This is a genomic window from Methylobacterium sp. CM6244 (assembly GCF_054817885.1).
The window spans coordinates 2,186,572-2,243,901 of sequence record NZ_CM139247.1 but is presented as its reverse complement, the minus strand read 5'-3'; the positions used below and the strand labels follow the sequence as shown (position 1 = coordinate 2,243,901).

Below are 57,330 nucleotides of genomic sequence, written 5' to 3'. Positions count from 1 at the left end.
TCCTGAAATGGCTGCAGACCACCTATGGCTGCGAGGTCATCACCTTCACGGCCGATCTGGGACAGGGCGAGGAGCTTGAGCCAGCGCGCAAGAAGGCTGAGCTGCTCGGCATCAAGCCGGAAAACATCTTCATCGAGGACCTGCGCGAGGAATTCGTTCGCGACTATGTCTTCCCGATGTTCCGCGCCAACGCGGTCTACGAGGGCGTCTATCTCCTCGGCACCTCCATCGCCCGCCCGCTCATCGCCAAGAAGCAGATCGAGATCGCCGAACGTCTCGGCGCCGATGCGGTCTGTCACGGCGCCACCGGCAAGGGCAACGATCAGGTCCGGTTCGAGCTCGGGTATTATGCCTTGAAGCCCGATGTGACCGTCATCGCCCCCTGGCGCGAATGGGATCTCAAGAGCCGCGAACAGCTGATCGCTTTCGCCGAGCAGCACCAGATTCCGATCTCCAAGGACAAGCGCGGCGAGAGCCCGTTCTCCGTGGACGCGAACCTTCTTCACGCCTCCTCCGAGGGTAAGGTTCTGGAGGACCCGGCCGATGAGGTGCCGGATTACGTCTATTCCCGTACGCTTTCGCCGGAAGAGGCCCCCGACACTCCGACCATCGTCACGATCGGCTTCGAGAAGGGCGACGCGGTCTCCATCGACGGCGAGCGCCTCACCCCTGCCACCCTATTAGCCAAGCTCAACCAGCTCGGTCATGACAACGGCATCGGCCGCCTCGACCTCGTGGAGAACCGCTTCGTCGGCATGAAGAGCCGGGGCATGTACGAGACGCCGGGCGGCACGATCCTGCTGCCGGCCCACAGGGCCATCGAGTCGATTACGCTGGATCGCGGCGCGGCGCACCTCAAGGACCAGATCATGCCGCAATATGCGGAGCTGATCTATAATGGCTTCTGGTTCTCGCCGGAGCGCGAGATGCTCCAGGCCCTCATCGACAAGAGCCAGGAGATGGTCACCGGCGAGGTTCGGCTGAAGCTCTACAAGGGCGGCATCCACGTCATCGGCCGCACCAGCCCGAACTCGCTCTACGACCAGGACCTCGTCACCTTCGAGGAGGGCGCCGTGGCCTACGACCACCGCGACGCGGCGGGCTTCATCAAGCTCAACGCCCTGCGGCTACGCACCTTGGCTCAGCGCAAGAAGAAGCTCGGGGCATAGGCCTCGCAATCCACCCCTCCCCCGTCGCGGGGAGGGGTTTACGCAGCGCTTAGACGGCGGACCAGCGGTTGCCCGCCTTACCGAAGGGGCCGGGGCCGAGATCGCCATAGCGCAGGAAGATCTGCAGGGCCGGCTGCATCTCGTGATGCACCGCCGGTATTTCGGTCCCCGTTCCATAAGGCTCGGCCGTGTCGAAGGCTGGCACGTCGCGGCCGTCGTCCCAGACGATGTTCAGCTTCCTCACCAGCGCCAGATGCTCGGCCGTCACATCGAAGGTGACGTGCTCGGGCGTCTCGCCCGTCCCTTCGTCGCGAAACACGTCGCCGACATCGTCCGACGAAAGCTTGGCCAGGGTGTTGTGATACGCGTAGCGGCCCGGCTTCAACACGGCATTGTGGATGAAGACCGCGAGCGCGTCGCCGAGCGCCCGGTGTTCCTCGTCCGCCCCATCATCGTCGCCGGTGACGTTGAAGATGTCGCCGTCACGGTCGGTGCTGCCATAGGGTGCGTCGGGATGCACGATGGGCGCGCCTTGCCCGGCCGGGTTCCAGGCCACCACCATCCGGCGGATCAGGGCGATCCGCTCGAGGGTGAGGTCGAAGGTTGTGCTGTCGGCCATGTCGCGTCCGCTATCGGTGTTGTATTCGTCGTGTCTCGCATCCGCCCCATCACGGGCCGGCCCCGGCCGCCTGCCGGAGAATGGACGGCTCTATGACACGTGTTGCGGCAAGCCTCCACGTGTCTGGATTCAGCGAAGGCAGCCCATCAATCCACCGACCCCATTCATCCGCCCCTGGATGCGGGTGGCGACCGCACGCACTCCGCGAGATGGCAGGGCCGCATTGCGTTGGATCGGGTTCGGCAGAACGGCGGCGAGCAGGCTCGCCTCGCTGCGGTTGAGGTTCCGCGCGCTCTTTCCGAACCAGCGCTGCGCCGCCGCCTCGGCTCCGTACACACCGTCCCCCCATTCGGCGATATTCAGATAGATCTCCATCATGCGCCGCTTGCCCCATAGGGTGTCGGCGATAACGGCGAGGGGAATCTCCATTCCTTTGCGGATGACCGAACGGCCGGGCCAGAGGAACACGTTCTTCACCGTCTGCATGGAGATCGTCGAGGCGCCGCGGCTAGGCCCCTCGTCGTCATCCACCACGTCGCGCAGGGCGCCCCAATCGACGCCGTTATGTAGGCAGAAGCGCTGATCCTCCGAAGCGATGACGGCCTGGACCAGGAGCGGGGAGATCGCGTCCAGGGTGACCGCTTCGCGGCTCACGGGTTTGCCGGTCAACCATCGCGCCAGCATCAGGGTTGAGGGCGGCGTCAGCGCACTATAGACGAGCCCCAGAACAAGAATCAGGGCCAGCAACATGACGGGGAGCAGCATGAAGAGGCCGACCAGCCGCCTCACCCAATGCTTCCTTCGTCCTTGGCGGATGGAATCGAGATCGCGCACATGGCGTGATCGCGAATCGCTGTCATCTGCCGCACCGTCGCGCCGTTCCTGAATCCGTACCTCCCGCACAACGACGCGCCCATTCTTGACCAAGGCCCTTCTTACGATGACCTCACCAAAAGCATCCCACGCTTCGGTCAAGGCGGACGCATCTCAAGCGTTTTCCCACAAGCTTTCGAGCGTGGCCGACGCCGTCGAGGCGTTTCTGGCCGAACGCCTCGGTCCCGAGACGCAGACGGGCGAGATCACGCGTCCCACGCGGCTGATGGAGGCCATGCGCCATGCCGTGCTCGGCGGCGGCAAGCGTCTGCGCCCGTTCCTGGCGGTGGAGACGGCGCGGATGCTGGGCGGCTCCGAGGCCGGGGCGCTGGCCGCCGGTTCGGCCATCGAGCTCGTCCATTGCTACTCCCTCGTCCACGACGACATGCCGGCCATGGACGACGACGACATGCGCCGGGGCAAGCCTACGGTCCACAAGGCCTATGACGAGGCGACCGCCATCCTCGTCGGCGACGCGCTGCAGACGCTGGCCTTCGAGATTCTGGCAGATGCGACCTGGCAGCCGGATCCGTCGATCCGTGCCGACCTCGTTCTCGGCCTTGCAAAGGCGTCCGGTCTCGGCGGCATGGTCGGCGGCCAGATCCTCGATCTCGGGGCGGAAGGTCGCTTCGGCGCCGTCTCCCTCGATGTCGAGGACACGCTGCAGCTTCAGGCGATGAAGACCGGCGCCATCCTGGCCTTCTCGGTGGATGCGGGTGCCCTTGTGGGCGGTGCGACGCCGGATCAGCGTGCCTCCCTATGGCGCTACGGCCTCGCCTTGGGCCAAGCTTTCCAGATCGCCGACGATATCCTCGACCGCGAAGCCTCTCCCGAAGCGATGGGCAAAGCTACCGGCAAGGATAAGGATGCCGGAAAGGCGACACTCGTCGATCGTCTCGGCATCGACGGCGCCCGGGCAGAATGCGACCGCCTCGTCGGCATGTGCGAAGAGGCCGTTTCTTCCTGGGGCGACAAAGCCCAGACACTGCGCGAAGCGGCACGCTTCACGGTCGCCCGCAAAGTGTGATGCGATCGCCCCACTGAACTCTGCCGCGATGTTGCATTGCGGCAGGTCCGTGATATCAGGCCTTCATGCATCTCAAGCGGTTCATCGATTTTCTCGGCCTGACGCCGCCGTAGGCTTAAGCCTACCGAATCGTGTTCCGTCCGTGCCCGGTGAGCGCTTGAGCGCCCGGTCATCAAGATGCCTGTCCCTGTCGACGCTTCGCGCGCGGGGACGATGAAAGCCATTCCCCATGAACCGTCAGTCCTTCCGGAGCGAGTGGGCTCCCGACGTCACGCGTGAAATCCTGGCCGGCACGGTGGTCGCCCTGGCGCTGATCCCTGAGGCCATCGCCTTCTCGATCATCGCGGGCGTCGACCCGAAAGTCGGTCTCTACGCCTCGTTCTGCATCGCCGTCATTTCCGCTTTCGCCGGCGGGCGTCCTGCCATGATTTCGGCTGCCACCGGCGCCATGTCCCTCGTCATGGTCACGCTCGTGAAGGAGCATGGACTCGGCTACCTGTTCGCGGCCACCATTCTCACCGGGTTGCTCCAGATCGTCGCCAGTGCCGTGCGCCTCGGCAACCTCATGCGCTTCGTCTCGCGCTCGGTGGTCACAGGCTTCGTCAACGCCCTGGCGATCCTCATCTTCCTGGCGCAGATGCCGGAGTTGATCGGCCGCGGGCCGGTCGTCTACGCCATGACCGCCATCGGCCTCGCGATGATCTACGGCCTCCCCTACCTGACGAAGGCCGTCCCCTCACCGTTGATCACGATCCTCGCTCTCACCGGAATCTCGGTCTGGTTCGGGTTCGACATCAGGACCGTGGGCGACATGGGTGCCCTGCCGAGCGAATTACCGGTCTTCGCCCTCCCCCAGGTGCCGTTCACTCTGGAGACACTGCAGATCATCCTGCCCTACGCCCTCACCCTGGCGATGGTCGGCCTGCTCGAGAGCATGATGACTGCGGCCATCCTCGATGAGATGACCGACACGACCTCCAACAAGAACCGCGAATGCGCCGGCCAGGGCCTCGCCAACGTCACCTCCGGTCTCTTCGGCGGCATGGCCGGCTGCGCCATGATCGGGCAATCGGTCATCAACGTCTCGTCCGGCGGGCGGGGCCGTCTCTCGACGCTGTGGGCGGGCGCGTTCCTGCTGTTCCTCATCGTGGTTCTCGGCCCCTATGTGGCGCAAATCCCGATGGCGGCCCTCGTCGCGGTAATGATCATGGTCTCGATCAACACCTTCCAGTGGAACTCCGTGCGGACGCTGCTGACCCACCCGAAGAGTTCGAGCGCGGTGATGCTCGGAACGGTGGCCGTCGTCGTGACGACGCATGACCTTGCCAAGGGTGTGCTGTTCGGGGTCGTTCTCTCGGGGTTGTTCTTCGCCCACAAGGTGACGCGGTTCTTCGGTATGTCGTCGGTACGCGACGAGGCCAGCCGCATCCGTACCTACCGGGTGACGGGCCAGATCTTCTTCGCCACGGCGGAGGCGTTCCATTCCGCCTTCGATTTCCGCGAGGACGACCTGACCGGGGTGGTGATCGATCTCTCCGCCTCGCATTTCTGGGACATCACCAGCATCAGTGCCCTCGACAGGGTGGTGCTGAAATTCCGGCACCACGGCATACCCGTCGAGATCGTCGGAATGAACACGGCGACGACCACCCTCGTCGACCGGGTCGGCACTCATCAGAAGCCTTGGGCGGCCCTCGCGGGGCCGGGTCACTGAGCGACGGGAAGAGTGGGATCGAGCGGGAGACTTGCCAAGCGCCCGAGCCCGTCGCTACAGCCGCGCGACGCATCACCCCTTGCCCGCGAGTGCTCCCATGACCGCCTACAAGCTCCTCCTCCTCCCCGGTGACGGCATCGGCCCGGAGGTGATGGCCCAGGTGAAGACCGTGATCGGTGCACTCGCCGAGACCGGTCTCGCCACGTTCGAGACCGAGACCGACCTCGTCGGCGGCTCGTCCATCGACGCTCAGGGCGTGCCCCTCACCGACGAGGCCCTCGCGCGGGCGGACGCGGCGGATGCGATCCTGCTCGGCGCGGTGGGCGGCCCAAAATGGTCCGGCGTCGCCTACGACATCCGTCCCGAGGCCGGGCTTCTGCGGCTCCGCAAGGATCTCGGCCTGTTCGCGAATCTGCGGCCGGCGATCTGCTACCCGGCGCTGGCGGATGCGTCCGCGCTGAAACGCGAGCTCGTCGAGGGTCTCGACATCATGATCGTGCGCGAACTCACCGGCGGCGTCTATTTCGGTGAGCCGAAGGAAATCACCACCCTCCCCGACGGTACCAAGCGCGCCGTCGATACCCAGGTCTACACCACGGGCGAGATCGAGCGGATCGCCCATGTGGCCTTCGATCTGGCGCGCAAGCGCTCGGGCCGCGTGGCCTCGGCCGAGAAGCACAACGTGATGAAATCCGGCGTCCTGTGGAAGGAGGTCGTCACCAAGGTCCATTCCGAGCATTACAGCGATGTCGAGCTCGAGCATGTGCTCGCCGACAATTGCGCCATGCAGCTGGTGCGCCGCCCGAAGCAGTTCGACGTCCTCGTGACCGACAACCTCTTCGGCGACGTGCTCTCGGATGTAGCGGCGATGCTCACGGGCTCCCTCGGCATGCTGCCCTCCGCTTCGCTCGGAGCAGTGGATTCGAAGGGAAGCCGCAAGGCATTGTACGAGCCGGTCCATGGCTCGGCACCCGATATTGCGGGCCAGGATCTCGCCAACCCCATCGCCATGATCGGCTCGCTCGCCATGGCGTTGCGCTACTCGTTCGGCCTCGGCGAGGCGGCCGACCTACTCAACGGCGCGATCACCGATGCACTCGCGGCGGGTGCCCGCACGAAGGATATCGCTGGAGAGGGCGTGACGCCGCTGGGGACCGCCGGGATGGGCGAGGCCGTCGTGGCGGCTCTCAAGTCGCGGGTGCGCTGAAGCGCGAACAGCGGTCTCGTCCGGACATGAAAAAGGCGCCGACCCAACCGGGTCGGCGCCTTTCTCGGTCCATCGTCCGACGACTGCCCTTAGTAGGGGTTGCCGTTGCGAGAGACGTAGGAGGTGGGGTCGATCGCATCGACACCGGAGAAGTCGATGTTGTGGATCGCGCTGGAACGGGCGCCCACGAACGGGCCGTTGGTGATCGGATCGGGCAAGATCGCACCGCCGAAGCGATCGTTTCGGCCGTAGGGCGGCGAATTCAGGTAGCTGGCCGTGATGAAGTGCGGGTTGGTCGCCGGGTTGCTGATCGAACCGTTATTCGCCTCGACGACGTTGCCGGCATCGAGCCAGCTGCGCGGACGGATGCGGATCGGCAGCGGCTGGCTGACGCGGATACCGGGGGCGTAACGACCCTGCGCCTCGACAGCGGTGCTCGCGCCGACAGCGGTAAGGGTGAGTGCGCCCATCAGGGCAATCGTGGCAGTGCGCATGACGGACCTTCGTTGAACCTGTGTGAGATTAGGCCCGATTTCCTTAAGAAACTCGGCCATTCATGGTGAGTAGACGTGCCAGCGGCGCTGTTGTTCCCGGCCTAAGGCCGCGCTTGGTCGCTTCGCCGCAGTTTCGCCTCATTATGTCGGATGCGGCGTTTCGAGATCGATCCGGTTTCTCCGGCGGCCTCTCGGTTGGGGACGGCCGCGACACGCGGCGCGCAGCCCTCCACCCGCCGTTCCTCGAACACGCGATACGCCGCTTCGAGGCCTGCGGAAGCTTGGCCATTCAGAACGAGCTTGTCCAGGGCGCAGACGATGGCGCGCGGCTCCGGCGGCTGGCTCAACGGAGCGCAGAGCCAGCCATCGATGCGCGGGGTCAGTGGAATCAGCCCGCTCTGCCCCGCATTGGAGAAACCGGTACAGATCCGCGTCACCGGACCGCTCAACGTGGCTTCCAAGGTTTCGAGCGGACCGAACTTGGTAGCGATCAACCCTCGTTCGCCGGATCGTACGACGGCGAGTCCCTGCCCGTCCGCGGCCCGTCGGGCGATGGTGACGAACAGGCTCACGGGAGGTGTGGAGCCCTCTGTGACGGTGAGGCTGAGATAGGGTGCCTCCGCCGCGTCGAATTTACCCTGTGAGAGACGGTCCTCCCTCTGGCCCGTGGCCGGGTTGATCCGTGCTGGCTCGATCTTCGCCTGATCGAGGGCGTCAGGATCGTCGAGCCGATAACGCGGGGCCGTTTCGGCAATGGGCAGAGCCTGGCGAACATTCACGGCGGCGGTGGGGACGAACGGCTGGGCATTCGTGTCGGTCGACACAATCGCCCCCGACTTCGTCTCATCGTGTTTCGGCTCACCACCGACGAACTGCCCGGCTGCGCCGACACAGGCGAGTGCCGCGACACAAGGCACGGCAAGCCGCAATGACGAGCGAGCCTTGCGCTTGGGGAGCCGATGGCTGGTTTCGTCCTGTACGGCGATGCGATGCATGAAACCCTGAAACCGGTGACTCTTCTGGAGGCTTTCGCCACGTGGGAGCGACCATGCTCTCGAGGCTGCGTAGGCCGGGTTTCACACCGGGTGACCGGATGAGGGTTTTCGATTTTGCGGTGAATCAATCGTTGCCCGATACACGTTGCGTCTATCGGCAGGTCCTGTTTGTGCCGCGACGAAAGTCTCGCATGCAGCGCAACTCTTGACAGTCGCGGAGACGAGGCGTCTTGCTCCGCCGCTTGAAGTCAAAGTGGTCCTATCGAAGGGTCGAACGGGACGGGGCGTGCCGGCAAGTCCGCGGGACGACGCGTTTTCGCAGCCGGCCGGTCAATCAGGTCGTGACCGGGAAACCCTGCGGATTCTCATGGGACCGGTACACGGAGACTTGCCAACGACCCTGCCGGCGGTGCCGAGGCGATGAGCCCGGCCCTGGCGGGGAACCAGGGCATCACGAAGCGGAGTTGGAGAGATGGGTTACAAGGTCGCCGTCGTCGGTGCCACGGGCAATGTTGGCCGTGAGATGCTCGACATCCTGTCGGAGCGGGCGTTCCCCGCCGATGAGGTCGTGGCTATCGCCTCGCGCCGCAGCGCCGGGCAGGAAGTCTCCTTCGGTGACAAGATCCTGAAGGTGAAGGCGCTCGACACCTACGATTTCTCCGACACCGATATTTGCCTGATGTCCGCCGGCGGCGAGACGTCGAAGGAATGGTCGCCGCGCATCGGCCAGACCGGCTGCGTCGTCATCGATAATTCGTCGGCCTTTCGCTACCATCCCGACGTACCGCTGATCGTTCCGGAAGTGAATCCGGAAGCCATCACCGGCTTCTCGAAGATGAACATCATCGCCAACCCGAACTGCTCCACGGCGCAGCTCGTCGTCGCCTTGAAGCCCCTGCACGACGTGGCCAAGATCACCCGCGTGGTGGTGGCGACCTATCAGTCGGTCTCCGGCGCCGGCAAGGAAGCCATGGACGAGCTGTTCCAACAGACCCGTTCGGTCTTCACCGCTGGCCAGATGACCATGGAGAAGTTCCCAAAGCGCATCGCCTTCAACGTCATCCCGCAAATCGACGTGTTCCTCGACGACGGATCCACCAAGGAAGAGTGGAAGATGGTCGCCGAGACCAAGAAGATGCTCGATCCCAAGATCAAGCTGACGGCGACCTGCGTGCGCGTGCCGGTGTTCATCGGCCATGCCGAGGCGGTGAACGTCGAATTCGAGCATCCGATCTCGCCCGAGGAGGCGACTGCCCTCCTGCGTTCGGCACCGGGCATCCTGGTCGTCGATAAGCGTGAGCCCGGCGGCTACATGACCCCGCACGAGGCGGCCGGCGAGGACGCGACCTATGTCTCGCGCATCCGCGCGGATTCGACGGTCGATAACGGCCTCTCGTTCTGGTGCGTCGCCGATAACCTGCGCAAGGGCGCGGCCCTGAACACGGTGCAGATCGCCGAGATGCTGATCAACCGGAAGCTCCTGAAGGAGCGGGCGGCGGCCTGATCACTCCACTTCCAGTCCTCGGGCCGAAACCCACCGACCGGCCATTGTCATTGACGCCGTCCCGTTCACGGGGCGGCGTTTTTTTATGGCCAATCCCCCTAACGAAGCAGGAGGAGATGCATTTCAATTGAAAATGTTCCTATTTTAGGATAGCCAGTATTAGAACAAAACACGAACATTGGTGATCGCGATGTGGGGCACTTCCAAACGCGGGCATGAAGCCGAAACCCTCCGTCGCCAACTCGCCATACTGGCGACGGAGACAAAACTGATCCGACTCCAACAGAGCCTGGACCGGAAGTACGATCCAGCCCAGCCCCGTGCGCCCGCCGGCCAAAGCGATGGTGGGCGGTGGGTCTCCGACGGAGGCGTCGGAGGCAGTCGCCTGACCGATCGTCCATCAACCGGTCAGACACTCCGATCCTCCATCGATAACGGAAGCACGTCAGGCAGGTCCACGCGAGAGGAAACCGTCACCAATAACGGGGCTCGGATTCTATCGCTGCGTATTCGCTCGGGACGCGGAGAGTGGGACGACCAGCACGCCGTCGTCACACCGGATGGCGAAAGCAGGATTTTCGAGAATTCGGGCGACGTTCAGACCATCCGCGACGGGGCATCGGGAGAGGTTCTCTCGCGTGGCGCGTTCGCGTTATCCGAATCGCAATCCCAGCCCACAATACAACAGGTCTTTCTGCCGGCTTTCGTCGTCGCTCCGGCCGTCAAGGTCACTCTTGAAGCGGCGGCGCTTCTCTTCACCTATCTGGAAGCTCGGAGGCCGGGATTCGGCAAGGCACCGGGCAGAACGGCACTGCGCTACGACTTCGACCCATATCCGGACAAAAAACTTCCCCTCATTTGGGTTGGTCCGGTCGATCAGACGACACTAGACCAAGCTTGTCCACGCAACGCCGAAGTGCAAGCCGTAACGGACGAGGCGACGAAACGGCTGACAGCCTTGAATCCCCTTCTGACGAGACAGCAACTCGGCACCATGATCCATGTCGATATCGCACACACATTCATTGCAAGGGCTTATCCCGATGTGCGCGTCGAATTTTCGATAAGCAGTACCGGCGATGAAGCAGATTATGGAGAAAAGGGTTCAGCACGCCTCGATCTTTTCGAACTCTCACCAAATCAAACAGTCTGCGTCTATGATTATAAAACTGGATCGGCGGGGCTAAGCTCAAAAAGAGCGTTGTTTCTAGCCAGATCCGCCAAGAAATTTTGGCCGCAATCAAATGGTATAATTATCATTCAAGTGAGACCGATAAAATGACGACCATTAAACAAATTAAAGGCCTTGCCAAGAATTTGATCGACAAAAATATTGATCTTGTCGCTGCTGGTAGAAACTCCTTCTGGCTTCTCCCCATCGAATCTATAGGACGATTGATCCACCTCGATCGGACGAGCAATCCGGCCTATTGCGTTGCAAGCTGGTACCTCGTCGAGTTCTTCATGCCCGGAGTTCGTTCATCGTCCTCACTCGGGCGATGCAGCGAAAGGATTGCCCGTTCTGAAGGCTTCGAGGGTGGCCAGGGCTGGTTCTGGTCCGACCCGACGATCTACGACGATTTCCTCACCCGCGTCGAAGCGGATGCCCTGGCGATCCTTCGCCCCCTGGACACGACGCGAAAGTGTCTCGACTTCGCCCGCACCCGTCCCGCCACGGTCGGACGTCTCGGTCTGGACTGGCATCTCGTCGCCTGCATTGCGCTCGGCGAACTCGATGAGGCTCGGACGATCTGGTCCAAGATAGGTAAGCATTACTGCAACGGGGCCGTGATGGAGGATGCGCACTGGCAGTTGATCAACGACCGGACCTGCCTCATCGGCGAGCCGCTCATGGCCGACGATCGGGACGCTCTCGCCACCCTGTTGCATCGCTGGGAAGCTGAGACCATCGTCGGAAGTCCCCTCGAACCATTTTGGAGACCGAGCCTGTTTCCCCTGGAGGAGGATGCATCGGCCGCCCCGTAAGTGGGCGAGAAGACTAGGGCGACAGGCAAGCCGGCATTAGACCGAGGCCTCCAACGCCGCCACATCCCCACCACTGATCGCCGGCAGGCACCGGGTGATCCGCTCCGCATCCCAGTCCCACCATGCCACGGCCTGGAGTCGCGCGGCGATGTCGGGCGGTACGCGCATACGCACGAGCGTGGCCGGGTTGCCGGCGACGATGGCGTAGGGGGGTACGTCTCGGGTGACCACGGATTTGGCGGCAACGACGGCACCATCGCCGATGCGGATTCCCGGTAGGATCGTGCTGTCGTAGCCGAGCCAGACATCGTTGCCGATCACCGTGTCGCCCCGGTTGGGAAAGGCCATCTCTCCGGGGAAGCGTCCGGCCCAGGCGCTGCCGAAGATGACGAACGGGTAGGTGGAGGGCGCGTCGAGGCGGTGGTTGCCCCCGTTCATGAGGAAGCGTGTGCCCGCCGCAAACGCGCAGAAGCGACCGATTCGCAAGCGGTCGCCCAGGAAGGCGAAGTGGTAGAGGATGTTGTCGAGGAAGGCCTCCGGGCCGGCGGGGTCGTCGTAATAGGTGTAGGCGCCGACCTCGACATTCGGCGGCAGTTGAAGATTACGAATGAAGGTGATGCGGCTGTGTCCCGGGACGGGGTGAAGGCAGGCTGGATCGGGTCCGAATGACGAATCGGCAGTCATGGTCGGAGCTCCCTGAAAAGGGTTTGGAGAAGAAGCGGGATGGGCGCGCTCTACCGAGGAACGCCCACGTGAAATAGCTTGAAACGAGGCGACGATCGGATTAGCTATAGAGCATCAGTTCTGGTTGCAGTCTTGAGGCTGCGGTTCGGGAGTGGGCCCCACCGGGTCCGCTCTTTTTTATTGCCGCAATGCCTCTCGCACCGGATCGCTTCACGCAAGGCCGGACGTACAGCGCAGCATGGCGGACACTTCCGAAAAACGTCTGATCACCGAGACCGGCGTCGCCGCACGGGTCGTGCAGGTCATCGAGGCTTCGATCGAGGGCCTCGGCTATCGCGTGGTCCGGGTGCGGGTGTCGAGCGCCAATGGCTGCACCGTGCAGATCATGGCCGAGCGGCCCGACGGCACCATGACGGTGGACGATTGCGAGACCGTGAGCCGGGCGATCTCTCCCCTCCTCGATCTCGATGACCCGGTGGGCAAGGCCTATTATTTGGAGATCTCCTCCCCCGGCATCGACCGGCCGCTGGTACGGGCCGTCGATTTCGAGCGTTGGGCCGGCTACGAAGCCAAGATCGAGTTGGCGATACCCCTCGACGGCCGGAAGCGGTTTCGCGGGATCATCCGAGCACCCAACCCGGATGGCCTCACGGTGCCGATCGATCTGCCCGACGTGAAGGAGGGCCTTCCGAGCCGTATCGACCTGCCCCTTCGCGATCTGGGCGACGCCTATCTCGTCCTGACCGACGATCTCGTGCGCGAATCGCTACGACGTGGCGGCGGGCCGCCGCCGATGCTGGACGATGAGGACGAAGACGAGAGCGAGGAGGGTGACGAGGCTGAAGTCGCGCCTCCCGTCCCTCTCAAGAAAAAGGTCGAGCGGCCGCTGAAGCCCAAGGCGTCGGCCAAGCCCAAGCCGGAAAAGATCGAGACCGAGGCAAGTCGGGCCAACAAGGCCAAGCCAGTCCGCACCAAGGCGGTACGGGTCAAGGACGACGGCAAGCTTCATTAGAGCATTCGTTCGGAACTCCGGCGGGCGCCCGATGGCGCGCTGAGGGTTCCGAGAAGAACATACGACGAAGAGAAGGACGAAATCCGATGGCTGTCGTCAGCGCCAACAGACTCGAACTCCTGCAGATTGCCGAAGCGGTCGCCCGCGAGAAGGTGATCGACCGCTCCATCGTCATCGACGCCATGGAGGAGGCCATCGCCAAGGCCGCTCGCTCCCGTTACGGCGCGGAGACGGATGTCCATGCAGAGATCGACCCCAAGACCGGCGCGCTCCGCCTGTCCCGCCATCTCGTGGTGGTGGACGAGGTCGAGAACGACGCCCGCGAGGTCACGCTGGATCAGGCTCGGCGCTACAATCCGGGCGCGCTCGTGGGGGACGTGATCTCCGACACGCTGCCGCCCTTCGATTTCGGCCGCGTCGCCGCTCAATCGGCCAAGCAGGTCATCGTTCAGAAGGTGCGTGACGCCGAGCGCGACCGTCAGTTCGACGAGTACAAGGACCGCATCGGCGAGATCGTCAACGGCCTGGTCAAGCGGGTCGAGTACGGTAACGTCATCGTCGATCTCGGTCGCGGCGAGGGCATCGTGCGCCGTGACGAGATGATCCCGCGCGAGACCTTCCGCCCTGGCGACCGCATCCGCTCCTACCTGTTCGACGTGCGCCGCGAAGTGCGTGGCCCGCAGATCTTTCTGTCGCGCTCCCACCCGCAATTCATGGCCAAGCTGTTCGGCCAGGAAGTGCCAGAGATCTACGACGGCATCGTCGAAGTGAAGGCGGTGGCCCGCGATCCGGGCTCGCGCGCCAAGATCGCCGTCATCTCGCGGGACGGCTCCATCGACCCCGTCGGCGCCTGTGTCGGCATGCGCGGCTCCCGCGTCCAGGCGGTCGTGGGCGAATTGCAGGGCGAGAAGGTCGACATCATTCCGTGGTCCGAGGATCAGGCGACCTTCATCGTCAATGCGCTTCAGCCCGCTGAAGTGGTCAAGGTGGTCCTCGACGAGGAGGCCGACCGCATCGAGGTGGTGGTGCCCGACGATCAGCTCTCGCTGGCTATCGGCCGTCGCGGCCAGAACGTGCGCCTCGCCTCGCAACTCACCGGCTGGGACATCGACATCCTGACCGAGGCCGAGGAATCGGAGCGGCGCCAGAAGGAGTTCGCCGAGCGGACCGCGGTCTTCATGGCGGCCCTCGACGTCGACGAGACGGTAGGTCAGCTCCTCGCGGCGGAGGGTTTCCGGAACGTCGAGGAAATCGCCTATGTCGAGCCGGGCGAACTCGCCAACATTCAGGGTCTCGACGAGGAAAGCGGCACGGAGATCCAGGCTCGCGCCCAGGATCACCTCGCCCGCGTCGAATCCGAATTCGATGCCAAGCGCCAGGAACTCGGCGTCGCCGACGACTTACGCGAGATCGATGGCGTGACCACGCCGATGCTGGTGGCCCTCGGGGAGAACGACGTGAAGTCGGTCGAAGATCTCGCCGGCTGCGCCACGGACGATCTCGTGGGCTACACCGAGGGACGCGGCCCCGAGGCCACCAAACATGCGGGCTATCTCGACGGGTTCGAAATCTCCCGTGCCGAGGCTGAGGCCATGATCATGGCGGCTCGCGTCAAGGCTGGTTGGATCGAAGCACCCGTTGAGGCTGACGAGGGCGAACAGACCGACGGGGAACCCGAGGCAGTCTGATCCCAGGCGACTTCACCGCCTTCTCCCTCGACGAAATCGAGGGAGAAGGTGACGACAACGTCCAAGCGCAGAACGACCGGGTCGGTGCCCGGGCCTCGAATCGCCACCCTGCCTTAACGTGACTTGGCAGGTCCGGCACGGCCGAACAGCCCAAGACGTAGAAGGGTCCAACCGCCATATGACAGGCGAATACGCAGATGCAGCGCAAGATGCCGCTGAGCCGGAGCCGAGCACTTTACTCGATTCCGGCTTCGGGCGCGGTCGGCGCAATGCAATGCGCACATGCCTTGTCACCCGAATGTCGCAGAATCCGGAAGGCATGATCCGCTTCGTTCTGTCTCCCGACGGGGAAGTGGTGACTGATCTGAAGGCGAAACTGCCAGGACGCGGCGCATGGCTCACTGCCAGTCGCGTCACGGTCGAAGCCGCGCTGAAGAAGCGGCTGTTCCAACGCGCCTTCAAGACCAAGGATGCGGCCGCACCGGCGGACCTCGGTGACAGGATCGCAGCGATCCTGCGGGAAGACCTGCGCCAATCCCTGTCCCTCGCCAACAAGGCAGGCTGCCTGGTCGCCGGTTTCGCCAAGGTCGAGTCCGCCATTGCGGACAAGGCCGGTGTCGCAGCGGTGATTCAAGCCTCCGACGGTAGCGCGGACGGTAGAAGGAAGATCGCCGCGGCATTGCACCGGAGGCATGGCGATGCCATATCCCGTGTCCCGGTCATCGATGATTTGTCCAATGCAGAATTGGACATGGCCTTGGGTCGGGATCATGTGATACATGCGGCGCTTGTCGCAGGAGTCGGGAGCACCGGCTGCCTTGCGCGTTGGCGTCGGCTACGCTCTTTCGAGGGCAAGCCTACGACAGCCGAGGAGGCCGGTTACGCCCGAGCAGGGCAAACCGCTTCGACTCTGCAGGACGACGACGAGACGGATTTACCCGGCGCACAGCAGTTTGCCGGTTCACGGGACGATGGAAACCCTCAGGGTTTGGACTGAATGAGCGATACGAATAATCCGGGCGACAAGACGCAGGCACGACCCCCCTCGAAGCCGCTGTCCTTGAAGCGCCCGATCGAGCAGGGAACGGTGCGTCAGAGCTTCTCCCATGGCCGCTCCAAGCAGGTCGTGGTCGAGACTGTGAAGCGCCGTGTCATCGGGGCGGCACCGGCCGCTCCCGTTCGCGAAACGCAACCGGTCGCTCCGGCGTCCCGTGTGGCGCCGCCCGCTCCCGCGGTCCCGCGTCCCGCCCAGCGGGCGGCGTCCGGCGTCGTGCTTCGGACATTGAGCGAGCAGGAGCGCGATGCACGCGCCGCTGCCCTCGCCGATGCCCAGCGCCGTGAGCAGGAAGCCCGCCGCAAGGTCGAGGAAGAGGCTGCAGCGCAGCGTGCTCGCGAGGCTGAGGAAGCCCGCCAGCGCGAGGCCGAGGAGCGTCGCCGCCAGGAAGAGGAGCGTCAGCGCGCCGAGGAGCAGGCTCGCCTGCGTGCCGAGGAAGAGGCTGCTCGCGAGGCGGCTCGCGCTGCCGAAGCCGCAGCCAAGGAAGCCGCCGCGGCGGCTCCTGCCGCAGCTGCTCCGTCTGCGCCCGCACGGCCCGTTTCCAAGACCGTGCCGATGGCTCCTGTCTCGGCTCCGATCTCGTCGGCCCCGAAGCCCGCTCCGGCAGCACCCGCTCCCGCACCGCAGGCTGCGGCGCCCGCGCGTCCGGCAGCTCCCGCTGCCCGTCCCCCTCTGACGGCTCGCCCGACGCCTGCAGAGCCGCGCAAGACCATCACGGCCGACGTGCGCAAGCCGCGCGATTTGAACTTCATGGCCCGCCCGGCTCCCGCACCCGAGCCCGAGGCGGCTCCCACCGCTGCCACGGCCGCACGTCCGGCCGGTGCGACGCCTGCCGCCCGCGCGCCGGGTCGGCCTCAGGCTGCCGAGGAGGAGAGCGAGCAGAAGCGCGTCATCCGCCGCCCCGGCATGCCGCTTAAGATCATCACGCCGCCCAAGACACCCAAGCAGCCGGGCGGCGACCGTAATCGTGGGCGCCTGACCATCGCCACCGCCACGTCGGGCGAGGACGAGCGTACACGCTCCGTTGCTTCGTTCCGTCGCCGCCAGCAGCGCATGAGCGGCAACCGGCAGGTGGAGCAGAAAGAGAAGCTCTCCCGCGAGGTGACGATCCCCGAGACGATCACCATCCAGGAACTCGCCAACCGCATGTCGGAGCGGGCCGTGGACGTGATTCGCCTGCTGATGAAGCAGGGTGAGATCCACAAGATCACCGACGTGATCGATTCGGATTCTGCCCAGCTCATCGCCGAGGAACTCGGCCACACCGTACGCCGCGTCGCCGAGTCCGATGTCGAAGAGGGCTTGTTCAACGACGAGCCGGATCTCGAAGAGGATCTCGATCCGCGTCCGCCCGTCGTGACCATCATGGGCCATGTCGATCACGGCAAAACCTCGCTGCTCGACGCCATCCGCAAGACGGCCGTCGTCTCCGGCGAAGCCGGTGGCATCACGCAGCATATCGGCGCGTATCAGGTCGCATCGCCATCCGGTGACATGGTCACCTTCATCGACACCCCCGGCCACGCGGCGTTCACCTCCATGCGCGCGCGTGGCGCCAAGGTGACGGATATCGTCGTGCTCGTGGTGGCGGCCGATGACGGTGTCATGCCCCAGACGGTGGAGGCGATCAGCCACGCGAAGGCGGCCGGCGTGCCGCTCATCGTGGCGATCAACAAGATCGACAAGCCCGATGCGAACCCGCAGCGGGTGCGTACCGAGCTTCTGCAGCATGACATCCAGGTCGAGTCCATGGGCGGCGAGACCCTGGAATTCGAAGTCTCCGCCAAGACCGGCGACGGTCTGCCGGATCTCCTCGAGGGTCTGCAGCTGCAGGCCGAAATCCTGAACCTGCGTGCCAACGAGGCACGCGACGGCGAGGGTACGGTCATCGAGGCCAAGCTCGATCGCGGTCGCGGTCCCGTCGCCACGGTGCTCGTGCAGCGCGGCACCCTCTTCACCGGCGACATCGTCGTTGCTGGTGCCGAGTGGGGGCGTGTCCGCGCCCTCATCGACGACAAGGGCGAGAGCATCCCTTATGCCGGCCCGTCGGTGCCGGTGGAGGTACTCGGCTTCAACGGAACTCCGGATGCGGGCGACCGCGTGGCGGTGGTACCGAACGAAGCCCGTGCCCGCGAAGTCACCGAGTATCGCGCCCGTCAGAAGCGTGAGCGGATTGCTGCACGAACCGGCGGTGCGAACCGCTCGCTCGTGGACATGATGCGCGACCTGAAGGAAGGCCTCGGCCGCAAGGAACTGGCTCTCGTCATCAAGGGCGACGTGCAGGGTTCGGTGGAAGCCATCATCGGCGCGTTGGAAAAGCTCGGCAACGACGAGGTTTCGGCGCGCATTCTGCTCGCGGGCGTCGGCGGCATCACCGAGTCGGACGTGACCTTGGCGGAGGCTTCGAAGGCCGTCGTCATCGGCTTCAACGTGCGTGCCCATAAGGAAGCACGCGAGTCGGCCGAGAACAAGGGCGTCGAGATCCGCTACTACAACATCATCTACGACCTCGTGGATGACATCAAAGCGACCCTCTCGGGCATGCTGCCGCCGACCCTGCGCGAAGAGCGCCTCGGTGAGGCGCAGATCCTGCAGATCTTCGACGTGTCGAAGGTCGGCAAGATTGCCGGTTGTCGCGTCACCGACGGTGTCGTGCAGCGTGGCGCCCATGTCCGCCTGATCCGCGACAGCGTCGTGATCCACGAGGGCAAGCTGTCTCAGCTGAAGCGCCTCAAGGACGACGCGAAGGAAGTCGGTTCAGGTTACGAGTGCGGTATGTCCTTCGAGAACTTCCAGGACATGCGTGCGGGTGACACGATCGAGTGCTACCGGGTCGAGGAGATCCGCCGCACGCTCTAAAGGCGACGCGGCTTGACGAACCCGGCGGCTGCAGCGCGCGCTGCAGCCGCCGTTTTGTTTTGCAGACGGCCGGTACGTCTGAGCGCCCCCGCAAAACGGGGCGCCCAGTCCAGGCGATCCCGGATCCGAGACCCAAGCGACAATGGCTCAGAAACCCAATCCCAGCGGCCCTTCACAGCGCCAGCAGCGCGTGGCCGAACTTATCCGCCACGCCATCGCAGAAGTGCTGCAGCGCGGCGACATCCAGGATCCTGTCCTGGGCTCGCATGTCATTACCGTGCCGGAAGTGCGTATGTCGCCTGATCTCAAGATCGCCACGGCCTACATCATGCCGCTCGGCGGCCTCGACGAGAAACCGGTTATCGCGGCTCTTGAACGCAACAAGAAAGCACTGCGTCAGGAAGTTGCCCGCCGGGTGAATTTGAAATTTGCGCCCGATCTACGCTTCCTGCGAGACGAGACCTTCGACGAAGCGGATCGGATCGACGCCCTTCTCAGGTCCGAGAAGGTGCGGCGCGATCTCGAATCGCAGCCGCGCGATGCGGACGAGCCGGACGCAGGCGCGTAGGTTCGGCCATCTCGACGAGGTTCATTGGACCCGGAAAGCGGACGCCTCGCGTTACACCCCATCAAGAACTGACCCTGGCGTCGATAGGGATTACGGGGCTGCCAAAGCTGCCGCTTCCATCGCGCCGCCGACGAGGACATCATGATCAACGATCCGACGATCGAGAATCCCGACGTCGCCACTCCGTCGCCCCACCGTTCCGGCGAGGAAAGACCCTCACAGGGTCGCCGCCAGCAGCGCGGCCAAGCCTCCGATAGGCCCAAGCGTCGCGATGTGAACGGTTGGGTCATCCTGGACAAAGGCGTCGGAATGACCTCGACCCATGCGGTCGCGGTGGTGAAGCGCGCCTTCAATGCGAAGAAGGCGGGCCATGCCGGAACGCTCGATCCTTTGGCCTCCGGCATCCTGCCTATCGCCCTCGGCGAGGCAACCAAGACCGTCCCCTTCGTCATGGATGGCCGCAAGGCCTACATCTTCACCGTGACCTGGGGCATCGAGACGGATACCGACGATGCGGAAGGCCGTCCGGTTGCGACAAGCGACACACGGCCGGACCGCGCGCTCGTAGAGGCCGCGCTGCCCGCCTTCGTCGGAGCCATCGAGCAGGTGCCGCCGCGCTACTCGGCGATCAAGATCGCCGGTGAACGTGCCTACGATCTCGCTCGCGACGGCGAAGTGGTGGAGCTCGTGGCGCGTCCGGTCCAGATCGACCATCTCTCCGTGGTGGAACATACGCCCGATCGCACGATCATCGCGGCAGAGTGCGGCAAGGGCACCTATGTGCGCGCCATCGCCCGCGATCTCGGCCGGGTGCTCGGCTGCTACGGGCATGTCTCCGCCTTGCGCCGCACGCGCGTCGGGCCCTTCGCGGAGGCTGAGGCCTGCCTCGTCGCCACCCTCGAAGAGGGTGGACCGGATGGAAACGCCGCACATCTCCGTCCGGTGGAGACTGCGCTCGATGCGGTCGTTTCGGTGGCCGTCTCACGGGACATGGCGTTACGGCTCATGCGGGGCCAACCCGTCCTGCTGCGGGGACAAGATGCCCCAACGGAAGGCAAGGCCTTTGCGACCTGCGGCGGCATCCTCGTGGCCGTAGGCGATGTCGAGCGCGGTGAACTCGTCCCGCACCGCGTTTTCCACCTTGGTGGTACCGCGCGTCAGTCGTGAAATAGGTAGAAGCACTGCTACCGATAGTAGTATCTTGTCGAGCGCCGATTGTATCGACGGGCTCAAATTCTTCCGTTTAACTTACGAGTTGTTGACGCTCACATATCCTTATCTCTCGCCGACAGCCGTTGGCGGGAGAGATTTACTTTTCCATTAGAAAGTTCGTTCTACGCGTGGCTCTATGACGAGCCGAAGCGAACTTTCTGCAACGATCCTGCTGACGCGCTTCCGCCGGGATACCGACGGTGCGATCGCCATTTTCTTCGGCCTGCTCGCTGTTCCCCTGCTGATGCTGTCGGGATTGGTGATCGATTACGGCGTGAATTCGATGGCCCAACAGGGTCTTCAGGATGCCGCCGATTCAACAGTTATCTCGCTGCTCAAGCTCCCGGTGGCCACGACAACTGCCGAGCTTCAGACCAGGGCCGAGAACCAGATCAGGGCTGCCGCTCCCAGGTTGGTGGACGCCGACACGAAGGTCACTGTTGCACGGGTGGAGAATACGATCACCGTTTCGGTCATCGCCAAGAGCCCGACCAGCGTGACTAGGATCGCGGGCTATAATTCCTTCCCTGTCTCAGTCACGGCAGCAGGTATACGCGGGTCGGGCAATCTCGAGATCGCTCTCGTTCTAGACAATACCGGATCGATGAGCGGTTCGAAGATCACCAACTTGAAGGCAGCCGCTAACGACCTTGTCACGAGTCTATTCAGAGAGGCCGATCCCGCTAAGCCCAACGCCCTGAAAATCGGAATCGTCCCGTTCTCGATGACCGTGAATGTCGGTCCATCGAATGCAACCCAGTCATGGCTCGATAAGGATGCGAAGGCCTCCTATCACTCGAGTATCTTTGTCTCCCCGGCGAACCGCCTGACCCTTTTCCGCCAAATGGGGGTCGCTTGGGGCGGGTGCGTCGAGAGCAGGCCAGCGCCCTACGACGTTCAGGATACACCGCCGTCGATCGCCAATCCCAATACCCTGTTCGTGCCCTTCTTCGCACCCGACGAATCCGACAAGGACTGGAACGCCGTCAACGATTACATGAGCGACTACACGACCACATCGACAGTGGCCGACCATCGGACGCGGCAGGGCCAGATCACAAAATATTCCAGGAATCCCATCTTACAAAAGGGCCGGATCAGCGACACCGTCCCCTATCGCTACGGGCCGAATTCCGGATGCGAGCTCCAGCCCATCACGCGCCTCACCACGGCACAATCTACGCTCACCAACGCGATCAACGCGATGACCATCGTCGGCGATACGAACATCGCTATGGGTCTGGTCTGGGGATGGCATCTGCTGTCGCCGAACGGCCCCTTCGCGGAGGGTGTGCCGTATGACGAAAAGAACACTCGGAAGTTCGTGATCCTGATGACGGACGGACAGAACGCTTCCTCTGTCAGCTCGTCCGCGAATGCATCGATCTATTCTGGCCTCGGCTTCAGCTGGCAAAATCGTATGTGGACCAATGCCAACACGACCGCGACCCGGACGGCTGCCATGAATGCACGGCTCTCAACCCTTTGCACGAACATAAAGAATGCGGGTATCACCATCTTCACGGTCCGCGTCGAGGTAACGGAAGGGGCCAGCGACATCCTCCGCAACTGTGCGAGCGGCACCGACAAGTTCTACGATGTCCAGAATTCCGCGACGCTGACCGACGCCTTCAGGGCTATTGGGTCGCAGATGAGCGAGATGCGGATTTCGCGATGAGGATCCGCTGGCCGTCACGCCTGCTTTCGCGCTCATTCCGGGATTTTCCAGGCAATCGTCGCGGCGTAACGGCGGTCGAGTTCGGGATCGTCGGTGTTCCGTTCTTCATGCTGCTCGGTGCGTTGATCGAAGGCGCCATGTTGATGGTCGCCCAGATCTCGTTCGACAACGCCCTCGATCGGGCGGCGCGGGCCGTCTTCACCGGCACGTTTCAGCAAGGATCCAACAGTAGTAGTCCAGCGATCCGGCTCATTCAGGAAATGTGTAGAGGTGCCACGCTGTTCGACTGCAGCACGGACAAGATCAAGATCGAGGTCACTGCCACGGAGAGCAGCAACACCCTCGTGACCTGCTCGCCCTACGATAATGTGAGCCAGTCGATAGCGACGGGCTTCGGAAAGAAGTTCGAGTGTCCCAACGGAGACGACATCGTGACGATCTGCGCGATCGCGGCGATACCTCGCTATTTTCCAACGTCGAAGCTGATGCTGCCGCCTCTCCCCAACAACGAGCAAATGATCCGTTCGATGGTGGTCTTTCGCGCGGAGCCATACGCGCAGGGAAAATGTCAGGCGAATTGATGCGGGCGATCATTCAGTGTCGACGGATGATCACCGACCAGTCGGGCGTTTCCGCCATGGAATTCGCCCTCATCGCCCCCGTGATGATTCTGCTTTTCATGGGTTCGATCGAGTTGCCGCGTGCTTACACGACAGGACAGCATGCCAATCGCGCCGCGCGTTCGATGGCGGATCTGATCTCCCGAACGACATTGACCACGACGGAGATAGAGGGCGTCTATAAACTTGGCCGCAACATCATGGCGCCCTACGACGCCAGCGGAGCAAAGATCGTCCTCACGGCGGCGGGCGTTTACCAGCAGAACGACGGATCCCTCATAGCCAAGGTCTGCTCGAGCACGGCGGTCAACGCCCCGAAATATGCAGCTTCCACGATCCTTGGTGCGCCACCCCCATCGGAAGCTACGAAGCGGGCTCGCTATGTCATCGCAAAGATGACGATCTCCTATAAGCCTGTCTTTCCTGTCTTTCCGGCGTTGACCTCCTTCTCGTTCGAGAAAGAAGTGACTTGGCCGGTTCGCGCCACCAACGGGAAGGAGATCATACTCCCCGGTGGCGTGCCCTGCCCCGCAACGTGACAGATCAATCGCAGTCCGTGGCGGCTGCGACGGCCTGCTGTCTCCGAGACGATCAGCGAGCTGGCAGCGCCGTCTCGATTACCCGAGCCCAGAGCGAGGCGCCGTACGGAATGGCGGCATCATTGAAATCATAATGCGGATGGTGGAGGCCTGCGCTGTCACCATTGCCCAGGAAGATATAGGCGCCGGGCCGGTGAGCCAGCATGTAGGAGAAATCCTCCGCCGCCATCATCGGCGCGACATCACGCTCCACTCGTTCCTCGCCTACGATGCCCGCCGCCACGTCGGCGATGAAATCCGCTTCGGCCGGGTGGTTCTCGGTCACCGGATATCCGCCGCTGTAATCCACGCGGGCGCTGGCACCGTAGGCGGCGGCGGTGTTCGCCACGATGGCGCCGATGCGCTCCTGCATGGTGGCGCGCACCGTCTTCGAAAGCGCGCGCATGGTGCCCCGCATGGTCACCTGCTGGGGCAGTACGTTGAAGGCATCGCCGGCTTCGAGGGCACAGACCGACACCACGCCACTTTCCAGCGGGTTGATACTACGAGCGACCACCGATTGCAGTGCGATCACGACATGGCTCGCCACGAGAACACTGTCGATGGCGAGATGCGGTTGCGCGGCATGGCCGCCGCGCCCTTCGATCGTGATGGTGAAGCGGTCGGTGGACGCCATGATCGGGCCGGGACGGATCGCGAAACGGCCGAGTTCCAGGCCTGGAATATTATGCAGGCCATAGACGGTCTCGACGCCGAAACGCTCCATCATTCCGTCTCGGACCATAGCTTCGCCGCCGCCGCCGCCCTCTTCCGCAGGCTGGAAGATCATCACTGCGGTCCCGTCGAAATCACGGGTCTCGGCGAGGTACTTGGCGGCGCCGAGAAGCATCGCGGTATGGCCATCGTGGCCACAGGCATGCATCCGCCCCGGCGCGGTGGAACGATAGGCCAGATCCCGCACCTCCTGGATCGGTAGCGCGTCCATGTCCGCGCGCAGGCCGATGGCACGGTTCGAACCGTGCGACCGCCCCCGGATGAGGCCGACGACTCCGGTGCGACCGATGCCGGTGGCAATCTCGTCGCAGCCGAAATCCCGCAGCTTGTCGGCGACGAAGCCGGCGGTGCGATGGACGTCGTATTGCAGCTCCGGATGGGCGTGGAGGTCGTGCCGCCATGCGGTGATCTCATCCGCCAGAGCTGCGATCCGGTCGACGATGGGCATGGTGTCACGTCTCTTCGCGCGTCTTGCCTCGTCTCGGGCAGAGCCTCCCGACCATAGCGCATCCCAGCAATGGCGAGGCCATTTAGATCGATTTAAAAGGCTGCGGCCGACGGATCATGTGCAGAACGTGGCGCCAGGGGCTAGCGGGAGAGCGGCTTCGTCCGGCGAGGACTTCGTGACTGTGGCGAATGCTCTGCGGCGAGGTCATCGAGAATGGGGCAATCCGGCCGGGAATCACCGCTGCAATGATCCGCAAGCGACGTCAGGGTGCGAGCCATCGCCTCCAACTCGGCGATGCGGCGGCGCAGATCCGTCAGATGGTGCACGGCCAGGGCCTTCACCTGGGCGCTGGCACGTCCGCGATCCTGCCAAAGGGCGAGGAGGCCGGCGATATCCTCAACGGAAAAGCCGAGATCACGGGATCGGCGCACAAAGCGCAAGGTGTGCAAGTCGTTCTCGGCATAGAGCCGGTAACCGGAGGCCGTCCTGTCTGCCGGTGGCAGGAGGCCGGTCTCCTCATAATACCGGATCATCTTGGCCGAGACGCCCGTGGCCTTCGCCGCCTCGCCGATGGTGACGGAACCGCTCATCCCCGATCTCCGGCATGCCGGAGGCGAAGGGCGTTGGCGAGGACGAATACGCTCGACAGTGCCATGGCGCCCGCGGCCAGAACCGGCGACAGCAGGGGTCCGCCGAAAACGTAAAGCAGGCCCGCCGCCACCGGGATCAGGGCCACATTGTAGGCGAAAGCCCAGAACAGGTTCTGCGCGAGGTTGCGCATCACTGCACGCGAGAGCGCAATGGCGGAGACGATGCCGGATAGAGCACCCGCCATCAGCACCACGTCGGCGCTCTCCACGGCAATGTCGGTACCGGTCCCGATGGCAATGCCGATCTCGGCTTCGGCGAGGGCTGGCGCATCGTTGATACCATCCCCCACGAAAGCCACAGGTCCGAACCGGGCCCGCAAGGCTTGCACGGCCTCGACCTTACCGCCGGGGAGCACTTCGGCGGCGACCTCGGTGATCCCGAGCCTTGCCGCGACGCCGCTGGCAGCTCCCCGCGCATCACCCGTCACCATGGCGACGACCAAACCTTGTGCCTTGAGCGCCGAGACGGCCTCGGCTGCACCTACCTTGATAGGGTCGGATACGGCGACGAGGGCGGCGATCCGTCCCCCGATAGCGACGTAGAGGGGGCTTTTTCCCGTACCCTCCAGCCGGGATGCAGCTTCCGCCAGATCGGCCACGGAGATGCCGAGCCTGTCCATATGGCGTCGCGCACCGACGATGACTTTCCGCCCGTCGACGCTCCCCTCGACACCGTGGCCGGGTAAAGCCTCGAATCGATCTGGAGGAATGAGAGTAAGGCCCCGATTCAGAGCCGCATCGACGATGCTGCGCGCGACCGGATGCTCCGAGCGGGCTTCGACGGATGCTGCAAGTCCCAGCACTGTATCCGCCTCGAAGCCCGGTGCCACCACGAAGTCGGTGAGTGCGGGCTTACCCTCGGTGAGCGTCCCGGTCTTGTCGAAGGCGACGACCTTGGCGTCGCGGAGAGCCTGCAAGGCGGCACCGTTGCGGAACAGCACGCCCAGTTCTGCCGCACGCCCCGTGCCGACCATGATCGAGGTCGGCGTCGCCAACCCCATGGCGCAGGGGCAGGCAATGATCAGAACGGCGATGGCGTTCACGAGGGCGAAGCCGAGAGCGGGGCTCGGTCCGAATGCCAGCCACGCCAGGAACGTCACCAACGCAGCGCCGAGAACCGCCGGGACGAACCAACCCGTCACCCGGTCGACGAGAGCCTGGATCGGAAGCTTGGTGCCCTGCGCCGCCTGGACCATTGTTACAATCTGCGCCAGCACCGTTTGCGCGCCGATCGTGTCGACGCGCAGATCGAGGCTGCCATTGGTGTTCAGCGTGCCGCCCACCGTGCGGTCGCCTTCGTCCTTCGCCACGGGCACCGGCTCGCCGGTGATCATGCTCTCATCGACGAAGCTCCTACCCGCTACAACCACTCCATCCGCAGCCACACGTTCCCCCGGGCGGACTCGAACGATATCGCCGAGCCGCAAGTCAGCCAGGGGAATGTCGTCCTCGCGGCCGTCCCGCACGATTCGGGCCGTGGAAGGCGCCAGGGCGACCAGGCGTGCGATCGCCGCCCCCGTGCGCCCCTTTGCGCGGGCCTCAAGGACGCGGCCGAGGAGAATCAGGGTGACGATGAGAACGGAGGCCTCGAAGTACAGATGCGCCGTTCCCGGCGGCAGAATCTGGGGAGCGAGGACCGAAACCAGGGAGTAGACATAGGCCGCTCCCGACCCGAGAGCGACGAGGGCGTTCATATCGGGATGACCGTTCAATAGAGCGGGAATCCCTCGACGGAAAAAGCGCCGCCCCGGCCACGCCAGGACGAGCGTCGCCAGAACGGCCTGCACCATTCCGGCTGCGTCTCCGAAATGGGCATGGATCGCGTCGCCGAAGCCAGGGAGCAGATGTCCTCCCATGTCGAGGATGACGATGGGCGCCGACAGCACGACTGAGAAGATGAGATCCCGCCGAAGGCCGATGGTCTCGCGCTCTTGCCGGTTCGCCTGCGCGTCCCCTCCCCCGTTCTCGATGCCCGATGCGTCGTAACCGGCAGCGTTCGCGGCTTCGATGAGATCCGCGATCGTAATGACGCCGTCAGCATGGCGCACCGTCGCCCGCCCGGTGGCAAGATTCACGTTGGCCATCGTCACACCGGCGACGGCGCGAAGCGCGCGCTCCACGCGACCGACGCATGAGGCGCAGGATAAGCCACGGACAGACAACTCCGTCACCGCCTCCGGCACCTCGTAACCGGCCTTTCCGATGGCAGCGACGGCATGGGCAGGGTCGCCGTGGAGGATGAGGCTGGCCCGTCCGGTGGCGAGATTGACGGACACTTCCGATACGCCGGGAAGTGCGGCGAGCACCCGTTCGACGCGGCCGACGCAGGACGCGCAGCTCATGCCGGCAACGGGAAGAGTGAGACGACGTCCCGTGCCGGGACGCTGCCTCGGGGGAGCGATCACGTTATCCATGGACGACTATGTGGGGCTTCCCATCGTGGGATGGTCAAGGCTGCGACGCATGGCTCATCACGTCGCGTGTGCATGGCGTCCGGGGCGTTTCCTTGTCATAGGGAGGCGATGATACAGCCTCTCGACACCTGCATGCGAACCCTGAGCGCGCTGATCACCTCCGACATCCCGGCGGGTGAGGCAGAGGCGAATGCTTGTATCGAGACCTATCTCGCGACGTTTCCCGGCCCGGCGAAGCAGGTGGCTGCTCTCAGCATGCTGGACCGTGCCGTCGACCAGCGCTTGAGCCCCTCGCCTTTCCTGCCTGTGCTGAAGGCCATCATTGAGGCGCAATATAGGCGCCTCGGCACCAGCCGGAACTGACCGACCCGGATCATCCGGTCGTCGACGCTCCTCCGGTCGATGGCTGTTCCGGGAGCAGGGCACGGACGGTCGTGCCCCGGTCGAGTTCGCTCTCGATGACGAGCCTGCCGCTGTGGCGATTGACGATATGCTTGACGATGGCGAGGCCGAGGCCTGTCCCGCCCTTCTGGCGGCTCGATGCGACATCGACCCGGTAGAACCGTTCGGTCAGGCGGGGAATATGCTCGGGCGCGATGCCGGGTCCGTCGTCTTTCACGCTCAGTGCGATCAGTGGTTTTCCGAATGCCGAGCGCAAGGTCCGTTCGAGGCCGACCACCACGTTGCCGCCGCCGTACTTGACCGCATTCTCTACGAGATTCTCGACCACGCGAGTGAGTTCGTCGCGTTCTCCTAGAACCGCATAGGCGGCGTCCGGCGCGTCGAGGGTGATGGTCACGCCGCGCTCGCGCGCTAGCGGCCCCTGCATATCCACCATCTGCCGCGCGATCTGACCGAGATCGACGATCTGTGTCGGCGGAACGTGCTCGCGCAACTCGATACGAGAGAGCGAAAGCAGGTCATCGACGAGGCGCGCCATGCGCTGTGCCTGGGTCTTCATGATGCCCAGGAATTTCTCCCTTGCGGGTGCATCGCCTTTAGCCGGCCCCTGCAGGGTCTCGATGAAACCCAGAAGTGAGGCGAGCGGCGTGCGAAGCTCGTGGCTGGCATTGGCGACGAAATCGACCCGCATCGCCTCGAGGCGACGCGCCGCTGTGAGATCGCGAAGGAACAGGACCACGTTGGGCTGTCCGCCCCCCGGCCCGTCCGGCATGGGCAGCGCGCCGATCTGAACCTCGAAGGCCCGTTCCGTCGGCACACGCGTCGTGTAGAGCGTCTTCAGCGGGGCGCCCGTGCGGAGCACCTCTTCGATCCCGTCCAGTACGTCTGGGGCTCTCAAGGCGAAGGAAAGCGGGTGCTTGACCTTCAATGCCGGCAGAAGCGTACGTGCTGCCGGATTGACTTCGATGACCACGCTGCGCCGATCCACAAGGATCACCGGATCGGGGATGTTCGCCAGCAGGGCTTCGGCGATGGAATGCCGCTGGCGAGCGGTTCTCTCCGGGAGAGCGACTGTTCGGGGCCGGCTCAGACTGCCGGCAAGGCCACCGGCGGCGATGGCAGCCGCTCCAAAGGCGATAGTAATGACATTGAGATCACCTTTGAGGGAAGCGGCCGAGGTCGTAATCGCGACGGCGATCCCTGCGCCGATCCAGGCCGATCTTCGCGCGCCCCGGGCCATCGCTTAGCGTTCCAGGATTGGAGACATTGCTTAGGACCCATCAGACGCGGAAGGAGACGATTCGCGCATACGCCGGACGATCTCGTAGAATCCGAGCATCGCCAGGGCGACGACGAAGGGAACGAGGTAGTAGCAAACCCGGAACAGCAGCAGCGAGCCGAGGACCTGATCTCGTGGCAGGCTCGACAGGGCGAGGAGGATCGTGGCCTCGAACACGCCGAGCCCGCCCGGCGCGTTCGAGGCGATACCCAACATGGCCGCTAGCACGTAGACGCCGACGAAAGTCGTGAAACCGATGGTCGAACCCGCCGGAAGCAGGACGTAGAGCGTGGCCGCTGCCGCGCAGACATCGCCGATGCCCACCACCATCTGGCTCATGGACACCGTCGCGCCGGGAAGCTCCAGGGACCAGCCTTTCACCCTCACGTGGCGGCGCTTGAGCGAGACCCAGCCGAGATAGCCGAATACCATGAGCAGGGCCGCGAAGCCAACGCCCTGGTTAAGGCGTATGCTGGTAAAGGTCAGCGCCGCTAATTGCCCGGCCTCGGCGACGAGACTGAGCCCAAGGACGACGCCCATGCCAAGCCAGAAGGTGAAGCCGGCAATAACGGTGAGCGCCGCGATCTTCGACGCACTCAACCCCTTCTTCGAGTAGATCCAATAGCGGATCGTCCCCGCTGTCAGGAGGGGGAACCCCAGGGTGAAGCTCACGGCGTAGCTGGTAAACGAGGCGAGCGCGGTCGTCCTGTAGGGGACTTTGATCTTGAGTTGGCGGAGTGCGAGAGCGTCGTAGCAGGTTAGGAAGAGATAGCTCACCCCGACGAACAGGAAGGCCAGGCTGAGCTGTTCCCCGGTCGCCGCCGTCAAAGCCGCGTGCAATTCGGCCCAGGTGACCTGCTGAGAGAGCTTCCACAGCACGCCGAGCGACACGGCGAAGATGACGATGCTGGCAGCGGTGCCCAGCCAGGCGTATCGATTCTTGTAGGAGCGCTTGGGCACGGGCGGCGCGCAATCTTCGGCCTCGGACGTCGCCAAGGCGCTGGCCGCGTCGGATTCGGCGCGCCGCTGATGCTCTCCCGCAAAATTCATGTCGTCGGCGTCCGCCTCCGCCGGCCTTCCCGACCAACCTCGACGGCGGCGTGGAACGGGACCGAGCTTTTGCCGGACCGCGGCCCGTGACCCGGCATTTAGGGTCTTTGTGTCCGGAAGGCCAGTCATCTGCCCTCTTGAGTTGGTGACGAAGAGATCCCCCGCAGGATCGCAGCTGCCTCGCTAAGACCGATAGCGATCCGTTGGGCGACCTCTGGCGACGTGCAAACGTAGGTTGGGCTCGGATGCGGGACGGCGATGAGCGGTATCGCCGGCCGCAGGCGCCGGAGCGTTTCACGCGACAGACCAGCGACACGGCCGGCGAGGACAACGACCTCGAGCGCCGGAAGCAACTCGATGAGGGGAGCGAGATAGGTGGTGGCCGTCGCAATCTCGGCTTTCCGCGGAGCACGGTTGACGGCTCCCGGCGCGTGGATGACCCAGGGTACTGCGTTCCAGATGAGGCTCTCGCGCCGAGCGATGCCAGCCTCCGCCATGAAGCGGAACAGGTTGGCAGCGGTCCCGGTGGGGTTGTCACGGGAGACGAAGCCGGTACGGCCGATGCCGGGGCCCGGTGTTTCGAGGAGAAGGAGGAGCCGTGCTTCCGTACCGCCATCGAGCGGATCGGGATCCGGCACCTCCGCCGATCGTTCGATGGCGATCGACCGCGCCAGGCGTCGCAGGGGGATGAAGCGATCAGCCTCCAGCAGTGAGCGGCGGATAGCGAGCTGCTCCGGATCGGCCAAGCTCCTGGGCCGGGTCGGTTCAGGAAACGGTAGCATGATCCTTGAACAACACGGCGGCTTGCAAGGGGAGCACGCCCGCTAGTCGGAACCGCTCTGACCGTGCCTCATCTGCGAGCCGACGCAGCAGACCCTCGACGCCGCCGAACTGGTATCCGAGTTGGGTGGCGTAGGCAGCGCAGGCGAGCGCCTTCTTCTCTTCCGCGCTCGCACAATAGTGAACCGCGTGCTCGGGCAATTTGGCGAAGCGGGACCCAAACGGCTCCTGCGGCTGCGTATGACGCACCGTGTAGGGGAAATCCCGCCACCACAGGATGGGCGCATCCCCCGCCACTTGACCAATGGCCCGTACTAGCTGGACGTGATCGACATGGCCGCCCACGGATTGAGGGGCGAATATGAGATCGGGCAACACGTCTTTGATAAGTGCGAAGACCGCATCGGCGAGCGCACCGACGATGTCATCGTCATCCCTTGGAGCGGCAAAAAGGTCGGCGGGCGCGCCGTAACCGCGATGGGGGGCCTCGCGGAACGGGAGATGCAAAGGAGGAGCGATGCCGAGCGCCTCTGCTGCTCGTCGATCCTCGGCCCGCCGAAGCGACATGTAGTCGACCTCTGGACCTAGACCCTTGTCGGTCTGGCAAGCGAGCGCGAAGCCTTTGGGATCGGGGACGGAGGCGGTGAAGATCGTCACCATTACGATCGTCCAGCCGGCATCGGCCAGCGTCGCCAGAGTGCCGCCACAGGAGAAGGCGGCGTCATCGAGATGAGGCGAGAGTGCGAGGGCGACGGGCATGGTCAGAGCAGATGCGGTTCTGCGCGGAAGCGGCAGTTCGGATCGTGCGGCAGAACCTCATCGAACGTCGTATGCGGCCGCTGTCCAACTACCTCGGCATAGATGTCCATGATCTGGCGACCGACGGCGGTCCAGGAATAGACGCGGCGGCATTCATCGAGCCCGTCCGCTGCAAGCCGCTGGCGCAAGTTCTTGTCCTCGATGACGCGCTGAAGCGCATCCGCCAGGGAAGCCACGTCGCCGGGCTGTACCAAGAGGCCGTTTTCGCCGTCGCGCAGGCAGTCGGACACGCCCACCGCATGGGTGGAAACCACAGCGAGCCCCGCCGCCATGGCCTCGAGGATCGTGTTGGAGAAACCCTCCGCATAGGTCGGCGAGACGAAGACATCCGCCTGGCGGTAGAGGTCGGGTACGGTGTCGTAATCGGCGTAGCCGGTGAAGCGGATTTCGGCCTCGGAAAAGTTCAATTCAGCGGCGCGTACCTTCGAGGAATCCACGTCCGGCCCGATGCCGGAGATCGTCGTCTCGAACGGGACCCCGCGCGCGCGCAACAGACCCAGGGCGTCGATGAAGTCGAGCACACCTTTCCGGCGATCGACGCGACCATGATAGAACAGTCGCACCGGCCCCGCATGCCCGGGGACACCGGGCGTGAAGCGCGCCGTATCGACGGCGCCGGGCACAATGGTGAAGCGGTCCGGGTCGGAACCCAGCCGGTCGCAGACCTCCCCCACGAAGGAGCGGCCACCGATGAGGAGGGCGTTGGCATGGGCCAGCACTTCGCACATGGCGATGCGATGGGTCTCGCAACAGGAGCCGACCCAGTGGCCATCGCCCCCCTGGATCGAGACGACGTTGGGAATTCCGATCCGCTTCGAGGCCAGTAGCGTCGCCCAGCCGGTCGGATAGCCGTATTGCGCATGGAGCACGTCGAACGGGCGTATGCGATGTTCTGACACGATGGTCTCGACCATCGTGTCGATGTCGCGCTCGAAATCGCCGTTCGTCTGCTCGCCCACCTGTTCGAGGCCGATGACGCGTACACCCGGCACGGAAGGTGGTGGCCCACCGCCATAGACGCGAGTGCCGAACGCATCGCCCCGGTACTGGCTGACCATCGTCACGTCATGGCCGGCGGCCACGAGTTCGCGCAGAAGGTTCTGCGCGTAGACGCTCATGCCTGAGATCGCCGGAAAATAACGGCGGCTGACGAAGCAGATCCTCACGCGCTCACCTCGGCTTTGTGGTTGCGGCAGGTCCTCAGGTAATCGAGCGATATCGGCACCATCACGTCGGCGCGGTGGCTCTCGCGGGAGAGTTCGACGCAGATGAGGCGCTGGAAGCCGATGCCGTCGAGGGCGTCGAGGACGCTCGGGACGTCCATGTCGCCCTCGCCGAAGGGCAGATGGATATGCTCTCCGCGCGCCATGTCCTCGATCGCCACGGTGCCGATGCGGTCGGCGAATTCCGCTACGGCCAGGGCCGGGTCTCGCTCGCCCGTGACGAGGCAATGACCGGTATCGAGAGCAAGCCTGAGGCCTTCGATGTTCAGGTCGGCAAAATCGTCGAGGGTCTCGATCAGCATGCCCGGCTCGGGCTCCAGGCAGGCGACGATACCCTGCTCCGCAGCATAGGCGACGATCTCGGCGATGCCCTCGCCGAGCCAGAGCCGGGCCTCATCACGATCGATGCCGGGTTTGGGCACGCCGGCCCAGAACGAAACCGCTTCGGAATGCAGGATGACGGCGATGTCCACCGCGCGCTTCAGGAAACCGATGCGCCTCGCGCGTCCGGAAGCGTCGCCGCTTACCAAGGTCGGCTCGTGCTTGGCCTTGGGGTCGAGGAGGAAGCGGGCACCCGTCTCGATGACGCTCCCGAGGCCGAGCCTTTGTAGGCGGCTCGACAGGCGCTGGGCCTCCTGGGTCCAATTCTCCGAGAACGGATCGAGATGATGGATGTCGAGGGTGAGCGCCACGCCCTGATAGCCGGCATCGGCGATGAGATCGATGGCGTCGTTCAGGCGATGGTTGGCCGTACCGTTGGTGTTGTAGGCGAAGCGCAGACTCATGCGGCGCGTCCCTGCTGCTCGAGACGGAACGGCGCGTGGTGCGATTCCGGCTCGCGATAGAGCGGGTAATGGCGCCCGACGATTTCGTCCGCCAACGCGACGTCGAAGAGCGGCTGGCCGCCGAGACGCTCGATCGCTTCGGGCGTAAGCCGCACGGGCAGCCTCGTTTCGCTGGGCTCGCCGAATGAAATCAGCGGGTGATCCCGCTCGATGAGCTTGGCGGTGTTGCGCTCGCCGATGCGGTGATAGCTCATCGTCTCGACCTCCAGCCCCGGCACGATCGCCTTGACCACGCCGACGCCACCACCCGGCGGCGAGCAATCGACATAGAGAACGTCGAAACCCGACGCTTCGAGACGTTCGCGGGCGATGCGGCCGCGAGCATGGCCATCCGGTGCCGGGGCGGTCGGCAGATCGGTGAAGGCCTTCGTGCTTCGCTCGGAATAGACACTGTCCTTCAGGACATCGCGCAGGCCCTCAGGCGGCAGGACGATCCATTCCAGCATTGCCTTTAGGGCACGGCTCTCTTCCAGATCGAGGCTCGGCAGTGCCTTCTGGATGAAAGCCTGGACGTAGCCCGGCGGCGTCACCCGCTCGGCGAAGCTCAGGGGACCATGCCCGAAGGCCTTACGAACGCGGGCCGCCTGGAATTCAAGGAGTGCCTTGCGGAGGGCCCGCTCGCGGTCCGGGTCGCAGGCTTCGCCACAGGCGGAGAGGGCGACGGGGACCGGCGCGTCGGCGGGATTCCTGTCGTAGCCGACGACATAGATGTTCGTGAGACCGAACTGGTCGGTGGCGAATTTCGGCAGCGCGCGGATACCGAGATCGTCGAGACGCTCGAGCATCGCCCTGTTCTCGGGACCGATCCCGTCGAGATCGAGCATGACGCCCTGGTCGAGGGCGCGGAACAGCAGCCCGTTGCCGTCACGCTGAAGCAGTTCGAGCAGGCCGTGGCCCAGGGCAAAATCGACGTCCGGCCCGGCGCCGAGACCGTTCGTGATCAGGTTTGTGAAAGGCTTGTAGCCTTCCGACAGCTCGAAATAATCGGTGGCCGCGATGTCGAGGGGCATCAGCACGGTTTCGCCGGTGCGCGGCCGGACGCTCGGCGTCCATTCCAGAACCGTGTTCCGGCCGACCGGGGAACCGGCGGGCAGGCACAGGGTGAGCGGGTCGGCCACCGCCGCGGCGCCGAAGACCTTGGCGAGGTCGTTGTAGGAGCCCCGTTCCTTCTTGCGCGGCATCACCGCGAGCGACGGCATCAGATTTTCGGCGATCTCCGCGACCGCGCCGATGAGCGCCTCGTCATCGGTGGCGCCGTAGCCGATGCCGCTCGGCATGGCGCCGATAAAGAACGGATCGTCGAGGAACAGCGAGACGAACCAGACCGGAATACCCGTCCGGTCGAGAGGGGCCAGAGGGAAGCCGACGATGCGCCCCTTCGGAAGAATGTCGAGATAGGCACGCACCGGCTCGGGCAAAGACGCTGGCAGACCCTCGATGATGCGTGGTCCGCCGTAGGTGTAGGGACGGGGGGCCTTGATGCGCGGATCACGCGCCCTGGCGTCCTGGTCGTGTTCGCTCACGTCGATCGTCCCTCAGGTTTAGGTAATCCAACCGCCGACCTCACCCCGCAGTGCCCCAGCTAAGCTGCGATTTCGAAAGGGCTCCCAGAGCCGAGGGTGATCCTGGGAAAAGTCCTTCGAAGCAGCTTGGCAGCACCTTCAGGATGAGACCACGTTAGGAAGAAGGGTTGCGTCCCGATCTAGTCCTCGTTGACCCGGGCACTCCGACAGCCAGCATAAGCCCGCGTCAGCAGCCGCATCGTGTGGAGGTCGCGCTCAGCGCTGTATGCGTCGCGCTCGGCGGGTCGGCGCAGGGCAGAGCCGAAGGCACGGACCTGTTCGAGAAAGGGCGAGGCCTCGGCATCGAAGGCGACTGGCTCGGTCTGCCCACTCGCACCATCGGTGATGAAAAGTGTGCCTCCGGCGACCTGTCCCATCGTGTCGACGGCCGTGAGCGCGCCACCGGTGCCAATCACTTCGAGACGGCGACGCGGCAGGGCATCCGGGCAATTATAGGCGACGTGCAGGTTGGCGAGGATGCCGGAACCGGTGCGGCCGATGAGGAGCGCGCCGTCATCGACAGCGTAATCCTGGGCCCTTGCCTGGGTCAGAGCGGCGATATCCTCGATCGATTCATCGAGAAGAAAATCGACGAGATCGATGCCATGAGGCGCTAGATCCATGAGCGCGCCGCCGCCCGCTTTAAGCGGGTCGATACGCCAATTGTCCTGGCCGGCGAACGAGGTCCAAGCCCGATCGAGCCAGCAGGCATAGACGATGCGGATGGTGGTCACGGCGCCGATGCGCCCGTCGCGGATCGCGGTGCGCATGGCCCGGTGGGCCGGATGATGGCGCTGGTCGAAGGCCGTGCCGTAGAAGATGCCACCATTTCGCACAGCCGCGACCATGGCCTCGGCATCGGAGAGCGAGGCCGCCATCGGTTTCTCGCACAGCACGGCCTTGCCCGATGCCGCCAAGGCCTCGACCGCCTCACGGTGGAGGTGATTGGGGGTCGCCACATAGACGGCCTCGACCTCCGGTTCGGCCAGTAATCCGGCCAGGTCAGGAAGGGTACGCGCGCCTTCTCGCTCGGCAGCGGCGCGCGAAGCTTCTCCGGGATCGGACACGGCCACGAGCCGATGACCCGCCGCGCGGATGCCCGGAGCCATGTAATCCCGTGCCACCCAGCCGTAGCCGACGATGCCCCATCCGATGGAATCACCCATCACCAGCGCTCCGGCAAGTCGACGAATTCGCGGCGGCGGACGCGATCCTCGTGCGGCGATTGCTCGCCCCCGACCCAGTCGAGGGTCTCCGGTCCTTCCGAGCGAAGTGGATAGGTGACCCTGGGGGCATATTCGGCCTCGTAGCGATCCGAGGGCCATGCGACCACGTAGCCGCCGGAAGGATCGGGCTCATAGAGGGGGTTCAACCGGAGCGACGTCCCTTCATGCGGCCATGTCAGTCCGTCGAGGATGGCGCGGGGTGCAGGCCGCATCCCTGCACCGGCGACCACCGAGAACGCTTCCACATGGCGAAGGTCGGACGGCCGCTGTGGCGAGGGCGCGCGCTTCTCCACGAGGGCACGGGTGAGTTCGTCGTCATCATAGACGAGGGCATCGGGAAACAGGTCCTCGATCTCCTCGGCCGAGACCGCGCGACCGGCCGAGAAGCCGGGCCGCTCGGCATTGTGAATGTGGCTGAGAACGAGCCAACCATCGTCGCCGGCGTTGTGGCGGAGGCATTCGAGAATGCCGGGCTTGTCATCGAGGAAGTAGAAAGCGTCGTTGCACACGACGAGATCGACGGGGGCGCCGGGGATCGGCCAGTGCGGTGACGCAGCATCGAAACAGACGAGCTGCGCCTTCTCGCCGACGACCCAGTGCCGGGCGACCCAGAGCTTGGCGAAAACGACATCGGCCCCGGCCACCTTGACGCCGCGCATCTGCATCTCGCGCAGGTAATGGCCGATGCCGCAGGCAAATTCGAACGCGCAGACGGGGTCGTTCCAATGCGCTTCGAGTAACGTCAAGCCAGCGAGAAAGGTCGGATCGGTCCAGCGATGCAGGAAATAGTCGCCGACTCTGCCCCAGCCGAGCAACCGCATTGCGTCCCGCAGGCTCGCCCTGTCACGATCTCGCACAAGAGCATGAAGATCGAGGGGATCTGCTGGCGGGCCGGTCCACCAATCGTCTTGATCGGCGAGCAGACCCTCCAGTGCCAGCTCGTGTTTATCCCGATCGAGAAGGTCCAGCGTCGCGCCCAGAAGCTCCAAGCGGCCAATTCGCAGATAGGGAATTCCGTCGATGACCGGCCAGCGCTCACCGGTGACGACGTCGCGGAGGGAATGCGGCGTATCGGCTTTGAGCGCGTTCCCCGTCTCCGGGGAAAGGAGTTCGAACGGGATCATCTGTGATGTCCCGTCATGCGGCGACGAACCATCACGGAATCCGCATGTCCCTGAGGACCCGGTCGTGGAAGCCCTTCACCGGACCGGCATGGACCAGTTCCATCTCCACCAGCACGGTGTCCATGGTCAGCGAGGCGGCCCTAAGGTGCTGTGAAATCTGCAAAACCCGGTCGATGCAATCGGCCGCGTGGAAGGCGCGACCCTCGGCCGTCGCATCATCGGGCAGGATGGCACGCGCCCGCTCTATGGTCTCCCGCAAGGGGGCGTCCAACTCGTCGAGAGCCCATTGGGTGGTCCGCGCCATGATCGGAGCGAGGTGGTCGCCCAGCAGCATCTCGCCGGTGAAGCCGGCGTCGGGCATTGCCGCGTTGTGGAAGTGGTGGCTCATGGCCGCCAGGAAAACCAGTGTGGGATCAGCCCGGTAAAAGGGGCTGAGGACGACGCCGTAGATCGCCACCATCAGGCAATGTTCGGCATGGTTCTCGGGCGGCTCGAGCAGGATGCGAGGCTTGCCCGGACAGGTCACGCCGGCGCGCGGCTGGTGGCTCAGTGCCGCCACGAAGGCGGGCAAAGGACCGCCATGCAACCCCTCGTTCGAGCGCAACGCGACGGCCAGACGCCGCTTCAGTTCGGGGTCGACCGTTGCGGTGACGGCGTCGAGTCCGGACGTCAGAACGTCGCCGATTTCCGCCTCGCCGAGACCGGCAGAGGCGAGAAAAGCGGCGTCGAGGTCGCAGAGCCGGGAGGCCGCGAGAGCCTTGGCGGTGATGTCGATGGTAACCGTCTCAGGATCGGCGCCGCCCGTCAGCGCCGACCACCCTTGGGCGAACAGCCGCTCGGCAATGGAGCCGATACGGCCGGCGGAATGCACGCGCTTGAGGTCGTTGAGTTCGACGAACAACTCGCGCAGCGCGAAGGGGGCGGCCATGCCGCCCCCCGTATCGGACGTGATCATTGCTGGCCGCCGAGCCACTCGAGCAGCATGTGCTGCTGCTTGCCGAAATCGTGCTCGGGTCCGTGGCCGTTGGCGACCATGGGCGCCTTGAAGAACGAGGAGAGTTGCTCCTGCGGGCCGCTCTCACCACGCTTCTTGGCGAGGTCGAGCACGCGAGCGATCTCGATCACCAGGGGTGCGGCCAGGATGGAATCCTTGCAGAGGAAGTTAACCTTGATCTGCATCCGCTGACCGAGGAAGCCGGTGACGTCGATATTGTCCCAGGCTTCCTTGTCGTCACCACGCGGGCGGTAATAGTGGATGTGGACCAGATGGTCCTCGACCGGATAGCCGAGGATCGAATCCAGCACCGTACCCTTGGTGTTGAGCTTCGACTGGAGCGAATCCTTGTCGTTCAGGGCGAGACCGTCGCGGTTGCCGAGGATGTTGGTGGAGAACCAACCATCCACGTGGAGGGCGCGAGCCTTGAGGGCCGGCGCCAGGACGGTCTTCATCATGGTCTGGCCGGTCTTACCGTCCTTGCCCGCCAACGGCACGCCGTTCTCGCGGGCGAGTTCGAGCAAAGCAGGGATGTCGGCGGCCACGCTCGGGGTGAAGTTGGCGTAGGGGACGCCGCTCTGGATCGCCGCATAGGCGTAGAGCATCGCCGGGCTGATCGCCTCGTCGCTGGAATCGAGACCCTTCTCGAAAGCTTCGCGGGAGTTCAGTGCGGGCGCATCCAGGTTGGGCCAGCGTTCCGTGGAGGCGAGGTTGATCACGACGACTTCATCGAGATTGCTCTCCAGACGAAAACGACGAAGGTCGTTCGCGATGACGGAGACCGCCTCGCGGTGATCGGCGGCGACGATGCGGTTGGCACCCTCGATGTTCTTGCAGAACTTGGCGCTGCCGACAGCCGGCCAGGGCTTGATGCCCTTCAGCACCTGGGCGCCGTTCTCGATATCCTGCTTGGTGAGCACGCCGTGGCCGGTGGCGGCGGAGGCGAGATCGTCGTCGTTGAGATCCCAGCCGCCGAAGACGAGATCCTTGTAATCGGCCAATCCCGCGACCGAGAGACCCGCGAGGGGCAATCCGTCGAGGCGGTTCGAGCCAGATTTGATCATCTCGATGCCGGCGATGGCGGTGGTGGCGACGGCGCCACCCATACCGACGAAGGCAACGCCGACGCGGCGACCGGTCTGCATGCTCATTGGAAAAAGGCTTCCTTCAATGGGTCCATCGGGGCGTGTCTCGTCGATATTTCGAGATCGCCCTCTGGGACCATCGTAACTGGGCTACGGAGCCTTCGTTCCAACCCCGGCCAGAATGCCTTTTTGACGCGGCCACGCTGAACCGCGCCCGAACGATTACTTAAAATATCGTTAAATCATAGCCTTAACCGTTCCTTAAGCGTGCCACGCTTGAATCACGGAGCTGTCCCATTGTGGTCACAGCTCCCAGCGAGATGTCCGCTCGCTGAACTGATCGAAGCCGCGTCCTAGAACGCCGCGGCACGAACAAGGAACAATGATGGGGCTTTTCCCGGAGCCGGCGCACCGCGCCGACGACGCGTGCCGTCTCGTGCCTAACGAGACCCTGGATCGTGACGAGACGGTGGCTTGGCTGAAGCCCGGCTCCCTTCACGGCAGGAAGAAGGCAAGCACCACGGTATCGGCCAAACTCACCGTCGCGAAGATCGCGATCGGCCTGCTGCTCGGCTCGGGACTGCCGCAGAGCGCACTGGCGCCGGCAGCGACCGCCCATGACCGCATCGACATCCGCGCCTACGTCGCCAACGATTTCGCGGCGGCCACGATCGACAAACCCACGGATTGGGATGGGGTTCCCCTCCTCGACCAGGAACCTGCGACGGCCAGCCTGATCGAGAACGACCTCGCCTCTCTTCCCCAGAGCCGCGAAAGCGACGGCCGGGACGTGCTTCGGTTCGGCGACATGAATGTGCCGCGCGACATCGTCGAGACGATCCTGAAGGCGTCGTCCGAGACCGGGGTCGATCCGGTCTACATGATGGCGCTGGCCGACAAGGAATCGAGCTTCTCGACCACCGTAAAGGCCTCGACCTCTTCGGCCGAGGGCCTGTTCCAGTTCCTCTCCGCCACCTGGCTCGAACTGGTGCGGACCTATGGCGCCCGCTACGGCTATGAGACCGAGGCCAACGCCATCACCGGCCGCGGCAGCGCGATCACGATACAGGACGAGGCCACCCGCACCCGCGTGCTGCGCCTTCGGCAGGACCCCTATGTGGCGGCCCTGATGGCCGGCGAGCTGATCAAGCGCGACCGTGCCCGTATCGAGCAGCGCATCGGCCGCGAACTGAAGACCTCCGAACTCTATCTCGCCCATTTCCTCGGGACGTCGAGCGCCGGCAAGTTCTTGACGCTGAGCGACGACAACCCGGACCTCGTGGCCAAGCAGGCTTTCCGCGCCGCCGCCCGCGCCAACCGCAGCCTCTTCACCGCGAAGGCCGGCAAGCACCGCCGCAGCCTCACCGTCGCGGAAGTTCGCGAGCGCCTCGGCGACATGATCGACCGCCGGCTCGACCAGTATGAAGGCGTCACCGCCCTGGTCGGCACCCAGGACGCCACACCGGAGACGAACAGCGATCCGAGCCAGGCCTCGGCCCTCCTCGATGCGAGCCTGCGCGTTTCTGCCCCCACCGGGCGGATGCAGGTGACCGAGGCCTTGCCGAGAGAATAAAGCTACGGCCGAGATTCGTCGCTCGGGCGGCTAACCGGGCCGCTGAATCGGAGCGATGCCGCTGGGGGTCCGAACGCAGGCCAGCGCGGTAGGCCATGACATTCATGAGCACACCTCCGTCATTCCGGGGCCGCGCAGCGGAGCCCGGAATCTAGAGCCGCTACACGTGCTCGACATAGCAGCGTCGGCGGTTCTGGATTGCACGCCTCTGGCGCGGCCCTCCGGGTCCGGGCTCGCCTGTGGCGACCCGGAATGACGGCGAGGGACAAACCTCAGAGAGCTCTGGTGAGCACGTCTCTGCATTTTGCCCGAGTTCGGAGCCCTGGCGACGCCGCTTCCGGCATGGCGTCCAAGGTTCTTTCCGGTCTAGAACCGCCAAGCCAGCGCCGACGGTAAGCCGACGGGACCTGTGCTCCTGGATGACCACCGGCGGCCGATGACAGATCAAGAACCGGAACGGCCGAAGACCGGCGAAACGCCGGATGCCCGAACCGCCGCCCGCGAAGCCGGACAAGCGGCCCGTGTCCTGTTCAGGCATCTCGGCTTCCTTCTCGTCACGGCCTTACGCGGCCTCGCACGCGGCCTGCTTTCGACGGGGCGCGCTGCGGGCCGAACGCTCGGCACCCTCGGTGCGAAGCTCACCGCAGGCGCCGCCTCCGCGCGAACGAGCGGCACGGACACTCCGCCTGCGGCAGGGAGCGCTCCGGCGGCGCAGACGCCACAATCGGGCTGGCGCGGACGTTTGCGGCAACGGCCCTACCTCGCCGCCGGCCTCGCGGCCCTCGCCCTCCCCGCCGTCTTCGTCGCTTGCCTCGTGCTCTACAGTTTCGCGACCCTGCCGCCGCTTGGCGGGGTGGTGCCGGAAGGCGGCCAGCGCGCCCTCACGGTGGAGGCGGATGACGGACGGGTCTTCGCGACGCGCGGCGCCTTTCAGGGCCAGAAGCTGACCGCGGCCGACATGCCGGCCCATCTCGCCCAGGCCGTGGTCGCCATTGAGGACCGGCGCTTCTACTCGCATTGGGGAGTCGATCCGCGCGGGCTGGTGCGGGCGCTCTGGCGCAACACCGTGAGCGGCGGGGTGCGCGAGGGCGCGTCCACCATCACGCAGCAATATGTCCGGCTCACCTCCCTCACCCAGGAGAAGACGCTGCGCCGGAAGATCCAGGAGGCGTTCCTGGCCCTGCGCGTCGAGAGCACGATGTCGAAGGAGGACATCCTCCTCGGCTATCTCAACACCGCCTATTTCGGGGCCGGCGCCTATGGCATCGACGCCGCGTCGCGGCGCTATTTCGGCAAGGGCGCGAAGGCGCTGACGCTCCCCGAGGCGGCGATGCTGGCGGGCCTCGTCCGCGCACCGTCGCAACTGGCGCCGACGCGCAATTTCGGCGGCGCCAAGGAGCGCGCCGACATCGTGCTGCAGACCATGGTCGAGACCGGCGCGATCACCGCCGCCGAGGCCGACAAGGCCCGCGCCGAGACGATCACCCTGCGGACACCGCCCGAGACTCCGCCGGGCACTAATTACTTCCTCGACATGGTGTCGGCGGACGCCAAGCGTCTGTCGGACACGCCCGGCGACGTCACGCTGCGCACCACCCTGAACCTCGATTTGCAGAGCCTGGCGGAGGGCGTCGTCGCCCGCCGGCTCGATGCGGAAGGGGCGAAGAAGAAGGCGAGCCAGGGCGCCATGGTCGTCCTGAACAAGGAGGGCGCGATCCTCGCCATGGTCGGCGGGCGCGACTACGAGGACAGCCAGTTCAACCGGGCGATCCAGGCCAAGCGTCAGGCCGGCTCGCTGTTCAAGCTGTTCGTCTACCTCACCGCCTATGAGAAGGGCTTGTCGCCAGAGACGGTGCTGGTGGACCGGCCGATCCAGATCGGCGATTGGGAGCCGCAGAATGCGAGCGGCCGTTTCCGTGGGGCGGTCCCCCTCCGCACGGCCTTCGCGCAATCGATCAACACCATCGCCGCACAACTGGCCGATGAGATCGGCATGGCCTCGGTGATCGAGACCGCGCGCAAGCTCGGCGTCACGTCCGATCTTCCCAACGTTCCGAGCCTCGCCCTCGGCTCGGCCGAAGTCTCCCTGCTGGAGATGACACGGGCCTATGCCGGTGTGCTGGCGAGCGCACAGCCCCTCGACACCTACGGCGTCCATGCCATTCGCGGACCCGGCCCGGACCCGCTCTACCTGCGCCCCGATTCCAAACCGACGACGCCGCTGCCGGGCGAGAGCCGCGCGATGATGCTGGATTCGCTCCAGGCGGTGGTGGATAGCGGAACCGGACGGGCCGCGCGGATCACCAACCTCGCGGTGGGCGGCAAGACCGGGACGACGCAGGATTACCGCGATGCCTGGTTCGTCGGGGTGACGCCGGACCTCGTCGTCGGCGTCTGGGTCGGCAACGACGACAATACCTCGATGAACAAGGTCGGCGGCGGTGACCTGCCGGCGGCGATCTTCAAGGATTTCACCCAGCGCGCCACCGTCCAGATGGCGTCACGGCGCAAGCGCCCCTCCACCGCCCGCGCCGAGCCGGCCCCCGCCGCCAAGGAGACCGCCGCCGCCGGAGCGTTGCGCGGCGTGCCGGAAGTGATCGATACCGGAACCCTGTCGTTCCGCGGCCGGACGGTGCGCCTGCTGGGCGTCGATGGCGAACGCGGTGCCCTGGCACGCCAGCTCGCACGCTACCTGCGCCGGCGCGAAGTCGTCTGCGAGCCGGCGGCCAACGGCGCGGTCGACGAGGCCCAGCCTGCGGGCCTGCGCTGCCAGATCGACGGCGACGACCTCGCATCGTTGATCCTCACGGCCGGCGGCGCGCGCGCCTCAGAGGATGCCCCGTCGGACCTTCTGGCCGCCGAGGAACAGGCCCGCTCCGAACGGGCCGGCCTGTGGCGGCGCGAGCGCTGATACCTGCGATCCGCCGACTTTTCCCGTCTGGGACCGGTCAGCGGAACGGAGGCTCGTCGAAGCTCCTCAGCTTGCGCGAATGCAGGCCGTTGCGGTCGGCGCGGAGGATATCGAGGGCGGACAGGCCGATGAGCAGGTGCTCGGCCACTGCCCGCTCGTAGAAGGCGTTGGCCGCGCCCGGCAGCTTGATCTCGCCGTGGAGCGGCTTGTCGGACACACAGAGGAGCGTGCCGTAGGGAACCCGCAGGCGGTAGCCCTGCGCCGCGATGGTGCCGCTCTCCATGTCGACGCCGATGGCGCGGGACAGGTTGATCCGCCGCCGCTCCTGGCTGAAGCGGAGCTCCCAGTTGCGGTCGTCGTAGGTCACCACCGTGCCCGTGCGCAGGCGCCGCTTGAGGTTCTCGCTGGTCTCGCCGGTGACGTTGGCGGCGGCGGCCTGGAGCGCCAGCTGGACTTCGGCTAGGGCCGGCACCGGCACGTCCGGCGGCACGAGTTCGTCGAGGATGCGGTCGCGGCGCAGATAGCCATGGGCGAGGACGTAATCGCCGATGGTCTGCGACTGCCGCAACCCGCCGCAATGGCCGACCATGAGCCAGCAATGCGGACGCAGGACCGCCAGATGGTCGGTGATCGTCTTGGCGTTGGAGGGGCCGACGCCAATATTCACCAGCGTCGTGCCCTGCATCGACCCGTCGGGGCCGCGCGCCACGAGGTGGTAGGCCGGCATCTGGAACTTGTGCCAAGGCGAGGCGGCGATGAGGGCCGCCGGATCGATGCTCGCCGCCTCCGCCCGCGAGACGGTGATGCCGCCCGGCAGGATCATGCGCTCGTAGCCATCCTTTCCGCTGGCGAGCTGCTCCAATCCGTGCCGGATGAAGCCGTCGACGTAGCGATGGTAGTTCGTCAGCAGGATCCACGGCTGGACGTCGCGCCAGTCGCAGCCGGTGTAATGGACGAGACGGCGCAGGGAGTAATCGACCCGGATCGCGTCGAACAGCGCCAGGGGCTTCGGCTCCTCCGCCGGGGCGACCCAGAGCCCGTCGGCGATCTCGTCACCCACCACCGAGAGCAGCGGGACGGGGAAGTAGGTCGCCAGGTCGCGCGGCGTGATCCCGCTGCCCGAGAGGTTGGCGCCGGGCTCCAGCACGTAGGGATAGGGAATCTCCTGGGCGCTCAGGCCGACTTCCAATGTAGCGCCGTAATCCCGCACCAGGGGCGTCAGCTGCTCCAGCAGATACGGCCGGAAATGCGCCGGCTGCGTCACCGTGGTGGCGTAGGTGCCGGGAGACTGGAACTTCGCCGTCGCGCGGGAAAAACGCGGGATCGGCCCGGACGGGTGATAGGTGATCCGTAGTTCGGGATAGCGGAACTGAAGCCGCTCGGCATGGTCCGGCGCGGCGCCCCCGTCGAGATAGCGGGTCAGGGCGGTCTGGAGCGACTGGATCGCACCCGCGTACAAGGCGGCGAGGCGGTCGACGGCGGTCTCGGCATCGCCCACGGATTCCATCGGGCGCCATTCGCTGGTGGTCACGCTCTCTCCTCGAAAGGCTTCGGCCCGTAGGTGGTTGGGCGGATTGAATTGCCGACGGAAACCTATACCCCGCCGGCCGTGGATGGAACGATGCGGCCCGCATGGCGGCGCGTTGTCGACCGGCTTGCGCACGGGGGCGAGTTGTCCGACATGCTCGCTTCGAACGGCTCGCGCGGTCCCGCCGGGTAACGCCTCTCCAAACCAGATGCGCAAGATGAGCGACCCAATCGACCGGCGGCCCGGCGAAGAGACCGTCACGCTGCCCGCCTCCCACGATGCCGGGCTCTACTTCATCGGCCGTGTCCGGACCCCATGGGCGACCCGCGCCGAATGCCCGAAGAACGGGCTTCAGACCGACGCCATCTGCACCCTGGAGGTGGATGCCGCCTTCGCCCCCGGTTTGCAGAACGTGGAGGGGGCGAGCCACCTCATCGTGCTCTACTGGATGGACCGGGCGGCCCGGGACATCGTGCGCCAGATGCCGCGCCATGCGGAGGGCAGCCGGGGCACGTTCTCCCTGCGCTCCCCGGCGCGCCCCAACCCCATCGCGCTGTCCGTGGTGGAACTCCTCGGCATCGAGGGGACGACCCTGAGAGTCAGAGGGCTCGACTGCCTCGACGGCACGCCGCTCCTCGACATCAAGCCCTATTACGCCAGCACCGATTCGCGGCCGGAGGCGACCATCGACCGAGCCGGCACGGCAAAAATCGTGGATGGATCGGGAGCGGCCCGGTGAGGGCTCTGCGCCTAGGCCTTGCCGGGTTGGCGATCCTCGGCGTCGGCTTCGCCATCGGATGGATCGAGAAGCCCCTGCGCCTCAACACCCGGCTCTACGCCACGGACCGGTTGCCTTCGATCCAGGCCCATCTCGACGATGCACCGGACGGCTACATCCTCCTCGCCGGCGATTCGCAGGCCGAGTTGCAGAACCCGGCGCAGCGGGTCTGTGGCGCGGAGATCGTCAATGCCGGTGTGAGCGGCGCCTCGGCCTCCGTCTATGCCGATCTCGTGGCCAACCTGTCCGTGAAGACCCGCCCCCGCGCGGTGGTGGCCTTCATCGGAACCAACGATCTTCTGCGGAAGAAGGAGCCGCTGTCCGACAGAACGGCCCAGATCTTCGACGAATCGGTGGAGCGGATCGTGAAACGGCTGCAGGCCGAAAGCGACCGCGTCGTGGTCGCCGCCATTCCGCCCATCTCGCGTTCGGTGGCGAAGCGCCTCGAACCGGCGGCGGTAGCGGCCTATTCCGCCCGGATCAGGGTCCTGTGCGAACGCCTGTCCTGCGGTTATGCGGATCCTTTCGCGGAGCTCCGCGACGGCGATACCGGGTTCGCCCTGCCCGGCACCTTGCGCGACGATCTGCACATCGCGGATTACCGCCGCGTGATGCGGGCCTTGGAGCCCGCTCTCTGCGCGGCGAGGCCCTGATCAGGCCCCGGCGTGATGGGGCGCCGCCGGCGCCGTCGATGCACCGCCTTCCGGCCTGTCTCCCTTGGGTGCCTTGATGCGGTACCAGCCGACATAGAGGGCGGGCAGGAAGAACAGCGTCAGGAAGGTGGCGGCGATGATGCCGCCGATCATGGCATAGGCCATCGGCCCCCAGAACACTTCACGGGCGATGGGGATGAGGGCGAGGCTCGCCGCCCCGGCCGTGAGCAGGATCGGCCGCATCCGGTGGCAGGTCGCCTCCACCACCGCATCCCACGGGGCGTAGCCCTCGCGGTCGTACTCGTCGATCTGCATCACCAAAATCACCGAGTTGCGGATGATGATGCCGATGAGGGCGAGCACGCCGAGGATGGCGACGAAGCCCAATGGCTTGCCGAAGGGCAGCAGGATCGCCACCACGCCGATCAGGCCGAGCGGCGCCACGCTCGCCACCAGGAACAGCTTCTGGAAGCTCTGAAGCTGGATCATCAGGAACATCGCCATGGCGAGCAGCATCACCGGCGCCACCGCCGCGATGGGTCCGCTGCCCTTGGCGCTCTCCTCCACCGCACCGCCGACCGCGAGGGTGTAGCCATCCGGCAGGGTCTTCTCGAAGGCCTTGATGGCCGGATCGAGGGCGTTCACGATGGTCGGGGCCTGGGTGTCGTTCACGATGGCCGCCCGGACCGTGATGGTGGGCAGGCGGTCGCGACGCCAGACGATGGGCTGTTCGAGTTCGTAGCTCACCGTGGCGAAGGCGAGCAGCGGCACGACGCTGCCGTTCGATAGCGGCACCTGCAGGCTCTGGAGCGTCTCGACGGAGTTGCGCTCCACCGCCTGGGCGCGGCCGATGACGTCCACGAGGTAGATCGAATCGCGGACCTGCGTGATCGCCCGGCCGCCGACGATGCCGTTGAGCAGGCCGGCGATATCCTCCGAAGTGACCCCGAGCTGGCGCGCCTTGTCCTGGATGATCTCTACCTTGAGCACCTTGCCGGGCTCGTTCCAGTCGAGGTTGGGCAGGCCGACATTCGGGTTCGAGGCGACGATGTTGCTGAGCTGGAGCGCGAGGCCCCGCACCTTCTGCAGATCGGGTCCGCTCAGCCGGTACTGGATCGGGCGTCCCACCGGCGGGCCGAGATCGAGAGAGTGGACGAACACGTCGGTACCGACGAATTCCTTGGCCGCCAGCGCCTCGAATTTCTGGATCATCTTGTCCCGCGCCTCGAGCGAGGAGGTCACCACGATGATCTGGCCGAAGAACGCGTTGCCGAGCTGCTGGTCGAGGGGAAGATAGAAGCGCACCGCGCCCTGCCCGACATAGGAACTCCAGCGCAGGATGTCGGGATCGCCCTTCATCGTCGCCTCGAACCGGTCCATCTGGGCCTTGGTCTCGGCGATGCTGGCATTCTGGGGCAACGTCATGTCCACGAGGATCTCGGGACGGTCGGAGGCCGGGAAGAATTGCTGCTGCACGAACTGGATGCCGTAGAGCGACAGGCCGAGCAGGCCGACGCAGAAGGCCACGGTGATCCAGCGGAAGCGCATGGCCGGAAGCAGCATCGCCCGGAAGGTACGGAGCAGGAAGCTCGGTTTGTCGTGATGCTTCTTGATGGTCTTCGGCAGCAGCTTCACGCCGATGAGCGGCGCGAACAGCACCGCCACGACCCAGGAAATCAGGAGCGAGGCCGCGATGACCACGAACAAGCTATAGGTGTACTCGCCCGCCGCCGAGCCGTTGAAGCCGATGGGCAGGAAGCCCGCCACCGTGACGAGGGTGCCGGTGAGCATCGGGAAGGCGGTGGAGGTGTAGGCGAAGGTCGCCGCCTTCTTCAGGGTATCGCCGACCTCGAGCCGCGCGACCATCATCTCAACCGTGATCATGGCGTCGTCGACGAGGAGGCCCAGCGAGATGATGAGGGCGCCGAGCGAAATGCGCTGAAGCGTGACGCCCATGACCTGCATCACCACGAAGACCACGGCGAGGACGAGGGGGATGGAGAACGAGACCACGAGCCCTGCGCGCCATCCGAGGCTGATGAAGCTGACGCCGAGGACGATGACGACGGCCTCGATCAGCGCCTTGGTGAAGCCGCCCACAGCCTCTTCGACGATCTTCGGCTGGTCGGAGACGAGGTGGATGCCGACGCCGTAAGGTAGCTCGCCTTCGAGCTTCTTCATCCGCGCCTTCAGGTCGTGGCCGAAGGTCAGCAGGTTGCCGGAGGGCTGCATGGCGATGGCGAGGCCGATCGCAGGCTGGCCGTTGAACCGGAACAAGGCAGTCGGCGGATCGGTGAAGCCGCGCGAGATCTCCGCCACGTCGGACAGGCGGAAGAACCGGTCGTTCACCCGCAGGTTGATGGTCTTGAGACTGTCCTCGGAGACGAACTGACCGCCGACGCGCACGGAGACGCGCTCGGGCCCGGCCTGGATCACGCCGGAGGGGGCAATGGCGTTCTGCGCCTGCAGCGTCGCGATGACGGCGGCCTGGTCGACGCCGAGGCCGGCGAGCTTACGGGTGGAGAAGTCGAGGTAGATCGCCTCGTCCTGCGCGCCGAGCAGCTGCATCTTGCCGGCATTGTTGACCTTCTTCAGGTCGGCGCGCACCCGCTCCACGTAGTCGCGAAGCTGGCGCATGGAGACGCCGTCGGCGGTGAACGCATAGACATTGCCGAAGACGTCGCCGAACTCGTCGTTGAAGAACGGCCCCTGAATCCCTTGCGGGAAGGTGCTGCCGATATCGCCGATGCGCTTGCGGACCTGGTAGAAAATGCCCGGAATGGTCTTGGGCGGCGTCGTCTCACGCAGCTGCACGAAGACCGTGGTCTGGCCCGGCGTGGTGTAGCTGCGGCTGAAATCGACGGCGTCGATCTGCTGCAATTCCTTCTCGATCCGTTCGGTGACCTGATCGAGCGTGTCGCTGATCGTGGCGCCGGGCCAGCGCGCCTGCACGATCATCGTTTTGATGGCGAAGGGCGGGTCTTCCTCGCGGCCGAGCTTCTCGTAGGCGAGGAAGCCCGCCAGCATCGAGATGAGCATCAGGAACCAGACGAAGGAGCGATGCTCGAGCGCCCATTCGGACAGGTTGAAGTTCTTCACGGGGCGGCTCTCGCGTGACGCTGGTCGGATCGGCGCGGCTATTGAGATGTGTCGGCGAGGCGGACGCGCTGGCCTTCACCGAGACTGCGGGCACCGGCGAGCACGACGCGCTCCCCCGGCTTCAGCCCCTCGGTGATGGAGACACGCTCGCCGTTCCTGTCCGCAACGGTGACGTCGCGGCGGGACACGGCATCCCCGGCCTCGTTGACGATCCAGACCGCGCTTCGCCCGTCGGCCTCGAAGACGGCAGTCGCCGGCAACTGGAAACGCGGCGCCATGTGGCGTGACAGTCCGACCGTGATGGTCGAGCCGAGGCGGAACGCGTCCGGTGGCTTGAGCAGCGTCATCCTGATGCGGCGGGTGCGGGTCTTCTGGTCGGCGAAGGGCGAGACCTCGCGGACTTTGCCCGTGGCCGTCACGTCGGGCGCGCTCTGGAGCGCCACGGTGAAGACCGCATCCTTCGGCATGGCCCCCACGAGATCCTCGGGGATGTCGACCACCGCCTCGCGTTCTTCGGGACGCGCCAGGGTCGCCACCGCCTGTCCCGCGGAGAGCACCTGTCCCACCTCCGCGCTACGGACGGTGACGACGCCGTCGAAATCCGCATGCAGCTCGGTATAGCCCATCTGGTCGCGGGCTTTCTGCAGGTTCGCCTGGGCCTGGGCGAGACGGGCCTGGGCCGTGTCCCGGCTCGCCACGGCGCTGTCGAGCCGGGCCTGGGTGACGTTGCCGTTGGCGATGAGCCGCCTCTGCCGCGCCTCGGTGGCGATGGCGTTCTCCGCCTGCGCCGTGGCATCGGCGAGTTCCGCCTCCGCCCGCGTCAGCGCGAAGCGCGTGACGACGGGATCGAGGGCGGCGATGCGCTGGCCCTTCTTCACCACATCCCCCACGGTCACGTCGCGGGCGATGACCCGCCCCGCGATCTGGAATCCGATCTCGGACTGGTAGCGGGGGGCCACGAAGCCCGCGAACGGCCCGAATACGATGGTGTCGATGGGCTTGGCCACGGTGTAAAGGACGGGCCGCACCGGAGGCGGGCCAGCATTCTCCTCCTCACCATGGCAGGCGCCGAGGGTGGATACGGCCGCTGCGATCAGCGCCAGGCGTAAGCCGGAATGGATCATCGGCCGATCTCCTCGGCAACGGACACGGTCTGGCCCGGGCGGAGGAATTGAATACCGGCGATGACCACCTCCTCGCCCGGCTCGACACCGCCGGACAGGGCGATGGTGTTGGGCGAGTAGCGGTCGATGGTCACGTTGCGCGGCGCGACCTTACCGCTGGCCGGATCGCGGACCCACACGGCCGGTGAGTTCTCCCAGCGGTAGAGCGAGGACCAGGGCAGGACGATGGCCGTCTGCGGCCGGAACTTGCCGGTGCCGACGACGATGGCCCCAAGGGTCATGGCAGCGGGCGTGTCCTTCAGCCCGACCTTGACCCTCACGGTGCCGGAGGCGGCGTCCACGCTCGGGGAAATTTCCCGCACCGTGCCGACGGTCCGCACCTTTGGGTCCGCCTGGAGGGTGACGTCGATCTGCTTGCTCTCGGGCGGGGTCGCGAGAACCGCCTCGAACACGTTGAACACCGCGTCGCGCGGCCCGTCCTCCGCCATGGTGAGAACGGTCTGGCCCGCCTGGACCACTTGCCCCACCTCGAAGCTGCGGCTCAGGACGATGCCGTCCACGCCCGATTTCAGATCGGTGTAGGAGAACTGTTCCTGGGCCGTGCCCAGTGCCGCCTTGGCGGACTCGACCGAGGCCTGGGTCGTGCGAAGTTGCTGCTCGGCATCGTCATAGCTCGGCCGCGTGGTGTATCCGCTGGAGAGGAGCATCTCCTGGCGCTTGAAATTGACCTTTGCCTGGGTCAGCAGCGCCTCGGCGGAGGTCAGCGCGGCCTGCGCGTTGTTGAGGTTGGCGCGCTGCTCCTGCGGATCGAGCTTGGCCAGGACCTGATCGGCGGTGACGTGATCGCCGACCTCCACCAGTCGCGTGGCGATCTTGCCGTTGTTGCGGAACGCCACGTTGACCTGCGACTGGGCCTGGATGTCGCCCGTGAAGACGAGATCGGCCGAGATGGTGCTGCGCTCGGCCTTCGCCGTCCGGACGATGGCGAGGCTCTGCTTGGCCGCGCCGGCAGCGGAGACGTCCTCTGCCTCCTTGGCAGAAGCCGGAAGCGAGGCCGAGACCGCAAGGCCGAGGAGGGTGACCGCCCCCGCGCCACGGATTCGTCGAATGGACTTGGTCAGACCAGACACCACGACCCCATTCCGGATAAGCTCTATCGAACCGCTTCTCTATCGGGTATCTTACCGACCGTCCAGACGGTTTCTAAAAGGCAATGACATGGCAAAGCCGCGCACACGGCGCGAGGACCGGGCGAGCATCATCCTCGATGCGGCCGAGAGCCTGATCCGTCGTGCGGGTACGCGCACCTTGACGATCGACGCGGTCGCGGCGGAGGCGGGCCTGAGCAAGGGCGGGGTTCTCCACCATTTCTCCTCGAAGGAAGCGCTCATCACGGCCATGGCCGAGCGCAAGCTGAAGGAGGTCAAGGAAGGCATTGCCCGGCTCGAAGCGGAGCAGGTTCCGGGTCCCTCGGCCCTCCCCCTCGCGCTGATCGCCCATGCGAGGCAGGTCTACGCTGAGGAAGAGGGCTTCCCGCGGGCCTTCCTGCTAGCCTCCGCAGAGAATCCAGAGGCATTCGCCGGCTTCAACGCGTTCCTCCGCGAACGGCTCGCCGGCCTCGAGAAGATCGAGACCTGTCCGGGGATCGGCGCAGCTTTGGTGTTCTCGACATTGGGGTTGCTGATCACCCGGACGCTGGGCTTCCATTCCATGGAGGGCGCGCAGCTCGAACGGCTCTTCGACGGCCTCGAAAAGGTGGCGCGCTGCGTGACCGAGGGCGAGATCCCGCCGGATGCGTGCGGGACGCCCTGAGCGGCTTCACGCGAGGGCGGCCATGGCCTGGAACACGAGGGCGTGGCGGGCGGCCAGGGCGTCGATATCGGTGGCATAGCCGCCGCCGATCACCGCCACGAGGGGAATGCGACGTCTGCGCGCCTCTCCGATGACGTAGCGATCCCGTGCGGCGAGGCCCGCATCGGTGAGGGCCAATCGCCCGAGCCGGTCGTCCATGTGTGGATCGACCCCGGCATTGTAGAACACGATGTCCGGCAAGAGGCCATCGAGCAGGCCCGGCAGATGCGCCGCCAGAACGGCCGCGTAGGCCGCGTCGTCGACACCATCGACCAAGCCCAGATCGAGGTCGCCGGGGATCTTGCGCGTCGGGTAGTTCTTCTCCGCATGGACCGAGAACGTGAACAGGTCCGTTGAGCCGGCGAGGCAATCGGCGGTGCCGTCGCCCTGATGCACGTCGCAATCCACCACCAGCGCCCGGCGGATCGTGCCCTCGTCCTGAAGCGCCAGGGCGGCGACGGCGACGTCGTTGAACACGCAGAACCCCGCGCCCGTCTCCCGCCGCGCATGATGGCTTCCGCCGGCGGCGCTGCCGGCGAGGCCATGGTCCAGCGCGAGCCGTGCCGCCGCGAGGGTGCCGCCGGCCGAGGCACACGAGCGGGCCACGACGCTCTCATCCACCGGAAGGCCGATCTCGCGCTCGATTTCCCGCGAGACCGAACAGGACAGGACGGCATCGACGTAATCCGATCGATGCGCGCGCTTGAGCATTGCCGCGTCGGCCGGTTCCGGCCGGACGAAACCGGCGGGGGCGAGGCCGAGCGCCGCCAGCGTTTCGGCGAGGCGGCCATATTTCCGCATCGGAAAGCGATGCCCCTCCGGCAGGACGGCCTGATAGGCGGGGTGGACGACGATGGGCGGGGTCATGCCGGATCGAACCGGCCGGGCCGAACGGCAGTTCCGCGAACGGCCACGGGTCTCGTCTCGCTCACGCCCTGGCCTTCCCTGTGAGGGGCGGCAGATCGGGGCCGCGCCGCTGTCATACGACTGAAATAGCCCGTCTGTTACGGCCTTGGGCAGAGGCTGGTTCCGTCAGGTGGCGGAGGCCCGGAGGGAGCGCGGCATGTTCGGCAGTATCGAGACCGGCGCGATCGTCGCGCTCTCGCTCTGTGCCGCGCTGACCCTGGTCAATTGTCTCAGCATCGCCATCGCCGCATGGCGCATCGGCCGGAATCGCGGGACCCCGAGCTTTCCCAGCGCCGCGCCCATTTCCCTCGTGCGCCCGGTCTGCGGCCTCGAAGCCTTCAGCGAGGAGATGCTCGAGCGCGGCTTCCATCTCGACCACCCGGATTACGAGCTGATCTTCTGCGTCGCCGATGGCCGTGATCCCATCGTCCCGCTCCTGCACCGCCTGATGGCGGCCCATCCCACGGTGCCGGCACGGCTCATCGTCGGCGACGAGCGGATCAGCGACAATCCCAAGCTCAACAATTGCGTGCGGGGCTGGGAGGCGGCCCGCCACGAATGGGTGGTGCTGGCCGATTCCAACGTCCTGATGCCGCCGGACTACCTGCAGAGGCTGCAGGCGTCGTGGCGGCCCGATACGGGTCTCGTCTGCTCCACGCCCATCGGCGCACGGCCGCACGGTTTCTTCGCCGAACTGGAATGCGCCTTCCTCAATACGCTCCAGGCGCGCTGGCAATATACCGGCGAAAGCCTCGGCCTCGGCTTCGCGCAGGGTAAGAGCATGCTCTGGCACAAGCCCTTCCTGGACGGGCATGGCGGAATACGTGCGCTCGCCGCCGAGATCGCCGAGGATGCGGCGGCGACGAAGCTCGTTCGCGCGGCCGGCAAGCGGGTCCACCTCGTGGCCTCGCCCTTCGACCAGCCCCTGGGCACCCGCGCGTTTCGCGAGGTCTGGTCGCGGCAGGTCCGCTGGGCGCGTCTCCGCCGGGTCACCTTCCCGCACTTCTTCGCGCCCGAGATCGGCTCCGGCACGGTGCTGCCCTTCGCGGTCGCGGCCCTGTGCGTTCCCAGCGTTCCAGTTCTGACCGGCGTCATCGTCATGGCGATGCTCTGGTACGGGGCCGAATACGCGCTCGCGGCCCGCGCCGGGTGGCACCGCTCGCCCCGGCTCTTCCTCGCCTTCCTGCTTCGCGACGCCATCCTCCCCATCATGTGGGTGAGCGCCTGGATGCAGAGCGCCATCGTCTGGCGCGGCAACGCCATGGACATCCGCCCCAAGGAGACGCCGCGCCTGCGCACCCGCGCCACCGCGGCCTGACGGCGGATACGCCGGACTCCGAACTCGGCTTTAAGGCACAGACTTATTCGATACGGCCTCCGGGGTTTTGTCCCCTCACCGTCATTCCGGGTCCGCGGAGCGGAGCCCGGAATCCAGAGCCGCAACCTGTGCTCGACATGGCAGCCTCGGTGGTTCTGGATTCCGGGCTCGCCGTCGGCGACCCGGAATGACGGAGGTGTGCCGACGAATGTCACACCATCGCGCTCTCACCTGAGTTCGATGCCCTAACCGGATACGGGCTTCGCACGCCCTATTTCTCGTACGGCAAAACTCTTGCTTGGCCATTCCCCGACGGCAGCCTTCGCCGATGACGGGAACCCACCATGCAAAGCGAATCCACCGGCCTGCATAAGGGCCTGAACGCGTTCCATCTCTGGGGCATCGCCGTCGGTCTCGTGATCTCGGGCGAGTATTTCGGCTGGAGCTATGGCTGGGCCAGCGCCGGCACGCTCGGCTTCCTGGTGACCACGACCTTCATCGCGGCGATGTACGTCGCCTTCATCTTCAGCTTCACCGAACTCACGACGGCCATTCCGCAGGCGGGTGGCCCCTTTGCCTATAGCCGACGCGCCTTCGGCCCCATCGGCGGCTGCATCGCGGGCTATGCGACGTTGATCGAATTCGTCTTCGCGCCACCTGCCATTGCGCTCGCCATCGGCGCCTATCTCAACGTCCAGTTTCCGGGCCTCGACCCGAAACACGCAGCGCTCGCCGCCTACCTGATTTTCATGACCCTCAACATCGTCGGCGTTCAGATCGCCGCCACGTTCGAGCTGTTCGTGACCATCCTGGCGGTGGGTGAGTTGCTGGTGTTCATGGGCGTCGTCGCCCCCGCCTTCAGCTTCACCAATTTCGCCGCCCATGGCTGGGCCGGCGAATCCACATTCAGCCTCGCCGCGATCGGCGGCATGTTCGCGGCCATTCCCTTCGCCATCTGGTTCTTCCTCGCCATCGAGGGCGTCGCCATGGCGGCGGAAGAGGCCAAGGACCCCAAGCGCACGATCCCCATCGCCTACATCACCGGCGTGCTGACGCTCACCGTCCTCGCCTTCGGCGTGATGATCTTCGCCGGCGGCTCGGGCGACTGGCGCACCCTGAGCAACCTCAACGACCCGCTGCCCCAGGCGATGAAGACGGTGGTGGGCGAGTCGAGCGGCTGGCTGCACATGCTGGTCTGGCTCGGCCTGTTCGGCCTCGTGGCGTCGTTCCACGGCATCATCATGGGCTATTCGCGCCAGATCTTCGCCCTCGGCCGCGCCGGCTACCTGCCCGGTTTCCTCGCCAAGGTGCACCCCCGCTTCCAGACCCCGCATGTGGCGACCGTGGCCGGCGGCCTCGTCGGCATCGCCGCCATCTACAGCGACAACCTCATCGAGATCGCGGGCCAGTCC

At 65.4% G+C, this 57,330-nt stretch carries 48 protein-coding genes (2 of these 48 cut by a window edge); 24 read left to right on the top strand and 24 right to left on the bottom strand.

Annotated features, from left to right (window positions below):
• A protein-coding gene (locus tag ACYQML_RS10395; protein WP_056431252.1) for an argininosuccinate synthase crosses the window boundary here: on the top strand, window positions 1-1,169 show its 3' portion. The gene continues 73 nt to the left of window position 1, outside the view; the window shows 1,169 of its 1,242 coding nt (coding positions 74-1,242); its start codon lies beyond the left edge, outside the window; its stop codon occupies window positions 1,167-1,169.
• A gap of 49 nt (window positions 1,170-1,218) precedes the next feature.
• Here the strand turns inward: ACYQML_RS10395 and ACYQML_RS10390 are convergent, their stop codons facing one another.
• Window positions 1,219-1,788 carry a hypothetical protein gene (locus ACYQML_RS10390; RefSeq protein WP_461220769.1) on the bottom strand — a complete coding sequence of 190 codons (570 nt, stop codon included), beginning with the start codon at window positions 1,786-1,788 and terminating at the stop codon, window positions 1,219-1,221.
• 129 nt (window positions 1,789-1,917) lie between these two features.
• Complete coding sequence (gene mtgA / locus ACYQML_RS10385) at window positions 1,918-2,715, bottom strand: monofunctional biosynthetic peptidoglycan transglycosylase (protein WP_461220771.1); 798 nt, start codon at window positions 2,713-2,715, stop codon at window positions 1,918-1,920.
• Window positions 2,716-2,728: 13 nt separating this feature from the next.
• Here mtgA and ACYQML_RS10380 point away from each other — a divergent pair, with 13 nt between their 5' ends.
• From ACYQML_RS10380 to leuB, 3 genes are all read left to right on the top strand, one after another.
• Window positions 2,729-3,688, top strand: a complete 960-nt coding sequence (locus tag ACYQML_RS10380; RefSeq protein WP_419951835.1) for a polyprenyl synthetase family protein — start codon at window positions 2,729-2,731, stop codon at window positions 3,686-3,688.
• 229 nt (window positions 3,689-3,917) lie between these two features.
• Complete coding sequence (locus ACYQML_RS10375) at window positions 3,918-5,402, top strand: SulP family inorganic anion transporter (protein ID WP_461220772.1); 1,485 nt, start codon at window positions 3,918-3,920, stop codon at window positions 5,400-5,402.
• A gap of 97 nt (window positions 5,403-5,499) precedes the next feature.
• Complete coding sequence (gene leuB, locus ACYQML_RS10370) at window positions 5,500-6,609, top strand: 3-isopropylmalate dehydrogenase (protein WP_461235481.1); 1,110 nt, start codon at window positions 5,500-5,502, stop codon at window positions 6,607-6,609.
• Window positions 6,610-6,698: 89 nt separating this feature from the next.
• Here the strand turns inward: leuB and ACYQML_RS10365 are convergent, their stop codons facing one another.
• Together ACYQML_RS10365 and ACYQML_RS10360 are read right to left on the bottom strand one after the other, a co-directional pair.
• Complete coding sequence (locus tag ACYQML_RS10365; RefSeq protein ID WP_056431263.1) at window positions 6,699-7,103, bottom strand: hypothetical protein; 405 nt, start codon at window positions 7,101-7,103, stop codon at window positions 6,699-6,701.
• A gap of 101 nt (window positions 7,104-7,204) precedes the next feature.
• Window positions 7,205-8,098 carry a hypothetical protein gene (locus tag ACYQML_RS10360; protein ID WP_461235480.1) on the bottom strand — a complete coding sequence of 298 codons (894 nt, stop codon included), beginning with the start codon at window positions 8,096-8,098 and terminating at the stop codon, window positions 7,205-7,207.
• Window positions 8,099-8,570: 472 nt separating this feature from the next.
• Between ACYQML_RS10360 and ACYQML_RS10355 the strand changes: the two genes are divergently transcribed.
• The 3 genes from ACYQML_RS10355 to ACYQML_RS10345 all read left to right on the top strand — a co-directional run bounded on the left by ACYQML_RS10355 (window position 8,571) and on the right by ACYQML_RS10345 (window position 11,588).
• Window positions 8,571-9,602 carry an aspartate-semialdehyde dehydrogenase gene (locus ACYQML_RS10355; RefSeq protein ID WP_018044930.1) on the top strand — a complete coding sequence of 344 codons (1,032 nt, stop codon included), beginning with the start codon at window positions 8,571-8,573 and terminating at the stop codon, window positions 9,600-9,602.
• A gap of 190 nt (window positions 9,603-9,792) precedes the next feature.
• Entirely contained in the window at window positions 9,793-10,884 is a 1,092-nt protein-coding gene (locus ACYQML_RS10350) for a PD-(D/E)XK nuclease family protein (RefSeq protein ID WP_461235479.1), read from the top strand.
• A 113-nt stretch (window positions 10,885-10,997) separates the two neighbouring features.
• Complete coding sequence (locus ACYQML_RS10345; protein WP_461235478.1) at window positions 10,998-11,588, top strand: hypothetical protein; 591 nt, start codon at window positions 10,998-11,000, stop codon at window positions 11,586-11,588.
• Window positions 11,589-11,624: 36 nt separating this feature from the next.
• Here ACYQML_RS10345 and ACYQML_RS10340 read toward each other — a convergent pair whose 3' ends face one another.
• Window positions 11,625-12,272, bottom strand: a complete 648-nt coding sequence (locus tag ACYQML_RS10340) for a CatB-related O-acetyltransferase (RefSeq protein WP_461220779.1) — start codon at window positions 12,270-12,272, stop codon at window positions 11,625-11,627.
• 238 nt (window positions 12,273-12,510) lie between these two features.
• Here ACYQML_RS10340 and rimP point away from each other — a divergent pair, with 238 nt between their 5' ends.
• The 9 genes from rimP (at window position 12,511) to ACYQML_RS10295 (ending at window position 23,502) form a co-directional block, all read left to right on the top strand.
• Entirely contained in the window at window positions 12,511-13,284 is a 774-nt protein-coding gene (rimP, locus tag ACYQML_RS10335; RefSeq protein ID WP_311275050.1) for a ribosome maturation factor RimP, read from the top strand.
• A gap of 86 nt (window positions 13,285-13,370) precedes the next feature.
• A complete protein-coding gene (gene nusA, locus ACYQML_RS10330) occupies window positions 13,371-14,972 on the top strand; it encodes a transcription termination factor NusA (protein WP_207411575.1) in 1,602 nt (533 codons plus the stop codon).
• A gap of 178 nt (window positions 14,973-15,150) precedes the next feature.
• Complete coding sequence (locus tag ACYQML_RS10325; RefSeq protein WP_207411574.1) at window positions 15,151-15,969, top strand: RNA-binding protein; 819 nt, start codon at window positions 15,151-15,153, stop codon at window positions 15,967-15,969.
• Entirely contained in the window at window positions 15,970-18,885 is a 2,916-nt protein-coding gene (gene infB / locus ACYQML_RS10320; protein WP_207411573.1) for a translation initiation factor IF-2, read from the top strand.
• Window positions 18,886-19,027: 142 nt separating this feature from the next.
• Window positions 19,028-19,453 carry a 30S ribosome-binding factor RbfA gene (rbfA, locus tag ACYQML_RS10315; RefSeq protein WP_056431290.1) on the top strand — a complete coding sequence of 142 codons (426 nt, stop codon included), beginning with the start codon at window positions 19,028-19,030 and terminating at the stop codon, window positions 19,451-19,453.
• 141 nt (window positions 19,454-19,594) lie between these two features.
• Window positions 19,595-20,620: a tRNA pseudouridine(55) synthase TruB gene (truB, locus tag ACYQML_RS10310; RefSeq protein ID WP_311275049.1), complete on the top strand. Its 1,026-nt coding sequence runs from the start codon at window positions 19,595-19,597 to the stop codon at window positions 20,618-20,620.
• A gap of 181 nt (window positions 20,621-20,801) precedes the next feature.
• Window positions 20,802-22,343: a TadE/TadG family type IV pilus assembly protein gene (locus ACYQML_RS10305; protein ID WP_461220783.1), complete on the top strand. Its 1,542-nt coding sequence runs from the start codon at window positions 20,802-20,804 to the stop codon at window positions 22,341-22,343.
• The gene (locus ACYQML_RS10300; protein ID WP_311275047.1) at window positions 22,340-22,924 is read left to right on the top strand and encodes a TadE/TadG family type IV pilus assembly protein; all 585 of its coding nucleotides are present in this window, start codon (window positions 22,340-22,342) and stop codon (window positions 22,922-22,924) included. The genes ACYQML_RS10305 and ACYQML_RS10300 overlap by 4 nt, the downstream gene beginning before the upstream one ends.
• A 26-nt stretch (window positions 22,925-22,950) precedes the next feature.
• Window positions 22,951-23,502, top strand: coding sequence for a TadE/TadG family type IV pilus assembly protein (locus ACYQML_RS10295; protein WP_461220784.1), 552 nt, complete (start codon window positions 22,951-22,953; stop codon window positions 23,500-23,502).
• Window positions 23,503-23,554: 52 nt separating this feature from the next.
• On the opposite strand, the gene ACYQML_RS10290 is transcribed toward ACYQML_RS10295, so the two are convergent.
• From ACYQML_RS10290 to ACYQML_RS10280, 3 genes are all read right to left on the bottom strand, one after another.
• Window positions 23,555-24,724 carry a M20 aminoacylase family protein gene (locus ACYQML_RS10290; RefSeq protein WP_461220785.1) on the bottom strand — a complete coding sequence of 390 codons (1,170 nt, stop codon included), beginning with the start codon at window positions 24,722-24,724 and terminating at the stop codon, window positions 23,555-23,557.
• 140 nt (window positions 24,725-24,864) lie between these two features.
• Window positions 24,865-25,314, bottom strand: a complete 450-nt coding sequence (gene cueR / locus ACYQML_RS10285) for a Cu(I)-responsive transcriptional regulator (protein WP_461220786.1) — start codon at window positions 25,312-25,314, stop codon at window positions 24,865-24,867.
• The gene (locus tag ACYQML_RS10280) at window positions 25,311-27,788 is read right to left on the bottom strand and encodes a heavy metal translocating P-type ATPase (protein WP_461220787.1); all 2,478 of its coding nucleotides are present in this window, start codon (window positions 27,786-27,788) and stop codon (window positions 25,311-25,313) included. The genes cueR and ACYQML_RS10280 overlap by 4 nt, the downstream gene beginning before the upstream one ends.
• A 132-nt stretch (window positions 27,789-27,920) precedes the next feature.
• Here ACYQML_RS10280 and ACYQML_RS10275 point away from each other — a divergent pair, with 132 nt between their 5' ends.
• Window positions 27,921-28,151 (top strand): hypothetical protein, encoded by a 231-nt coding sequence (locus tag ACYQML_RS10275; protein WP_246747866.1) that lies wholly within the window; start codon window positions 27,921-27,923, stop codon window positions 28,149-28,151.
• Window positions 28,152-28,161: 10 nt separating this feature from the next.
• Here the strand turns inward: ACYQML_RS10275 and ACYQML_RS10270 are convergent, their stop codons facing one another.
• From ACYQML_RS10270 to ACYQML_RS10220, 11 genes are all read right to left on the bottom strand, one after another.
• Window positions 28,162-29,430, bottom strand: coding sequence for an ATP-binding protein (locus tag ACYQML_RS10270; RefSeq protein WP_461220788.1), 1,269 nt, complete (start codon window positions 29,428-29,430; stop codon window positions 28,162-28,164).
• A 30-nt stretch (window positions 29,431-29,460) separates the two neighbouring features.
• Window positions 29,461-30,519: a lysylphosphatidylglycerol synthase domain-containing protein gene (locus ACYQML_RS10265; protein ID WP_461235477.1), complete on the bottom strand. Its 1,059-nt coding sequence runs from the start codon at window positions 30,517-30,519 to the stop codon at window positions 29,461-29,463.
• A 125-nt stretch (window positions 30,520-30,644) separates the two neighbouring features.
• Window positions 30,645-31,301 (bottom strand): uracil-DNA glycosylase, encoded by a 657-nt coding sequence (locus tag ACYQML_RS10260; protein ID WP_461235476.1) that lies wholly within the window; start codon window positions 31,299-31,301, stop codon window positions 30,645-30,647.
• Window positions 31,285-32,058, bottom strand: a complete 774-nt coding sequence (locus ACYQML_RS10255) for a PIG-L deacetylase family protein (protein WP_461235475.1) — start codon at window positions 32,056-32,058, stop codon at window positions 31,285-31,287. Before ACYQML_RS10255 ends, ACYQML_RS10260 begins: the two co-directional genes overlap by 17 nt.
• A gap of 2 nt (window positions 32,059-32,060) precedes the next feature.
• Window positions 32,061-33,284, bottom strand: a complete 1,224-nt coding sequence (locus ACYQML_RS10250) for a glycosyltransferase family 4 protein (RefSeq protein ID WP_461235474.1) — start codon at window positions 33,282-33,284, stop codon at window positions 32,061-32,063.
• A complete protein-coding gene (locus ACYQML_RS10245) occupies window positions 33,281-34,126 on the bottom strand; it encodes a sugar phosphate isomerase/epimerase family protein (RefSeq protein ID WP_461235473.1) in 846 nt (281 codons plus the stop codon). Before ACYQML_RS10245 ends, ACYQML_RS10250 begins: the two co-directional genes overlap by 4 nt.
• Window positions 34,123-35,709, bottom strand: a complete 1,587-nt coding sequence (locus tag ACYQML_RS10240) for a YcaO-like family protein (protein ID WP_461235472.1) — start codon at window positions 35,707-35,709, stop codon at window positions 34,123-34,125. Before ACYQML_RS10240 ends, ACYQML_RS10245 begins: the two co-directional genes overlap by 4 nt.
• A gap of 179 nt (window positions 35,710-35,888) precedes the next feature.
• Window positions 35,889-36,914 carry a Gfo/Idh/MocA family protein gene (locus ACYQML_RS10235; RefSeq protein ID WP_461235471.1) on the bottom strand — a complete coding sequence of 342 codons (1,026 nt, stop codon included), beginning with the start codon at window positions 36,912-36,914 and terminating at the stop codon, window positions 35,889-35,891.
• On the bottom strand, window positions 36,914-38,098 hold the full coding sequence (locus ACYQML_RS10230) for a class I SAM-dependent methyltransferase (protein ID WP_461235470.1): 1,185 nt from the start codon (window positions 38,096-38,098) through the stop codon (window positions 36,914-36,916). Before ACYQML_RS10230 ends, ACYQML_RS10235 begins: the two co-directional genes overlap by 1 nt.
• Before the next feature lie 31 nt (window positions 38,099-38,129).
• Window positions 38,130-39,026, bottom strand: a complete 897-nt coding sequence (locus ACYQML_RS10225) for a hypothetical protein (protein ID WP_461235469.1) — start codon at window positions 39,024-39,026, stop codon at window positions 38,130-38,132.
• Window positions 39,027-39,049: 23 nt separating this feature from the next.
• Window positions 39,050-40,243 (bottom strand): inositol-3-phosphate synthase, encoded by a 1,194-nt coding sequence (locus tag ACYQML_RS10220; RefSeq protein WP_056431348.1) that lies wholly within the window; start codon window positions 40,241-40,243, stop codon window positions 39,050-39,052.
• A 316-nt stretch (window positions 40,244-40,559) separates the two neighbouring features.
• On the opposite strand from ACYQML_RS10220, the gene ACYQML_RS10215 reads away from it, so the two are divergent.
• Both ACYQML_RS10215 and ACYQML_RS10210 read left to right on the top strand, forming a co-directional pair.
• Entirely contained in the window at window positions 40,560-41,750 is a 1,191-nt protein-coding gene (locus ACYQML_RS10215) for a transglycosylase SLT domain-containing protein (protein WP_461229432.1), read from the top strand.
• Between the two features lie 436 nt (window positions 41,751-42,186).
• On the top strand, window positions 42,187-44,661 hold the full coding sequence (locus tag ACYQML_RS10210; protein WP_461235468.1) for a PBP1A family penicillin-binding protein: 2,475 nt from the start codon (window positions 42,187-42,189) through the stop codon (window positions 44,659-44,661).
• 37 nt (window positions 44,662-44,698) lie between these two features.
• On the opposite strand, the gene ACYQML_RS10205 is transcribed toward ACYQML_RS10210, so the two are convergent.
• Entirely contained in the window at window positions 44,699-46,168 is a 1,470-nt protein-coding gene (locus tag ACYQML_RS10205; RefSeq protein WP_311275131.1) for an AMP nucleosidase, read from the bottom strand.
• 238 nt (window positions 46,169-46,406) lie between these two features.
• On the opposite strand from ACYQML_RS10205, the gene tsaA reads away from it, so the two are divergent.
• Both tsaA and ACYQML_RS10195 read left to right on the top strand, forming a co-directional pair.
• The gene (tsaA, locus tag ACYQML_RS10200) at window positions 46,407-46,928 is read left to right on the top strand and encodes a tRNA (N6-threonylcarbamoyladenosine(37)-N6)-methyltransferase TrmO (protein WP_207411552.1); all 522 of its coding nucleotides are present in this window, start codon (window positions 46,407-46,409) and stop codon (window positions 46,926-46,928) included.
• Entirely contained in the window at window positions 46,925-47,620 is a 696-nt protein-coding gene (locus tag ACYQML_RS10195; RefSeq protein WP_056431354.1) for an SGNH/GDSL hydrolase family protein, read from the top strand. Before tsaA ends, ACYQML_RS10195 begins: the two co-directional genes overlap by 4 nt.
• On the opposite strand, the gene ACYQML_RS10190 is transcribed toward ACYQML_RS10195, so the two are convergent.
• The 3 genes from ACYQML_RS10190 to ACYQML_RS10180 are packed head-to-tail and all read right to left on the bottom strand — an operon-like array spanning window position 47,621 to window position 52,973.
• The gene (locus ACYQML_RS10190) at window positions 47,621-50,719 is read right to left on the bottom strand and encodes an efflux RND transporter permease subunit (RefSeq protein ID WP_311275031.1); all 3,099 of its coding nucleotides are present in this window, start codon (window positions 50,717-50,719) and stop codon (window positions 47,621-47,623) included.
• A gap of 38 nt (window positions 50,720-50,757) precedes the next feature.
• Window positions 50,758-51,843 (bottom strand): efflux RND transporter periplasmic adaptor subunit, encoded by a 1,086-nt coding sequence (locus ACYQML_RS10185; RefSeq protein WP_056431357.1) that lies wholly within the window; start codon window positions 51,841-51,843, stop codon window positions 50,758-50,760.
• On the bottom strand, window positions 51,840-52,973 hold the full coding sequence (locus tag ACYQML_RS10180; RefSeq protein WP_461235467.1) for an efflux RND transporter periplasmic adaptor subunit: 1,134 nt from the start codon (window positions 52,971-52,973) through the stop codon (window positions 51,840-51,842). The genes ACYQML_RS10185 and ACYQML_RS10180 overlap by 4 nt, the downstream gene beginning before the upstream one ends.
• 88 nt (window positions 52,974-53,061) lie before the next feature.
• On the opposite strand from ACYQML_RS10180, the gene ACYQML_RS10175 reads away from it, so the two are divergent.
• Window positions 53,062-53,655 carry a TetR/AcrR family transcriptional regulator gene (locus tag ACYQML_RS10175; RefSeq protein ID WP_056431361.1) on the top strand — a complete coding sequence of 198 codons (594 nt, stop codon included), beginning with the start codon at window positions 53,062-53,064 and terminating at the stop codon, window positions 53,653-53,655.
• A gap of 6 nt (window positions 53,656-53,661) precedes the next feature.
• On the opposite strand, the gene ACYQML_RS10170 is transcribed toward ACYQML_RS10175, so the two are convergent.
• Window positions 53,662-54,561, bottom strand: a complete 900-nt coding sequence (locus ACYQML_RS10170; RefSeq protein WP_461235466.1) for a histone deacetylase family protein — start codon at window positions 54,559-54,561, stop codon at window positions 53,662-53,664.
• A 196-nt stretch (window positions 54,562-54,757) separates the two neighbouring features.
• Between ACYQML_RS10170 and ACYQML_RS10165 the strand changes: the two genes are divergently transcribed.
• Entirely contained in the window at window positions 54,758-55,918 is a 1,161-nt protein-coding gene (locus ACYQML_RS10165) for a ceramide glucosyltransferase (RefSeq protein WP_461235465.1), read from the top strand.
• Window positions 55,919-56,262: 344 nt separating this feature from the next.
• Window positions 56,263-57,330, top strand: partial view of an ethanolamine permease gene (gene eat, locus ACYQML_RS10160; RefSeq protein ID WP_461235464.1) — the 5' portion only. It continues 309 nt past the right edge of the window; the window shows 1,068 of its 1,377 coding nt (coding positions 1-1,068); the start codon lies at window positions 56,263-56,265; its stop codon lies off the right edge, out of view.

Excerpts from the sequence above, each read along its gene's own strand:
- ACYQML_RS10375 (WP_461220772.1), top strand. The coding sequence starts at position 3,918 with ATGAACCGTCAGTCCTTCCGGAGCGAGTGGGCTCCCGACGTCACGCGT.
- leuB (WP_461235481.1), top strand. The coding sequence starts at position 5,500 with ATGACCGCCTACAAGCTCCTCCTCCTCCCCGGTGACGGCATCGGCCCG.
- ACYQML_RS10300 (WP_311275047.1), top strand. The coding sequence starts at position 22,340 with ATGAGGATCCGCTGGCCGTCACGCCTGCTTTCGCGCTCATTCCGGGAT.
- ACYQML_RS10275 (WP_246747866.1), top strand. The coding sequence starts at position 27,921 with ATGCGAACCCTGAGCGCGCTGATCACCTCCGACATCCCGGCGGGTGAG.
- ACYQML_RS10355 (WP_018044930.1), top strand. The coding sequence starts at position 8,571 with ATGGGTTACAAGGTCGCCGTCGTCGGTGCCACGGGCAATGTTGGCCGT.
- ACYQML_RS10235 (WP_461235471.1), bottom strand. The coding sequence starts at position 36,914 with ATGGGTGATTCCATCGGATGGGGCATCGTCGGCTACGGCTGGGTGGCA.
- ACYQML_RS10295 (WP_461220784.1), top strand. The coding sequence starts at position 22,951 with ATGATCACCGACCAGTCGGGCGTTTCCGCCATGGAATTCGCCCTCATC.
- ACYQML_RS10225 (WP_461235469.1), bottom strand. The coding sequence starts at position 39,026 with ATGGCCGCCCCCTTCGCGCTGCGCGAGTTGTTCGTCGAACTCAACGAC.
- ACYQML_RS10325 (WP_207411574.1), top strand. The coding sequence starts at position 15,151 with ATGACAGGCGAATACGCAGATGCAGCGCAAGATGCCGCTGAGCCGGAG.
- ACYQML_RS10255 (WP_461235475.1), bottom strand. The coding sequence starts at position 32,058 with ATGCCCGTCGCCCTCGCACTCTCGCCTCATCTCGATGACGCCGCCTTC.
- ACYQML_RS10245 (WP_461235473.1), bottom strand. The coding sequence starts at position 34,126 with ATGAGTCTGCGCTTCGCCTACAACACCAACGGTACGGCCAACCATCGC.
- ACYQML_RS10265 (WP_461235477.1), bottom strand. The coding sequence starts at position 30,519 with ATGAATTTTGCGGGAGAGCATCAGCGGCGCGCCGAATCCGACGCGGCC.
- ACYQML_RS10220 (WP_056431348.1), bottom strand. The coding sequence starts at position 40,243 with ATGAGCATGCAGACCGGTCGCCGCGTCGGCGTTGCCTTCGTCGGTATG.
- ACYQML_RS10170 (WP_461235466.1), bottom strand. The coding sequence starts at position 54,561 with ATGACCCCGCCCATCGTCGTCCACCCCGCCTATCAGGCCGTCCTGCCG.
- ACYQML_RS10350 (WP_461235479.1), top strand. The coding sequence starts at position 9,793 with ATGTGGGGCACTTCCAAACGCGGGCATGAAGCCGAAACCCTCCGTCGC.
- ACYQML_RS10270 (WP_461220788.1), bottom strand. The coding sequence starts at position 29,430 with ATGGCCCGGGGCGCGCGAAGATCGGCCTGGATCGGCGCAGGGATCGCC.
- cueR (WP_461220786.1), bottom strand. The coding sequence starts at position 25,314 with ATGAGCGGTTCCGTCACCATCGGCGAGGCGGCGAAGGCCACGGGCGTC.
- ACYQML_RS10215 (WP_461229432.1), top strand. The coding sequence starts at position 40,560 with ATGATGGGGCTTTTCCCGGAGCCGGCGCACCGCGCCGACGACGCGTGC.
- ACYQML_RS10205 (WP_311275131.1), bottom strand. The coding sequence starts at position 46,168 with ATGGAATCCGTGGGCGATGCCGAGACCGCCGTCGACCGCCTCGCCGCC.
- ACYQML_RS10290 (WP_461220785.1), bottom strand. The coding sequence starts at position 24,724 with ATGCCCATCGTCGACCGGATCGCAGCTCTGGCGGATGAGATCACCGCA.
- ACYQML_RS10280 (WP_461220787.1), bottom strand. The coding sequence starts at position 27,788 with ATGGATAACGTGATCGCTCCCCCGAGGCAGCGTCCCGGCACGGGACGT.
- ACYQML_RS10390 (WP_461220769.1), bottom strand. The coding sequence starts at position 1,788 with ATGGCCGACAGCACAACCTTCGACCTCACCCTCGAGCGGATCGCCCTG.
- rbfA (WP_056431290.1), top strand. The coding sequence starts at position 19,028 with ATGGCTCAGAAACCCAATCCCAGCGGCCCTTCACAGCGCCAGCAGCGC.
- ACYQML_RS10210 (WP_461235468.1), top strand. The coding sequence starts at position 42,187 with ATGACAGATCAAGAACCGGAACGGCCGAAGACCGGCGAAACGCCGGAT.
- nusA (WP_207411575.1), top strand. The coding sequence starts at position 13,371 with ATGGCTGTCGTCAGCGCCAACAGACTCGAACTCCTGCAGATTGCCGAA.
- ACYQML_RS10165 (WP_461235465.1), top strand. The coding sequence starts at position 54,758 with ATGTTCGGCAGTATCGAGACCGGCGCGATCGTCGCGCTCTCGCTCTGT.
- ACYQML_RS10175 (WP_056431361.1), top strand. The coding sequence starts at position 53,062 with ATGGCAAAGCCGCGCACACGGCGCGAGGACCGGGCGAGCATCATCCTC.
- ACYQML_RS10230 (WP_461235470.1), bottom strand. The coding sequence starts at position 38,098 with ATGATCCCGTTCGAACTCCTTTCCCCGGAGACGGGGAACGCGCTCAAA.
- ACYQML_RS10380 (WP_419951835.1), top strand. The coding sequence starts at position 2,729 with ATGACCTCACCAAAAGCATCCCACGCTTCGGTCAAGGCGGACGCATCT.
- ACYQML_RS10185 (WP_056431357.1), bottom strand. The coding sequence starts at position 51,843 with ATGATCCATTCCGGCTTACGCCTGGCGCTGATCGCAGCGGCCGTATCC.
- tsaA (WP_207411552.1), top strand. The coding sequence starts at position 46,407 with ATGAGCGACCCAATCGACCGGCGGCCCGGCGAAGAGACCGTCACGCTG.
- ACYQML_RS10360 (WP_461235480.1), bottom strand. The coding sequence starts at position 8,098 with ATGCATCGCATCGCCGTACAGGACGAAACCAGCCATCGGCTCCCCAAG.
- ACYQML_RS10260 (WP_461235476.1), bottom strand. The coding sequence starts at position 31,301 with ATGCTACCGTTTCCTGAACCGACCCGGCCCAGGAGCTTGGCCGATCCG.
- infB (WP_207411573.1), top strand. The coding sequence starts at position 15,970 with ATGAGCGATACGAATAATCCGGGCGACAAGACGCAGGCACGACCCCCC.
- ACYQML_RS10365 (WP_056431263.1), bottom strand. The coding sequence starts at position 7,103 with ATGCGCACTGCCACGATTGCCCTGATGGGCGCACTCACCCTTACCGCT.
- rimP (WP_311275050.1), top strand. The coding sequence starts at position 12,511 with ATGGCGGACACTTCCGAAAAACGTCTGATCACCGAGACCGGCGTCGCC.
- ACYQML_RS10305 (WP_461220783.1), top strand. The coding sequence starts at position 20,802 with ATGACGAGCCGAAGCGAACTTTCTGCAACGATCCTGCTGACGCGCTTC.
- ACYQML_RS10340 (WP_461220779.1), bottom strand. The coding sequence starts at position 12,272 with ATGACTGCCGATTCGTCATTCGGACCCGATCCAGCCTGCCTTCACCCC.
- truB (WP_311275049.1), top strand. The coding sequence starts at position 19,595 with ATGATCAACGATCCGACGATCGAGAATCCCGACGTCGCCACTCCGTCG.